This window comes from Alteribacter salitolerans (assembly GCF_016901055.1).
Classification (GTDB): Bacteria; Bacillota; Bacilli; order Bacillales; family Salisediminibacteriaceae; genus Alteribacter; species Alteribacter keqinensis.
Window position 1 is genome coordinate 1 of the sequence record NZ_JAFEUX010000014.1, and the last position, 57,671, is coordinate 57,671.

54 protein-coding genes, 1 riboswitch and 1 other annotated feature (1 of these 56 running past the window's edge) are annotated in these 57,671 nt (G+C 44.4%); of the genes, 42 read left to right on the forward strand and 12 right to left on the reverse strand.

All coding sequences use genetic code 11. The features are described from left to right. Nucleotides 1-465: 465 nt before the first annotated feature. From JSY36_RS18750 to JSY36_RS18765, 4 genes are all read right to left on the reverse strand, one after another. Nucleotides 466-1,026 (reverse strand): DUF3267 domain-containing protein, encoded by a 561-nt coding sequence (locus tag JSY36_RS18750; RefSeq protein ID WP_122896235.1) that lies wholly within the window; start codon nucleotides 1,024-1,026, stop codon nucleotides 466-468. 180 nt (nucleotides 1,027-1,206) lie between these two features. Continuing rightward, entirely contained in the window at nucleotides 1,207-1,806 is a 600-nt protein-coding gene (locus JSY36_RS18755; RefSeq protein ID WP_122896236.1) for an HTH-type transcriptional regulator Hpr, read from the reverse strand. Nucleotides 1,807-2,155: 349 nt separating this feature from the next. Further along, nucleotides 2,156-3,229 (reverse strand): 3-phosphoserine/phosphohydroxythreonine transaminase, encoded by a 1,074-nt coding sequence (gene serC, locus JSY36_RS18760; RefSeq protein WP_205167546.1) that lies wholly within the window; start codon nucleotides 3,227-3,229, stop codon nucleotides 2,156-2,158. A 418-nt stretch (nucleotides 3,230-3,647) separates the two neighbouring features. Beyond that, entirely contained in the window at nucleotides 3,648-4,088 is a 441-nt protein-coding gene (locus tag JSY36_RS18765; protein WP_205167547.1) for an HIT family protein, read from the reverse strand. A 173-nt stretch (nucleotides 4,089-4,261) separates the two neighbouring features. Between JSY36_RS18765 and JSY36_RS18770 the strand changes: the two genes are divergently transcribed. The 4 genes from JSY36_RS18770 (at nucleotide 4,262) to JSY36_RS18785 (ending at nucleotide 8,268) form a co-directional block, all read left to right on the forward strand. Then, a complete protein-coding gene (locus JSY36_RS18770) occupies nucleotides 4,262-5,440 on the forward strand; it encodes an MFS transporter (protein WP_236785178.1) in 1,179 nt (392 codons plus the stop codon). 72 nt (nucleotides 5,441-5,512) lie between these two features. Then, nucleotides 5,513-6,259 carry an ABC transporter ATP-binding protein gene (locus tag JSY36_RS18775; protein WP_122896241.1) on the forward strand — a complete coding sequence of 249 codons (747 nt, stop codon included), beginning with the start codon at nucleotides 5,513-5,515 and terminating at the stop codon, nucleotides 6,257-6,259. Beyond that, a complete protein-coding gene (locus JSY36_RS18780; RefSeq protein WP_205167549.1) occupies nucleotides 6,252-7,472 on the forward strand; it encodes an ABC transporter permease in 1,221 nt (406 codons plus the stop codon). Before JSY36_RS18775 ends, JSY36_RS18780 begins: the two co-directional genes overlap by 8 nt. Before the next feature lie 55 nt (nucleotides 7,473-7,527). Further along, the gene (locus JSY36_RS18785) at nucleotides 7,528-8,268 is read left to right on the forward strand and encodes an EcsC family protein (protein ID WP_205167550.1); all 741 of its coding nucleotides are present in this window, start codon (nucleotides 7,528-7,530) and stop codon (nucleotides 8,266-8,268) included. Nucleotides 8,269-8,474: 206 nt separating this feature from the next. Here the strand turns inward: JSY36_RS18785 and JSY36_RS18790 are convergent, their stop codons facing one another. Next, complete coding sequence (locus tag JSY36_RS18790) at nucleotides 8,475-9,668, reverse strand: M20 metallopeptidase family protein (RefSeq protein WP_205167551.1); 1,194 nt, start codon at nucleotides 9,666-9,668, stop codon at nucleotides 8,475-8,477. Between the two features lie 87 nt (nucleotides 9,669-9,755). Then, complete coding sequence (locus JSY36_RS18795) at nucleotides 9,756-10,484, reverse strand: cytochrome c biogenesis CcdA family protein (RefSeq protein ID WP_122896245.1); 729 nt, start codon at nucleotides 10,482-10,484, stop codon at nucleotides 9,756-9,758. A 169-nt stretch (nucleotides 10,485-10,653) separates the two neighbouring features. On the opposite strand from JSY36_RS18795, the gene JSY36_RS18800 reads away from it, so the two are divergent. The 8 genes from JSY36_RS18800 (at nucleotide 10,654) to hemH (ending at nucleotide 20,120) form a co-directional block, all read left to right on the forward strand. Next, the gene (locus JSY36_RS18800; protein ID WP_205167552.1) at nucleotides 10,654-11,160 is read left to right on the forward strand and encodes a type 1 glutamine amidotransferase domain-containing protein; all 507 of its coding nucleotides are present in this window, start codon (nucleotides 10,654-10,656) and stop codon (nucleotides 11,158-11,160) included. A 381-nt stretch (nucleotides 11,161-11,541) separates the two neighbouring features. After that, entirely contained in the window at nucleotides 11,542-13,725 is a 2,184-nt protein-coding gene (locus JSY36_RS18805) for a PBP1A family penicillin-binding protein (protein WP_236785172.1), read from the forward strand. 175 nt (nucleotides 13,726-13,900) lie between these two features. Beyond that, the gene (locus JSY36_RS18810; protein ID WP_205167553.1) at nucleotides 13,901-14,086 is read left to right on the forward strand and encodes a hypothetical protein; all 186 of its coding nucleotides are present in this window, start codon (nucleotides 13,901-13,903) and stop codon (nucleotides 14,084-14,086) included. After that, complete coding sequence (locus JSY36_RS18815) at nucleotides 14,083-15,258, forward strand: GerAB/ArcD/ProY family transporter (RefSeq protein WP_205167554.1); 1,176 nt, start codon at nucleotides 14,083-14,085, stop codon at nucleotides 15,256-15,258. Before JSY36_RS18810 ends, JSY36_RS18815 begins: the two co-directional genes overlap by 4 nt. After that, complete coding sequence (locus JSY36_RS18820; protein ID WP_205167555.1) at nucleotides 15,251-16,432, forward strand: Ger(x)C family spore germination protein; 1,182 nt, start codon at nucleotides 15,251-15,253, stop codon at nucleotides 16,430-16,432. The genes JSY36_RS18815 and JSY36_RS18820 overlap by 8 nt, the downstream gene beginning before the upstream one ends. A 16-nt stretch (nucleotides 16,433-16,448) precedes the next feature. Next, entirely contained in the window at nucleotides 16,449-17,987 is a 1,539-nt protein-coding gene (locus JSY36_RS18825) for a spore germination protein (protein WP_205167556.1), read from the forward strand. Nucleotides 17,988-18,122: 135 nt separating this feature from the next. Beyond that, nucleotides 18,123-19,163 (forward strand): uroporphyrinogen decarboxylase, encoded by a 1,041-nt coding sequence (gene hemE / locus JSY36_RS18830; RefSeq protein ID WP_205167557.1) that lies wholly within the window; start codon nucleotides 18,123-18,125, stop codon nucleotides 19,161-19,163. Nucleotides 19,164-19,181: 18 nt separating this feature from the next. Further along, on the forward strand, nucleotides 19,182-20,120 hold the full coding sequence (hemH, locus tag JSY36_RS18835) for a ferrochelatase (protein ID WP_205167558.1): 939 nt from the start codon (nucleotides 19,182-19,184) through the stop codon (nucleotides 20,118-20,120). 199 nt (nucleotides 20,121-20,319) lie between these two features. Here hemH and JSY36_RS18840 read toward each other — a convergent pair whose 3' ends face one another. The 4 genes from JSY36_RS18840 to JSY36_RS18855 all read right to left on the reverse strand — a co-directional run bounded on the left by JSY36_RS18840 (nucleotide 20,320) and on the right by JSY36_RS18855 (nucleotide 25,307). After that, nucleotides 20,320-21,450 carry an acyl-CoA dehydrogenase family protein gene (locus tag JSY36_RS18840; RefSeq protein WP_205167559.1) on the reverse strand — a complete coding sequence of 377 codons (1,131 nt, stop codon included), beginning with the start codon at nucleotides 21,448-21,450 and terminating at the stop codon, nucleotides 20,320-20,322. Between the two features lie 121 nt (nucleotides 21,451-21,571). Then, nucleotides 21,572-22,393 (reverse strand): MetQ/NlpA family ABC transporter substrate-binding protein, encoded by an 822-nt coding sequence (locus JSY36_RS18845; protein WP_122896253.1) that lies wholly within the window; start codon nucleotides 22,391-22,393, stop codon nucleotides 21,572-21,574. After that, complete coding sequence (locus JSY36_RS18850; RefSeq protein WP_205167560.1) at nucleotides 22,390-23,802, reverse strand: LLM class flavin-dependent oxidoreductase; 1,413 nt, start codon at nucleotides 23,800-23,802, stop codon at nucleotides 22,390-22,392. Before JSY36_RS18850 ends, JSY36_RS18845 begins: the two co-directional genes overlap by 4 nt. 170 nt (nucleotides 23,803-23,972) lie before the next feature. Beyond that, a riboswitch (SAM riboswitch) is annotated at nucleotides 23,973-24,083 on the reverse strand. A 249-nt stretch (nucleotides 24,084-24,332) separates the two neighbouring features. Further along, the gene (locus tag JSY36_RS18855) at nucleotides 24,333-25,307 is read right to left on the reverse strand and encodes an agmatinase family protein (RefSeq protein ID WP_205167561.1); all 975 of its coding nucleotides are present in this window, start codon (nucleotides 25,305-25,307) and stop codon (nucleotides 24,333-24,335) included. 310 nt (nucleotides 25,308-25,617) lie between these two features. On the opposite strand from JSY36_RS18855, the gene JSY36_RS18860 reads away from it, so the two are divergent. From JSY36_RS18860 to yajC, 16 genes are all read left to right on the forward strand, one after another. Then, nucleotides 25,618-26,742 carry a sensor histidine kinase gene (locus tag JSY36_RS18860; RefSeq protein ID WP_205167562.1) on the forward strand — a complete coding sequence of 375 codons (1,125 nt, stop codon included), beginning with the start codon at nucleotides 25,618-25,620 and terminating at the stop codon, nucleotides 26,740-26,742. 109 nt (nucleotides 26,743-26,851) lie between these two features. Next, the gene (locus JSY36_RS20880; protein ID WP_205167563.1) at nucleotides 26,852-27,406 is read left to right on the forward strand and encodes a Spo0B C-terminal domain-containing protein; all 555 of its coding nucleotides are present in this window, start codon (nucleotides 26,852-26,854) and stop codon (nucleotides 27,404-27,406) included. A 20-nt stretch (nucleotides 27,407-27,426) separates the two neighbouring features. Further along, complete coding sequence (gene obgE / locus JSY36_RS18870; protein ID WP_205167564.1) at nucleotides 27,427-28,710, forward strand: GTPase ObgE; 1,284 nt, start codon at nucleotides 27,427-27,429, stop codon at nucleotides 28,708-28,710. 447 nt (nucleotides 28,711-29,157) lie between these two features. Beyond that, a complete protein-coding gene (locus JSY36_RS18875; protein WP_419466053.1) occupies nucleotides 29,158-29,625 on the forward strand; it encodes an ACT domain-containing protein in 468 nt (155 codons plus the stop codon). A gap of 30 nt (nucleotides 29,626-29,655) precedes the next feature. After that, on the forward strand, nucleotides 29,656-30,522 hold the full coding sequence (gene pheA, locus JSY36_RS18880) for a prephenate dehydratase (RefSeq protein WP_205167565.1): 867 nt from the start codon (nucleotides 29,656-29,658) through the stop codon (nucleotides 30,520-30,522). 578 nt (nucleotides 30,523-31,100) lie between these two features. Beyond that, nucleotides 31,101-32,552, forward strand: a complete 1,452-nt coding sequence (gene safA, locus JSY36_RS18885; protein WP_205167566.1) for a SafA/ExsA family spore coat assembly protein — start codon at nucleotides 31,101-31,103, stop codon at nucleotides 32,550-32,552. Between the two features lie 194 nt (nucleotides 32,553-32,746). Next, nucleotides 32,747-33,649 carry a YhcN/YlaJ family sporulation lipoprotein gene (locus tag JSY36_RS18890; protein ID WP_205167567.1) on the forward strand — a complete coding sequence of 301 codons (903 nt, stop codon included), beginning with the start codon at nucleotides 32,747-32,749 and terminating at the stop codon, nucleotides 33,647-33,649. A gap of 149 nt (nucleotides 33,650-33,798) precedes the next feature. Beyond that, nucleotides 33,799-34,134, forward strand: coding sequence for a transcriptional regulator family protein (locus JSY36_RS20885; protein WP_336511541.1), 336 nt, complete (start codon nucleotides 33,799-33,801; stop codon nucleotides 34,132-34,134). Further along, entirely contained in the window at nucleotides 34,026-34,469 is a 444-nt protein-coding gene (locus JSY36_RS18895) for a YebC/PmpR family DNA-binding transcriptional regulator (RefSeq protein ID WP_336511542.1), read from the forward strand. Before JSY36_RS20885 ends, JSY36_RS18895 begins: the two co-directional genes overlap by 109 nt. A gap of 101 nt (nucleotides 34,470-34,570) precedes the next feature. Further along, complete coding sequence (locus tag JSY36_RS18900) at nucleotides 34,571-35,131, forward strand: intercompartmental signaling factor BofC (RefSeq protein WP_205167568.1); 561 nt, start codon at nucleotides 34,571-34,573, stop codon at nucleotides 35,129-35,131. A gap of 214 nt (nucleotides 35,132-35,345) precedes the next feature. Beyond that, entirely contained in the window at nucleotides 35,346-35,963 is a 618-nt protein-coding gene (gene ruvA, locus JSY36_RS18905; RefSeq protein ID WP_205167569.1) for a Holliday junction branch migration protein RuvA, read from the forward strand. A gap of 33 nt (nucleotides 35,964-35,996) precedes the next feature. Then, nucleotides 35,997-36,998 (forward strand): Holliday junction branch migration DNA helicase RuvB, encoded by a 1,002-nt coding sequence (gene ruvB, locus JSY36_RS18910; protein WP_122896264.1) that lies wholly within the window; start codon nucleotides 35,997-35,999, stop codon nucleotides 36,996-36,998. Further along, entirely contained in the window at nucleotides 36,995-37,213 is a 219-nt protein-coding gene (locus JSY36_RS18915) for a DUF2905 domain-containing protein (RefSeq protein WP_205167570.1), read from the forward strand. Before ruvB ends, JSY36_RS18915 begins: the two co-directional genes overlap by 4 nt. Before the next feature lie 169 nt (nucleotides 37,214-37,382). Next, the gene (gene queA, locus JSY36_RS18920) at nucleotides 37,383-38,411 is read left to right on the forward strand and encodes a tRNA preQ1(34) S-adenosylmethionine ribosyltransferase-isomerase QueA (RefSeq protein WP_205167571.1); all 1,029 of its coding nucleotides are present in this window, start codon (nucleotides 37,383-37,385) and stop codon (nucleotides 38,409-38,411) included. Nucleotides 38,412-38,436: 25 nt separating this feature from the next. Continuing rightward, the gene (tgt, locus tag JSY36_RS18925) at nucleotides 38,437-39,576 is read left to right on the forward strand and encodes a tRNA guanosine(34) transglycosylase Tgt (protein WP_205167572.1); all 1,140 of its coding nucleotides are present in this window, start codon (nucleotides 38,437-38,439) and stop codon (nucleotides 39,574-39,576) included. A gap of 201 nt (nucleotides 39,577-39,777) precedes the next feature. Continuing rightward, the gene (yajC, locus tag JSY36_RS18930) at nucleotides 39,778-40,041 is read left to right on the forward strand and encodes a preprotein translocase subunit YajC (RefSeq protein ID WP_205167573.1); all 264 of its coding nucleotides are present in this window, start codon (nucleotides 39,778-39,780) and stop codon (nucleotides 40,039-40,041) included. A gap of 53 nt (nucleotides 40,042-40,094) precedes the next feature. On the opposite strand, the gene JSY36_RS18935 is transcribed toward yajC, so the two are convergent. Then, complete coding sequence (locus JSY36_RS18935; protein WP_205167574.1) at nucleotides 40,095-40,481, reverse strand: TIGR04086 family membrane protein; 387 nt, start codon at nucleotides 40,479-40,481, stop codon at nucleotides 40,095-40,097. Between the two features lie 139 nt (nucleotides 40,482-40,620). Between JSY36_RS18935 and JSY36_RS18940 the strand changes: the two genes are divergently transcribed. Together JSY36_RS18940 and JSY36_RS18945 are read left to right on the forward strand one after the other, a co-directional pair. Continuing rightward, entirely contained in the window at nucleotides 40,621-41,907 is a 1,287-nt protein-coding gene (locus tag JSY36_RS18940; RefSeq protein ID WP_205167575.1) for an ArsB/NhaD family transporter, read from the forward strand. 258 nt (nucleotides 41,908-42,165) lie between these two features. Beyond that, complete coding sequence (locus JSY36_RS18945; RefSeq protein WP_336511543.1) at nucleotides 42,166-42,819, forward strand: DUF421 domain-containing protein; 654 nt, start codon at nucleotides 42,166-42,168, stop codon at nucleotides 42,817-42,819. Nucleotides 42,820-43,256: 437 nt separating this feature from the next. Here JSY36_RS18945 and spoVB read toward each other — a convergent pair whose 3' ends face one another. Continuing rightward, entirely contained in the window at nucleotides 43,257-44,807 is a 1,551-nt protein-coding gene (spoVB, locus tag JSY36_RS18950; protein ID WP_205167576.1) for a stage V sporulation protein B, read from the reverse strand. Between the two features lie 307 nt (nucleotides 44,808-45,114). On the opposite strand from spoVB, the gene JSY36_RS18955 reads away from it, so the two are divergent. The 12 genes from JSY36_RS18955 to hisS form a co-directional block, all read left to right on the forward strand. Beyond that, nucleotides 45,115-45,606 carry a COG2426 family protein gene (locus JSY36_RS18955; protein WP_236785176.1) on the forward strand — a complete coding sequence of 164 codons (492 nt, stop codon included), beginning with the start codon at nucleotides 45,115-45,117 and terminating at the stop codon, nucleotides 45,604-45,606. Between the two features lie 22 nt (nucleotides 45,607-45,628). Continuing rightward, on the forward strand, nucleotides 45,629-45,961 hold the full coding sequence (locus JSY36_RS18960; RefSeq protein WP_205167577.1) for a post-transcriptional regulator: 333 nt from the start codon (nucleotides 45,629-45,631) through the stop codon (nucleotides 45,959-45,961). A gap of 137 nt (nucleotides 45,962-46,098) precedes the next feature. Further along, a complete protein-coding gene (gene secD, locus JSY36_RS18965; RefSeq protein ID WP_205167578.1) occupies nucleotides 46,099-47,412 on the forward strand; it encodes a protein translocase subunit SecD in 1,314 nt (437 codons plus the stop codon). Next, nucleotides 47,402-48,340 (forward strand): protein translocase subunit SecF, encoded by a 939-nt coding sequence (gene secF / locus JSY36_RS18970; protein ID WP_183163671.1) that lies wholly within the window; start codon nucleotides 47,402-47,404, stop codon nucleotides 48,338-48,340. Before secD ends, secF begins: the two co-directional genes overlap by 11 nt. A 632-nt stretch (nucleotides 48,341-48,972) precedes the next feature. Then, on the forward strand, nucleotides 48,973-49,887 hold the full coding sequence (locus tag JSY36_RS18975; protein WP_122896274.1) for a cation diffusion facilitator family transporter: 915 nt from the start codon (nucleotides 48,973-48,975) through the stop codon (nucleotides 49,885-49,887). 16 nt (nucleotides 49,888-49,903) lie between these two features. After that, a complete protein-coding gene (locus JSY36_RS18980; RefSeq protein ID WP_122896275.1) occupies nucleotides 49,904-50,233 on the forward strand; it encodes a LapA family protein in 330 nt (109 codons plus the stop codon). A gap of 58 nt (nucleotides 50,234-50,291) precedes the next feature. Beyond that, complete coding sequence (gene recJ / locus JSY36_RS18985; RefSeq protein ID WP_205167579.1) at nucleotides 50,292-52,637, forward strand: single-stranded-DNA-specific exonuclease RecJ; 2,346 nt, start codon at nucleotides 50,292-50,294, stop codon at nucleotides 52,635-52,637. 30 nt (nucleotides 52,638-52,667) lie between these two features. Further along, a complete protein-coding gene (locus tag JSY36_RS18990; RefSeq protein ID WP_205167580.1) occupies nucleotides 52,668-53,180 on the forward strand; it encodes an adenine phosphoribosyltransferase in 513 nt (170 codons plus the stop codon). A gap of 451 nt (nucleotides 53,181-53,631) precedes the next feature. Beyond that, nucleotides 53,632-55,815, forward strand: a complete 2,184-nt coding sequence (locus tag JSY36_RS18995) for a RelA/SpoT family protein (protein ID WP_122896278.1) — start codon at nucleotides 53,632-53,634, stop codon at nucleotides 55,813-55,815. A gap of 106 nt (nucleotides 55,816-55,921) precedes the next feature. Beyond that, nucleotides 55,922-56,365 carry a D-aminoacyl-tRNA deacylase gene (dtd, locus tag JSY36_RS19000; protein ID WP_205167581.1) on the forward strand — a complete coding sequence of 148 codons (444 nt, stop codon included), beginning with the start codon at nucleotides 55,922-55,924 and terminating at the stop codon, nucleotides 56,363-56,365. 252 nt (nucleotides 56,366-56,617) lie between these two features. Continuing rightward, nucleotides 56,618-56,794 (forward strand): hypothetical protein, encoded by a 177-nt coding sequence (locus JSY36_RS19005; protein ID WP_183163672.1) that lies wholly within the window; start codon nucleotides 56,618-56,620, stop codon nucleotides 56,792-56,794. Between the two features lie 66 nt (nucleotides 56,795-56,860). After that, nucleotides 56,861-57,118: a binding site (T-box leader), on the forward strand. A gap of 140 nt (nucleotides 57,119-57,258) precedes the next feature. After that, nucleotides 57,259-57,671 carry the beginning of a histidine--tRNA ligase gene (gene hisS, locus JSY36_RS19010; RefSeq protein ID WP_205167582.1) on the forward strand. Its footprint extends 868 nt past the window's final position, so 413 of the gene's 1,281 nt are visible here — the first part of the coding sequence; its start codon is at nucleotides 57,259-57,261; the stop codon falls past the right edge of the window.

The window sequence follows — 57,671 nt, forward strand, 5'->3', positions numbered from 1 at the left end:
ATCCTATGTGCCTATATCGGAATAAGGAGATGATTTCCAATCTCCTACCGCGACGCGTCAATCTCACTCCCTTTCTTTTCTAAAATTAGAAAAGGTAAGAAGAGTATTGGATCACCACCTCAATAAATAATTTTTTTAAAAGAACTAGAAGGGATCTTAACCCCTGGTACATCAACTTTTCCCGAGGGAGTCTCAGGCACTTCGGCTTTATTACCTTTGTCAGTAAAAGCAACAATCTTTACGAAAACAGACGCCCATTCTAATTTATTTACATCATGGCGCATGAAAAAAGGAATGGTTTCTTTTTTGACTGAGTAATGTGCGAGTCCGCGGAAACGGAGTGTATACTGTTCAACCAAGCTGAATGTTAATGAATGGTTATTATATTCTTCCTAATTCTATTTTTAGAATAGGCTGATGAAAAGAGCGAATAATTAAGGCAAAGTCAAAGCCTCGTAACTCAGGTTACGAGGCTTTTTTGTCCGTCAGTGCAGGGTTCTCACAAAGGATGTGAAAGCCATCATTGTATTCTTCTACAAATGAATGACGCGGTGCTTTCCGGATGTGTTTGAAATACAGAAAGTCGTGCATACATATCCCGATATTAAACGCAGACATAAGTGCTGCGTAATGAAGCAGGTGCGGAAAAAGAATGGATACCATAATCGCACCGGCTGTAATAAAAACCGCCGGGGAGCAGATTGCTAAAATCGATACCCGCTTAGGCAGTGGCTGTTTAACAGCGAAGTATAAAAAAGGCCATTCGTTCATTCTGATTCCCATAATGGCTTTTTTCCCAAGCATCCAAACAGGAATGCAGTGAAGAACCATGTGAAGGGGAATCACGGCTCCCAGACAAAGAATAAGAACCGGGGCACCGTAGTCCACTAAAGGCACTTCAGTAATAAACGTTTTAAAAACAAGAAAATACAGCAGGAAATAAAAAAGCATCATCATACCTGATAAGATCCATAGTCTGAAACGGCCAATGTCCTGCGTGATCGATACTGTTTTCCAGCAATTCATCTGCTCACCTCCTCTTGATGTTACTCTAGTAATTTAAGCCCTGGAGCAAAGAAAATCAAGGGGTTTTTTAAAAAAATATCACTTGATTTTTGTAAAGCGCAGGTTACTTCTTAAAACAGTAAAAACCGCTCCTGTAAAAGGAGCGGTTCGGATATCCGGATAAGTATAATTAGTCGTTGGTTATGTGGATGTACTCTGATGTTTAACAGCAGCTTCACCGTTTTTTTCTACAGGAGCGAGTTTACCATCAACTTCAGTAAAGTCACTTTCGATTTTTGAAAGTGATTTCTCAAAGATCGCCATAAAATCGGGACCGTAAATATGCTTAACGATGCTTGTAATCTCAGAAAATTCCGGGAATTTTCCGTATAACTCTTTAATTGGCAGAGATCCGCTGTATACCCCGTAGCTTTCGGGATTGTAGTTTTCCAGTGTTTTGAGGAGAAGCTCTTCTCCATCATCTGTCAGGAAGACATACGTGTTTCTTTTGTCATTCTGACGCTTTGAAAATGTAAGCAGTCCTCTTTCTTCCAACTTCTTGGAAAAATTAAAGGCTGTAGATACATGCATCACACCGAATTTTGCAATGTCCGATATGGAGGCGCCTTCCAGTTGGTATGAAATTAACAGGATGTGGTGCTCATTAATATTCAATTCATAAGGTTTAATCCATGCCTGCCAGTCCTTTTCAATCGACTTCCAAAGTGCTTTGCTTAATTGAGCCACTTTATGACTGAACATGATGGACTGTTTAATGGATTGTGATACTTCAGTATCCATAATTCCCCTCCATCTTCAAGAAAATCCATAAGAAAATAGTTATTTTCTAAAAATTCATTATTTTTTTAGGAAAATGATATCTAAATCATAACATAGAGGAAAACTGTTTAACAATACCGTATCTGTATTTTCTGAAAATTATCCCCGACGGACTGGGGCGGGGATAATAAAACAGCGTTTGTATGGCCTTAGGCACTGCTGTGGTGGACAGTATGGCAAATTTCTAACAAAAGACCCAACCGGATTGTGCTGTACCATCCGGCTGGGTGTATAACCGTCATTTAAAAAAGGCTGATTTTCAAACTTGATATATGATAAGGGAGTAAATACATTCCTATTATAATTTTATCTAACAGGAATGGTTTTGACGAAAGCTGATCATGAAGTCATGCAATGCGTTGGCGGATTGAAGTGTAACAGCGTTGTAAAGAGAAATTCTGCATCCGCCAATCGAACGGTGTCCTTTAAGCCCAATAAATCCTTCTTTTTGTGCGTGGGATAAAAACTCCTGCTCCAATTCAACAGATGGCAGCCTGAACGTGATATTCATTGTGGATCGGCTCAGTGTATCAGCGTGAGGCTGATAGAAATGATCCGATTCATCCATCATTTTGTATAGGGAACTTGCTTTTTGCGCGTTCGTTTCATAGATTTTTTCCACGCCTCCCTGCTTTTCGAGCCAGTCCATCATTAACCCCATAGTAAAAATGGAGAAGGTGGGAGGAGTATGATAAAGAGAGTCTTTTTTCTGATGGGTCGAGTATTGAAGAATTTTTGGAATACCGGTTTCGGCTTCCTCAAGCCAGGCTTTTTTGACGATAACAACGGTTACGCCTGAAGGACCTGCGTTTTTCTGTGCTCCCGCATACATGAGGTCAACTTTTGACCAGTTAACGGGCCGGCTGAATATATCACTGGACGCATCAACGCATACAGGAAAATCATGGTGGTGCTCAGGTAGGCTGTACCACTGTGTGCCGTAGATGGTGTTGTTTGATGTAAGGTGAAGGTATGCGGTGTTGTCTTCAGGCTCCCACGTATGTATATGGGGAATGGACCGGTACTGATTATCAGCGCTGCTCGCATAAACGTATGTATCTCCGCATCTGCTGGCTTCCTCCAATGCTTTCTCGGACCAGGCTCCTGTGAGAACATATCCTGCTTTTTTACCAGGTGTTAAAAAGTTCATAGGAAGCATGGCGAACTGAAGACTTGCACCACCCTGAAGGAATAAAATATCATAACTGTCCGGCACGGAGAGCAGTTTCTTTATCTTTTCTTTTGTTCCGAAATGAATATCCTCATATTCTTTGGACCGGTGGCTCATTTCCATGACAGCCAAATCAGGTGAGAAGCCTTCTTCCTTTGCTCTTCTTTTGACTTCTGCAGGCAGGGCAGCAGGCCCCGGGTTAAAATTATACATACTAACACTCTCCCTCGCTCATTGATCTCTCTCGATATGTGATTCTTCATAATTATGATAAATCCTTTAATCAACAGTCAGTTTCCATGTGGTTTTTTATGGTTCTTTTCATAGGCTTTTTACTCTTTTTCACGCACCATGGTGAAAAAAATGAAGATAGGTATTCTGTGGCAGTACTGGCAAGCCTCCTCGGGCTTCGTCCTGCGGGGTTTTGTCCAGCCCCCGCAGCAACAGGAGTCTCGGGCACTTCGGCTTCATGATTTCTTGTGTAAAAGCAACTATATTTCCGGAAACAGAGTTCTCAAAACATGGTTAATGTTGATGAAACTTGGGTAAAATCCGCTTTCCGCAGGTCAATTTTTAGATAGAGGTTTACAAAAAGGTCCCGTGCAATCACGCACAGAACCTTCTTTGACTATCAGGAAAGATCTACGCGCTGTTTCACTTTCCCTGCCATATCGACAAGCTTCTCCTGGGAGTATTCACTTCCGTGTTCTTTCCACACAGCACCAAACCCGTCTCCTTTTCCGTAGCGGGGAATCAAGTGAAGGTGGTAATGGAAGACAGACTGTCCCGCCTGTTTTCCATTGTTATTAAGAATGTTCAGTCCGGCAGGCTCAAATTCCGCTTTAAGTGCATTAGCAATTTTAGGGACTGTTGCAAACAGGGTGCTTGACGTTTCTGCTTCCATTTCAAAAATGTTTTCTACATGATTTTTGGGAATGACAAGTGTGTGCCCTTTTGTAACCTGACTGATATCAAAAAAAGCAACTGCATTCTCATCCTCGTACACTTTTGCTGCAGGAATCTCTCCCCGGATAATCTTACAGAAGATACAATCGTCAACTGTGTGAGGCATATCTCTCATCCTTTCAAAGATAATGATCTGATCCGTTTCTGGGACTGATCTCAGGTGTGTATGTACAGATTGAGATTATTTTAACACAGAAAAGGGACAAACCAAAAAGGGCATGTCTAAGTGAGTGATCTGATTCATAGATTTGGAATTGGGGGGAGATTTGTGTGGGGAATATGACTTTATCGAAAACGAAACAGAAGCTGGCACTCTTTTTGCTCCTTTTTTTAATTTTTACAAGTATGCATATGCAGTTTCCGGTTTTAACCCCGTTCGCCGTCAGCCTGGGGGCTACGAGTTTCATGATCGGTCTTATGCTTGGTGCTACTTCTTTTGTTAATTTGGGAGGCAATCTGATTGCCGGTATTTTTATAGACAGAGCGGGACCAAGGAGGTTCATCATTATACCTTTACTGCTCCTGGCAGTATCTTTAGCTCTTCATTTTTTTGTGGCTGATGTAACGCATTTGTTTATTCTCCGGATGATAAACGGTTTTCTTCTCGCTTTTCTTACTCCTGCATGTATGACACTTTTATCGTCATTTGCTGACAATAGAAGAGAGCAGAGTAAAAACATGGCCGTCAACACGCTTATGGTGACTGTTGCCATGGCGGTTGCACCTTTCATAGGGGGAAAAATCGGTGAATGGTTCGGGGCATCGTGGACATTCGTGGCGATTTCATTTGTGATGATTGCGGCTTACTTCCTTGCTGGGAGGACAATACAGTCCAATCTGATTATCAGGTCGTATAGGAAGGAGCCCAGCTACCAGTCACTGATTCAATTAAGGCTGTTTCCGGTTTATATAACAGCCTTTGGCATCATGTATGCACAAGGAACACTTATGTTTGAGCTGCCTTTTTTGTCAGTGGAAACGGATTTTTCAAAAGGGGATGTAGGAATTCTTGTAAGTATGGTCGGGGCCGGGACCCTTATTTCTCTCGCTTTGTTTTTTATTCACTGGATTAGTCCCTATGTACGTATATTTCTTGGTCTGGCCATGATGTGCATAAGTTTCGGCTGGATTTTATTTTATACGAGTCACATCCCGGTTGCGGGGCCCCTCCTTCTGTTCGGTGCGGGTACAGGCATTGTCTTTCCGGCTATGATGACAATGTTAACCGAAAGGATCCGGGAAGAGGCAAGAGGGAGAGGGTTTGCATTACTTTCAGCTATTTTTTCCCTGGGTACAATTACAAGCCCTTTCGTTGCGGGAATGGTCAGGGATTTTATCTCTCCTTATTTTATTGCATGGATTGTGCTCATGATTGTAGTTATGGTTATGGGACTATTAGAACAGAATGGAGAAGAAGGGACTGCTCCTGCACCTGTGGCGGAATCTCTTTTCAGGTAAATGCTTTTCTCGAAGGTTCAGTTTCGATATAGTAAAGGATAGAACAGATCGAATAATTAAAGGAGACTGGTCATGGAAAAAGTGATGGAAGTTTCAGGGCTTACAGGCGGATATCAAAAAAGTAAGCCGGTTTTACATGATATAAATTTCAACATACGTCCCCATGAAATTGTGGGGCTTATCGGGTTGAACGGAGCAGGCAAGAGTACGACAATCAAACACATTCTGGGGTTGATGGAACCCCATAAAGGAGAAGTTCGGATTCAGGGTAAGACAATGGCAGAGAACATGGAAGAATACCGAAGCCGGATGGCATACATACCCGAGACTCCTCTTCTTTATGAAGAACTGACATTATGGGAGCATCTTGAGCTGACAGCCATGGCTTACGGGATTGAAGAGAAGGCGTTCAAGGAAAGAGCGGACAGGCTGTTAAAAGAATTCCGGATGGAGAAAATGATCCGCTGGTTCCCCAGTCATTTTTCCAAAGGAATGCGCCAAAAGGTCATGATCATGTGTGCTTTTCTGGTAAACCCGAAACTGTACGTAGCTGACGAACCGTTTGTAGGGCTTGATCCTTTAGGGATCAAATCCTTTTTGGACCATATGACGGACATGAAGGAGAAAGGGTGCGGCATTTTAATGAGCACTCATATTCTTGCTACTGCCGAAAAATACTGTGACCGCTTTATCTTGCTTCACGAGGGGCGGATCGTTGTGAAAGGGACGATGGAAGAGCTGAGAGAGCAGCTGAACCTTCCCGGAGCCGATCTTGATGATATCTATGTTGCTGTGACCGAGGAAGGCCGCCATGAATAATGTACAGGAGCTGTGGAGCAGCCGGCGTGCAGAATATTGGGGAATGGCAATAAAATACTTAAGGCTCATAGGTAACAGTGGATTTTTGTTTACGATTTACCTTCTGTTTATTTTCGGAAGCTATTATTACGGAGAATTCCTTATGTGGCTGCCTGAGGACTTTCCTGTTGTATGGGTATTTATTCTGTTATTCACATGGCTTGTAACGAGAGGACGGGTCCGAACATTTGTAAGAGATGCTGACCTTGTCTACCTGCCGCCGCTGGAAAGCAGAATGAAGCCTTATTTCAGGTCTTCCATTCTTTACAGCTGGATGATGGAAACCTTCTGGCTTGCTTTGCCTATGCTGATTCTTGCGCCTCTCTTCTTTCACCGGCTTTCAGATTCGGGGGCCCTCCTGCTTACGCTTCTCCTTTTGCTGAGCGGACTCAAACTCTGGAACCTGGCCACAGGATTTGAAGAACAAAGATTTCAGGAATCCGGAAAGGTGATCATTCATACACTGTTGCGGACGGTGATTAATTTCAGCGCTGTTGTAGCTTTATTTTCTTTCCAGCCTGTATGGATTGTGGCTGGACTTGCCGGAACCCTGATTGTCCTGTATGTTCTTTACTTTAATAAAGTGAATAAGACTCACGCTGTCAAATGGGACCGTCTTGCAGAAATTGAGGACCGGACTGTGATGACATTTTACAGAGTTGCAAATTCCTTTACAGATGTCCCGCAGCTTAAGAAGACGATTCGTCCCCGGGCTTATCTTAATGCTCTTTTTGGGGGTATTAAATATAATCAAAAGAATACGTATCTTTATATGTACAGCAGGTCGTTTGTGCGCTCGAATGACTACTTCGGCATTTTTGTCAGGCTAACGCTCCTCGGCAGCCTGTTCCTGTCCATTGTGACACTTTCGTGGGGAATCTGGCTGATAGGCGTCCTATTTATTTATATGACGGGGATTCAGCTCAAAACATTAAAAGCGCACTTTAAAACAAACCAGATGATCGATCTCTATCCTGCAGCCATTAAGAATAAGAGCCGGGCGCATGTTACGCTGATGAATATTCTACTCGCTTTTCAGGTTATTGTATTCTTCGGTGTAACCATGGCTGCCCACGGTCCTAAAGAAGCGGTTCCTGTACTTATTGCAACGGGATTACTGGCATTTCTGTATCCAAACGTTCTGTTGAAAAAGCAGCAGGATGCGGTGCAGTAGTGTGCGTTTAGTCAGTTAAGAGGATTGAATCTCTTGGAAAGGAGCCGGACCCCATATGTCCTACATTGATCAGGTTACCCGCGAGATGGACCGGTTTGAGAGAAAAATCTACCGCAAGCCTTCCATGCCGCAAGCGCTGGCCAGAAAATGGCAGGGGAAAGTGAATAATAAAATTCCGGAAAAAATTCACCAGACTGTTTCAGAGAGTATCAGACATATGATCCGGGCCGCCTTGACTGGTTCTTCTTATCTTTCTGATCAGAAGCTCGTAACTTGGGGCAGTTTGAAAGAGCGTGAGGCTATTCTTGAAGAACGAAAAACAATGTATAAAAGAACAGCTGCAGTTGAGGGAGCCGGAACAGGGGCAGGGGGGATTCTGCTTGGCTTAGCCGATTTTCCACTTTTGTTAAGTATTAAGATGAAATTTTTATTTGATGCAGCAAAAATTTACGGTTACGACGTAAACGACTATGGCGAGCGGCTTTATCTGCTTCATGTCTTTCAGCTGGCGTTTTCAAAAGAAAAGTCGCGAATACAATGCTATGAACGGCTTTTGAACTGGGAAGAAGAAGCAGAGAAACTCCAGGTGGGAGGGAAATCCTATCAGGCTCTGGACTGGAAGACGTTTCAGCTTGAATACAGAGATTTTATTGACCTGCCAAAAACGCTTCAGCTCATACCGGGATTCGGAGCCATTGCAGGTGCCTGGGCAAACTATCATTTTCTGGACCTGCTCGCTGATAACGCACAGCATGCATACAGGAAAAGATGGCTGTTAAATGGAAAGCTCCAATAAAGCATCAAAGGCAGCATCCAGAGGTGATACGTCACCTGAGGATGCTGCCTTTTTAATTGGCTCTTTTAAACCCTGAAGTTGATTTTTTACTCCTTAATTAGTGTTTCCTTTCAAAAGAAGCGAGCTCCGTGGAAAGCGAAAGCATAATAGTAGTATCACATCTATAGGGCAAATCAGAACGAGTACTGTTGAAAATGAAGAGGGGCTTATACATTCACGGCTTTTTTGTCAGCCCCTACATAATGAAAAGCAAGTGTAGCAAGTGACTTCGCTGCAATTACCATTGCCCTCTCATCGAAATCGAACTTAGGGTGGTGATGAGGGTACGGGTTTTCCGTATCAGGATGCTTGGCGCCGGTAAAGAAAAAAGCTCCCTTTGCGTGGTGAAGGTAGTAGCTGAAATCCTCGCCGCCCATTTGCGGTTTGGCATGCTCCACTTCAGTGACTTCATCAACAGATTGTAATACCTGTGCCGCCAGACGGGCCTCATCTTTATGATTAATCAGTGCAGGGTATCCTTTAGCATAGTGAAAAGAGATATCAGCACCGGTGCTCAGAGCAGTCCCTTCAGCAATTTTCTTTATTTCTTCCTGTATCTGCTCCTGGACGTTTGCATCAAAAGTACGGACAGTTCCGATAAGTTTCGCGGAATCTGCAATAACGTTGAATGCATTTTTAGCTTCAAAAGACCCGACACTCACGACAGCAGGATATAATGGATCAATCCGTCTGCTTACAATCTGCTGCAGGGATTGTACGAGCTGGGAACCAATGACAATAGAATCTTTCGTATCATGGGGCTGTGCGCCATGACCGCCTTTTCCTTGAATGGTAAGCTCGAACCGGTCAGCTGCTGCCATTAACGCCCCTTCGTTATACTGAATCTTTCCGATTTCTTCAGTGGCCCACAGGTGGGTTCCGAAAACAACATCAACACCTTCCATGCAGCCGTCTTCTATCATGGCAATGGCGCCGCCTGGAGCCTGCTCTTCAGCGTGCTGATGAATAAATTTGATCGTACCATGGAGTTCATTTTGTTGTGAGGACAGCACTTTAGCAAGTACGAGAAGGGTTGCCGTATGACCGTCATGACCACAGGCATGCATAACGCCAGGGACAGTTGACCGGTATTCCACATCTTTTGCATCTTCAATCGGGAGGGCATCAAAGTCAGCGCGAAGAGCGACAACAGGGCCGGGGTGAGCTCCTTTTAATGTTGCAACGACCCCGCGTCCGCCGACTTTTGTCTGTACTTCCAAACCGAGTTTTTCATGATAATTTGCAATGTAGTGCGGGGTTTTTACTTCCTCAAAGGAAAGCTCCGGGTATTTGTGTAAATGGCGGCGGATCTCCACCATTTCATCAAATTGGTTTTCAAGTGCCTGAAATATTTCTTTCATTGATTAAAAATCCCCTTTCTCAATTTAGAATGTTCAGAAAAAATAAGGTATGAAAACACCTCTGTCTTTTGGACAGAGGCAGTTTACTTAAATACCAAAAGGAATATAGTTTGCAAGGTACGCAGAAATGCGGTTGAACAGGCCTGTGAAGAGCATAATTCCGAGGATAATCATAACAACTCCGCTCGATTTTTGTATAACAGGCAAATAGCGGTTCACATTTCGCATTTTGTTTAATGACTTAGAGTATAACAGACCTGCCAGTAAAAATGGAATGCCTAATCCAATTGAATAAATAAGAAGCAGTGTCATTCCACCCCACATTGTGCTGCTTGAAGAAGCGAGGGCAAGGATAGATCCGAGCACAAGTCCGATACAAGGTGACCAGGCTGCTGCAAAAACAAGCCCGAAAGAAATGGATCTCAGAAAACTTGCGGCCTTCTTCGGCTGGTGAAACCTCTTTTCTTTCATAAGGAAAGAAAAGCTGAATACGCCTGTAAGCTGAAGACCGAAGAGGACAATTACGATGCCCCCCAGCTGTTCTAAAAGAGTCATATTCTGGATGAAGATCCGGCCCACGAATGTAGAAGAAGCACCGAGCACAAGGAAGATGGACGTAAACCCGATGATGAAACCAATACTTCTGGAGAGGATTAACTTCCGGTCTGCTGCAATTTCGTTATTATTTATATTCGCTCCGGTGAGCTGGGCGAGAAAAGCGGGAACGAGTGGAAATACACAAGGAGAAAGAAACGAAATAACTCCTGCAAAAAGCGCAATCCACATCGATAGAAAACTAACTTCATTTATAGTCATGCCAAACCTCCGTCAAGGTGAATTTCCTGTTTATCCTATCTCATTATATTCTTTTTACAATCATTAATAAACCTTGTCACAGGATTGTTGGAATTACCAAGGAATGTTTTGGTGCGTAACTGAGAGGGTAAACCGTGACTATGATTTAAGAAGAAAGGGTGAAGTGAGAATGAGTAAAATTGCCTGTGTACTTACAAGTATGTTTGAAGATTCCGAGTATACCTCACCGGCAGAGGAGTATGAAAAAGGCGGTCATGAGATCATTGTGATTGGTCCTGAAGCGGGGAAAAGCTTTGAAGGGAAGAATGGGGAAGTAAAGGTGTCTGCGGACATAGCCATTGAAGATGCAAACCCAAACGATTATGACGCTCTGTTTATACCAGGAGGTTTTTCCCCGGATATCTTAAGAGCTGATGATCGCTTTGTTACTTTTGCAAAGCATTTTGTTCTCAATGACAAACCGATTTTTGCTATATGTCACGGCCCGCAGCTTCTGATTACAGCCGATGTACTCAAAGGAAGAAAAGTAACCGGTTTTAAATCGATACAAGTGGATCTGAAGCTTGCAGGAGCCAATGTCTTTGATGAAGAAGTAGTCGTTTGCGGCAATCTGGTTACGAGCCGGACACCTGATGATCTCCCGGCATTCAACCGCGAGAGTGCTAAATTACTATAATGAAGTGAGAAGGCCGCCGGGGGAACCGGCGGTCTTTGTTTCAGATGGTAATCAGGAGCAGAGGTGTCGATTTTTGACGAATTCTTTATATACACTCTAAAGTTCTGCATAAACGGTTCAAAAGTCTGCATATCCTGCCTTAAACTCTGCATAAATCCTCCGAAACTCTGCATAAACCTATACAAAATCTCCATAAACTTCATATTACTTAAAAAAACCCCTACTACACTCCCTGAAATCCTCCTGATGAAACCTTTTAAGCCAAAACGCGTATATAATGGTGTAATAAACCGTGACAAACTACTTAATTCAGCTCTCATAACACATAAAAAAACAGTAAATACTATAAAACACCAAATCTCACATAAAGGGGGAGAGGCATTGAGAAGAAAACGGAGAATCAAAAAGACCATAACGCTTGCGGCGATGGGGCTCTGCATCATGATTGCACTGGGACTGACAATGTACTTATCCATACTTATATACGGATATTATGCCATCGATAATAAAAAGCTTGTTATGAATGAAGCAAGTGTACTTATAGATGAAAACGGCAATGAAATTACGAAACTGTTTGAAGAGAACAGGCAGCTTGTAACAAAAGAAGAAATTCCCGATCATGTAAAGGAAGCTTTTATAGCTGTGGAAGACCAGCGTTTTTACAGCCATCAGGGTATTGACTTCAGAGCAATCGGACGAGCTTTATACCGTGATATTGCAGCCGGAAGCAAAGTGGAAGGCGGAAGCACAATTACACAGCAGCTTGCCAAAAACACATTCCTTGATCATGAAAAGACATTTATGAGAAAAACGAAGGAAGTTCTCATTGCTGTCAACCTTGAGTCCCGCTATTCAAAGGAAGATATTCTGGAAATGTACTTGAACAGAATCTATTTCGGACATGGGGCCCATGGGATTCAGGCAGCAAGTGAGATGTATTTTAACAAGCATGTGAGTGAGCTTACCGTAGATGAGGGGGCGCTGCTGGCAGCACTTCCGAAAGGGCCGAATGCCTACTCACCAATTAACAATCCTGAAAGAAGCAAACAGCGAAGGGACCTTGTTCTCGCCTTAATGGAAAGACAAGGGTACTTAACGGCAAATGAAACGGTCCGCCTTCAAGGGAAAACCATTCCCGAGACAACACACACAATCACAAGGGATCCCGCCTACGCTTCCTATGTAGACCTTGTACTGGAAGAAGCACAGGAACGGTTCAGCCTCTCACAGGAGGAAGTATTAAGAGGAGGCTATACCATTGTCGTCCCGATGGATAAAGATATGCAGAAAGTGTCCTATGAACAATTCCGGGACGATCAGTTCTTTCCGGAAGGCGGGACTGAACAGGAAGTCGAGGGAGCCTTTGTCCTTCTTGATAATGAATCAGGCGGCGTTATTGCTGCTCAGGGAGGTCGGGATTACACGAGCCAGGGGCTGAACCGGGTAAATTCAAAAAGACAGCCGGGTTCGACTTTTAAAATTCCAGGTGTCTATGCCCCTGCCCTTGAGACCGGAGAGTTTACCCCGTACAGTCTTCTCGAAAATAAAGAAGGTGTGGACTTTAGCGGGTATACGGTGCAAAACGCAGGAGGCAAGTATTCAGAAAACCTGAGTATGTATGACGCAATCAGACATTCAGCAAACGTACCAGCGGTGTCTGTTCTTGACCAGATTGGCCTATCCGCTTCGAAGGCATATTTGGAAAGACAGCAGGTTGGACTGGATGATGATGGACTGGCTGTGGCGTTGGGGGGACTCCATCAGGGGGTAAGTCCGATTGAACTGGCATCCCTATACGTTCCTTTCTCCAATGGGGGAACGTATTATGAACCCTACTATATCGAAACCATACTCGACCGTAACGATGAAGAAGTTACGGGATCGGACCTCTTTAGTGAAGAAGTGTTAACAGCACAAAACGCATGGCACCTTACCCGCATGCTGGAAGCCGTCGTAACTGAAGGGACGGCGACGGCCGGTGAATATGACGGAGCTCTCGCGGGGAAAACGGGGACAACTTCTTTTACAGGTGCAGAGGGGGCTGCGAGAGACTTGTGGTTCACGGCCTATACACCGGCGTTCACCGGTGCTCTGTGGATGGGGTATGACAATACGAATGAAAATCATTACCTTACCGACTCCAGTGCTGTGCCGGTTACCCTTTTTAAATCAGTGCTTTCAGAAGCAGCTCAGACAGGAATCATGGAAAACCTTGCATTTGAACTGCCTGAAGGACTGGAAGACCTTGAAGAGCCGATTCGTTTTGTTGATATTCACGACCTTAATGCCGAAATAGCCGTGAGCTGGAGCGGTGCTCATGTTGAGCTCAACTGGACAAAAAGTGACGATGAAAGACTGCAATACCGCATTTATGAAATCGAAGGGAACAGTATGAAAGAAGTAGGAACAGTCGTTGGGGAAAGCCGATTTACTGTAAAACGTGTGAATCCTTTCTCAACTAATGAGTATGTGGTCGTTCCATACAGTCCTCAGACACAGCTTGAAGGACCGCCTTCAAATCATACAGAAGTAAGCTGGAGTCTCTTTTCCAGGGACGCATCATAAACAGATTGTTAGAATATCGAATGTATTTTTCAGAGGCCGGATCATAAGGTGAGACTTTCACCTTATGATCCGGCCTCTTTTTTCTTTGGTCGTAACTCATAAAAACGGCGATTCTGTGCAAAATAAGGAAAAATCATCGTTAAATGGAAAGGAAAAAACCATGTGGCAGGAACTGATGGATCGGTTTTTAGGTTTTCTTCCGGCAAGAGGAGCTCTTATTTCAGCAGTTGTGTACGGTATTATCTGTTATTCTTCGTTAAAAATTTCCGGAAAAATGACATCATCCTATTCTCTTCCTTGGCAGAAGGAAGAGAATCGTAAATTTCGGGAGCAGATGAAAAAGGAGGAGGAGAAAAAATGAAGACGCAATCATCCGAACAATACACGATGTCTCCTTTAGAATTATCTGTGACTCATATTTCCTTTACCATCGGAGCAGGCATTCTGACTCTTCCACGAGCTTTGGTTTCAGTGTTGGAGAGCTCTTTCGGGTGGATATCCATACTGTTTTGCGGGGTATTGATGGCTTTGTTTGTAACGGGGATTGTCATCCTTCACAAGCGCCTTGCAAAAGAATCTCTGTTTGACTATTTTGAGCGGTCCCGCCATTTGAAGTGGCTTGGAAAAGTATTTTCTTTGGCCTTTTTCGTCTATTTTCTTTCCTTTTTTTCTATCGAAGGGCGTCTTCTTGCAAATGTAGTCCATATTTATCTTCTCGATCAGACACCTTCAGAAGTCATCTTTCTAATGATGCTTCTTGCAACCACTTACGCCTGCAGTAAGGGGATTGAAGGGATTGTTCATATCAGCCTGATATATTTCCCTTTTGTCATCCTGGTACTCGGTATTGTTGTATTCATGAACTTGGGAAACTTTGAAGTAAATGAGCTCAGGCCCTTCATAGGGAGTGAAGTTGTCCGAGCATTTGATATCAGGCATTTATTTTACTTTTTTCTCGGGTTTGAAATCTTTTTCTTTCTCCTCAAGTATGTAAACCCCCTTGATGCCACCGGGAAAAAGCAAAAGAAGAATAAACCTCTTAAGATTTATTTGGCAGGAGTATTGGTGGTTGTCCTTCTTTATTCTGCAGTTGCCGTTTTCTCGTTTGGGGTTCTTACAGTCGAAGCTACAAAGATACTTCCGTTTCCGACCATTGAATTGTCAAAGGAAGTAGAGGTCCTGGAAGGGTTGATTGAGCGCCTTGAACCCCTCGTTATTGTGATGTGGATCATGACTATTTTTAATACGATGGCAATCCTTCAGTTTGTTGCTTCTGATATTTTTCATTCACAATGGACTCCAAAAAGGAATGCCAATACCATTGCTTTTATTTTCGGGCTCTTGTCGTTCATGCTCAGCTTCTCTCCTGACTCACTGACGCAGACGCTGTCTGTTTCCAACTGGGTCGGGTACGGGGGGATTGGAATCATTACGCTGCTTTTGATTACAGGGTTTGCTGTGGTTAAAAAGAATAATCGAACCACTAAAGGCCCTCCATCTGAAACTACGCCCGGGAGTGAGATGAATGGGTAAAAAACTGATCGTCATTAATGTGTTGCTCCTGTTACTTTCGGGGTGTTGGGACAGAACGGAAATTGAAGAAATAGGCTTTGTTATATCCGCAGCTGTAAACAGTGTGGACGAGGATGCTGAGGAATTTGAGCGAGGTACAGATAAGCTTGCTACAACCTATCAAATTGCCATACCTGGGCGGATGGCTGGCGGTGCAGATAATACAGAGAGCAGTGAAAAGCCGTTTTTCACAATAAAAACAACGGAGAAGACAAACTTCAGCTCAAACAGAAATGTTCCTTCACGCAGGAGCCGTCGGCTGACTTTTGAACATTTGAAGGTCCTTCTTCTAGATGATGATCTGGTTCAAAAGAATATGCTGAAGTATACGCTTGATTTTTATATACGAGATCACGCAATGCGAAGGAATACAGAGATTTTAGTAGTCGAAGGAGAAGCTGACAAAGTGCTGTATGATGATCGGCCTCCTGATCCTATGACTGGATTTGCTCTTCAAAGAATAGTGGAAAATGATAGTAGCAACTTGTACATGATCGAGAAATCAACCATTTCAGACATCACAAACAGCCTTCTGTCCAACAGCAGTTTTGTGGTGCCAAGAATTATTGAAAGACAGGATACCTCCTATTGGATAAGGGGGGGAGCGATTTTCAATGGAGACGGTGAATATTGCGGGTGGCTTACGGATGAGATGGCTGTTGGCTATAACCTAATAATAGGGGATATGAAAAACGGAATTGTACAAACGTCCCTTGACGACCCGGAAGAAATGTTTGTATTTGAAACAGGGAGAATGAGGGCTGCCGTGGACGTGCAGGCAGGTAAAGAGGATACTCCGGTTGTTTACAATGTGAGTCTGAAAGCGGAGGGAGCACTGGTAGAGAGCTGGATCGAAAGGGAAGATTCTATAACTCAGGAAAACTTCAGAGAGATGGAAGAAGCCATCGAAAAATACATGGTTTCACACGCAGAAGCCTTTATTGAAAAAGTACAGGGAGAACTATATCTTGACTTCATAGGATTCAGTGAAAAGCTCAGGATTCAGGATCATGAGCTGTGGCGGCAGTTGAAAGATGAGTGGGACGGTCCGGACGGGCAATTTAAGGATGCAGAGATTAATATTTCAGCAGACGCCCGGATACGCCACTTTATGACGAAAGAAAAGGCTTTTTAAGAAAGGAGGTGCCTCTTTGTTTAAGAAACTGTTTAAAAAGCTGAATGAAGATAATGTCAGAGCAAGCGATGAATATGACATCCAGATAACTGATAACCTTGATGAGACAAAAGAGACCCTCGATAAGATCATTGCAGAAAGCGATGATGTCGTAGTTAAGGAATTCAGGATTGCCAAAAAGCGCAGAGCGATCGTATATACGATTGACGGAATGACGAACATGTACGCACTTGAGCAAGGTGTAATCCGGCCTCTGATAAACTTCAATGAAGAACTTCCCAAAGAAAAGAACGACAAGAAGTTTATCGAGAAAATAATGCAGGATACCATTTTGTTTGCCGAAGCTGAAACCACAGAAAGCATTGACGAAGCAATTCTTGGATTTATGAGCGGTCAGTCACTACTTGCAATCGACGGCGTTCGCACATTTTTCATTATCGATGCCCGCCAGTTTGAACAGAGGGGGCTTTCAGAACCTCAAAGTGAAATTCTTGTACGGGGGCCGAGAGAAGGATTTAATGAAGTTCTTCATACGAATGTCATGCTTGTAAGACGGCGTGTGAGGGATCCGAATTTCGTCTGTCAGTTTGGTCAGATCGGCCGACGGTCGAAACGTGATTTTGCCCTTATGTATATAAAAGGAATTGTTGACCCTAAACTTGTAGATGAAATGAGATACCGCCTTTCCTGCGTTGACACTGACGATACGGAGGAATCGGGGAATATCGAGCAGCTGGTGGAAGACAATGTGCTTTCACCCTTTCCGCAGGTTCTCAGAACAGAGCGGCCTGATAAAACAGTGAGTTCGCTCATGAACGGGGGCGTTGTCGTGTCTCTGGATGGGACCCCGTTTGCCCTTCTTGCTCCAGTAACCCTTCAATTTCTGTTCAAGTCACCGGAAGATAATTATGATCGTTGGCAGATCGGGACGCTTGTTCGCCTGCTCCGTTATGTTGCAGCGTTTATTGCGCTGTTTTTGCCAGCCATATACATCGCGATGGTTTCTTATCATCCGGGTATGATACCGACATTACTTGCTGTTTCCATAGCCGGAACCCGGGAAGGTGTTCCTTTTCCATCTTTTATTGAAGCCTTTGCCATGGAGTTTACCCTTGAACTTTTAAGGGAAGCGGGGATAAGATTGCCACAGCCGATCGGTCAGACAATCGGGATCGTAGGCGGGCTTGTTATCGGTGATGCAGCCGTCAGGGCAGGGATCGTAAGCCCGATTATGATTATTGTTGTGGCACTTACAGCCATTTCATCTTTTTCACTCCCATCCTATAACGTAAGTATTACGTTTCGAATGCTTCGTTTTGCGTTAATGATTATTGCTGCAGGATTTGGCTTATACGGAATTGTTATCGGTTTCATCTTTATTACTATCCACCTTTCCAGTTTGAAGAGTTTTGGGAACTACTATATGAGTCCGTTTGCTCCGATCCGGATCAGAGACTGGGCAGATTTATTTTACAGAAGCCCCCTCTCAGGACAGAAGAAACGGCCGCAGGTACCAAATACGTATGACGATACAAAAAGTAACTGGACCAAGTAGGTTATCTTTAGCGAATTTATGACAATTGAGCCCTTGAACTGTACTTTTTGTCAAACCATTAGTATATTTGTAACGACTGTAATTTTAAAAATGTGCTAAATAGACGAAAGAGCTTACATAAGAGAGGTGCTCCCTATGTTTAATGATCGGTTTTTAAAAGCTGCAAGAAAAGAAGAAGTGGACCACGTACCAGTCTGGTATATGAGACAGGCAGGAAGGTCCCAGCCGGAATACCGCAAAATTAAAGAGAAGTATTCATTGGAAGAAATTACGAAACAGCCCGAACTCTGTGCCTGGGTCACGAAGCTCCCTGTGGACCAGTACGATAACGATGCTGCGATCCTCTATAAAGACATTATGACTCCTCTTCCTGCTCTCGGTGTGGATGTGGAAATTAAAAAAGGTATAGGCCCGGTAATTTACAATCCGATAGAATCAATGAAAGACGTTGAGCGTCTTGGTGAAATTAATGCGCCAGAGGATGTCCCATACGTTCTTGAGACCATTAAACTTCTCCGTGAACAGCTGAATGTTCCATTAATTGGTTTCAGTGGGGCTCCGTTTACACTGTCGAGCTATATGATTGAAGGCGGTCCGTCCAAAAACTATAATAAAACAAAAGCAATGATGTACAGCCAGCCGGAAGCATGGTTCAAACTTATGGACAAACTCGGTGATATGGTTATTGCCTATACGAAAGCACAGGTAGATGCCGGTGCACAGGCGATCCAGATCTTTGACTCCTGGGTAGGTGCGCTTAATGTTAACGACTACCGCATGTTTGTTAAGCCGGTAATGGAACGGATCTTCACAGAGATTCAAAAAACAAATGTACCGGTTATTACATTTGGTGTCGGAGCCCGTCACCTGACGAAAGACTGGCATGATCTTCCCGTTGACGTAGTTGGCCTTGACTGGCGTTACCCGATTGCTGAAGCAAGAAAAGACGGTATTACAAAAACCGTTCAGGGTAACCTTGATCCATCGATCCTTCTTGCTCCATGGGATGTTATTGAAGAAAGAGCCCGTGAAGTACTGGATCAGGGTCTTGAGCAGCCAGGTTTTATCTTTAACCTTGGTCACGGTGTATTCCCGGAAATCAAGCCGGAAACATTAAAGCGCCTGACCCGCTTTGTCCATGAGTATTCGGCAGACAAACTATCCAAATCAAACTAATTGTTGGAGGCGTTGGCAATGAAAGAAAAATACGGTTTGCTCGTAATGGCTTACGGTACTCCTAGAAGTTTAGACGAAGTAGAGCCTTATTACACACATATCCGGCGTGGGAGAAAGCCTTCAGAAGAGGCTCTTAATGACCTTACAGAGCGCTATGAAGCTATCGGCGGAATTTCTCCACTCGCAAAAATTACGGATGAACAGACAGAAAAGCTCGAAGCAGAATTGAATAAACGTTTCAGTGACTGCGAGTTTAGAGCGTATCAGGGTCTGAAACATATCGATCCTTTTATTGAGGACGCAGTGCATCAGATGAAAGAAGACGGAATTAAAAAAGCGGTCAGTATTGTGCTGGCGCCTCATTATTCCACGTTTAGTGTAAAATCTTATAACGGCCGTGCAAAAGAAGAATCAGAGAAAATCGACGGCCCGGTGATCTCAAGCGTGGAAAGCTGGTATGATGAGCCTAAGTTTATCAATTACTGGGTTGATCAGGTGAAAAAAACAATGGACTCTATGGACGATGCTGAACGTGAAAAGAGTGTTGTCATCTTCTCGGCACACAGCCTGCCGGAAAAAATTCTTCAAAACGGTGATCCTTACCCGGATCAGCTTAAGGAAACCGCGAGATTGATTGCTGAGAAAGCAGGAATTAAGAATTATGAGATCGGATGGCAGAGTGAAGGGAATACTCCTGATCCTTGGATTGGACCTGACGTTCAGGATTTAACCCGTGACCTCTATGAAAAAGAAGGCTACGAAGCGTTTGTATACTGTCCTGTAGGATTTGTAGCCGACCACCTCGAGGTTCTGTATGATAACGATTACGAATGTAAAGTCGTTACAGACGAACTGGGCGTGTCCTACTATCGTCCGGAAATGCCGAATGCTAAGCCGGAATTCATAGATTGCCTGGCTACAGTGATTGAAGAAAAATTAAAAGAGACAGACCGTTAAATTATTAGACCGCCCTGTTGAAAGTAAATGCGCAGGGCGGTTTTTGTATTGTGCGATGTAAAACCGAGATGTTGATTTTATTACGGCTCATTGTTCGTCGAATTAGGGACGTTGTTGATCGAGTTTGCTTTTTTGTTCATCGACTTGCTTTTAAACGTCTCCTTATCCGGGGAAGGAGAAGATCCGTCCCAACCTGCTCCTATCCCAACCCTTTCCGTCCAATATTCACAAGTACAATATCATCCGAGGGCGGATTATGCAGCCCGGCCCGGACATCACGAAAATGTCGTTGCAGGGGGCTTGTTCTTGAGAGGCTTCTGGCACCGATGACACGCATAGCCAGGTCCACGACACGGTTTGCACTATTAGTGACTACATACTTTGTTGCGGCAAGTTCGGATGCTGACTCAGGCCGCTTTTCCGGTTTCTGTTCCCACTTATCCACTGTGCCATAGAGCACGTGGCGACATGTAAAAAGCTCCAGGTCGATCTCACCGATTTTCCGCTGGACTTCCGGTGTGTCTTTGATCGGCCCGGGCAGAGTGGAGGGGCTGAAGCTTTGTGCGAACGAAACCGCTTCATTTCGTGCGGCAGTGGCAATTCCCAAGTATACAGCGGGAACTTGCAAATACCAGCTTTCAGGTGAAGGTTTCCCAGAGTGTGTGAACAAGAGATCTTCCCCTTTAATATGGACGTGATCGAGGTAAAGGTCGTCACTTTTAGTTGCTCTCATGGAGATTGTGTCCCAAGTTTCCCTGACGCCTACGCCTGGAAGCCTGTGATCAACAAGAAACGTACCTTTCGTATCCGTCCCGCTGATTCGGGCTGTGACAAGAGAATAATCAAGTGCCACAGCCATAGAAGTGAACGATTTTGTTCCGTTGAGAACCCATCCACCGTCTTTTTTGACCGCACTTGTAGATGGCAACCCTCCTCTTGAAGGACTTCCCGTTATTGATTCAGTAGCGGCCTGATTCAATAATATCTGGTCATTTACGACTTTTCTGCATAACTGTTCGAAAGCCCTTCCCCGCCAGTTCTGTTTTTCCCCGGCTTCCAAAATTACACCGAGGTGCCACCCGAGGGACAAGGCAGTAGCGCCGTCCCCGGTCGCGATCAGCTCCTGGAACTCAAGGAACTGCCTGAGGGTTAAGCCCTCACCACCGTATTGCTTAGGTACGGTAAGGGCTAAAAAGCCGGCTTGCTTTAAGTCGTTGAAGTTTTCCTTTGGGAACAGGTTGTTCTCATCGTAGTAAGCAGCCCGGTCGCTGAATGTTTTGGATAGTTCTTCTGCTTTTCGTAAAATAGGAATCGTATCTGCAATTGCCATCGGGGTGTCCTCCTCATTTTTATCCATAGTTGAAATAACCTCAAATAAGCCATTCGATAATAAAAGCTCATCTGGTTAACGTTTGCCTGAGCGAGGTGGCCCAAAGTCCATCCTCACAGCATCAATCTTCCATCCAGTCCGGGCGGTTGAACCCTTCAAAGTCTTCTTCGATGACTTTTTTAAAGGCGTCTGATTGAACGGCAGTTTTTATGTCTTCTACAAACTGTTCGTCAAGGTCTTCAGTCCGTACCACAATCTGGTTCTGTATTTCCGGCGGCATATTATCTACAACCAGGGCATCGTTCAGATCCATTCCTCCAGCAAGGGCGAAGTTTCCGTTTACTGCCGCAAGATCAAGAGAATCGAGGGACCTTGGCAGGTTCGCGGCTTCAATTTCTTTAAACTGCAGGTTCAAAGGGTTGCTGGTTACATCTGCCGGTGAGGCACGTATCGGGTCTGCGTCTTCACTGATTTCGATCAAGCCGGCATCGCGAAGAACTGTCAGTCCCCTGGACAGATTTGTCGGATCATTGGCCAGGCCAATCGTACTTCCTTCTTCAATCTCCCCAAGTGAATCGTATTGTTCAGAGTAAATGCCGATAGGGGCTGTCGGAACAGGAATGACAAGAGACAAGTCCATGTTACGGGTTTCGGTAAAAGCCGATAGATAAACTTCATGCTGATAGAGATTGGCGTCGAGAGACCCGTCGTCCAAGGACAAGTTTGGTTGGACGTAGTCACTGAATTCGACAATGCGCACATCGTATCCCATCTCCTCCAACGTGGGTTGAACGGCCCATTCAAGCATCTCTGTATAAGGAACGGTTCCCCCTAATACGAGTTCTTTTCTTTCTTTACCTGCGCTTTCATCTTCGCCGCACCCGGCCAGCAGTGCTGCCCCTGCCAGGAATGTGGCTAAAATACCTGCGTGTTTTCTTATCATCGGACCGTCTCTCCTTTCAATTTAAGATCTTTTTTCGTGACTTTATAAGCATAGCCGGGATGATCTTCGGGCAGGTCGGCATCGGTGTGTTCAAAAATCTTTTCTCTCAGAGTGCCGTTTTTATATTCTGTTTTATAAAGCCCTCTTGCTTGGAGTTCAGGGACAACAAGGTCAACAAACGCTTGAAGATCACCAGGTGAAACAAGGTGGTTCAGGTTAAAGCCGTCCACTCCTGAAGCTTCGAACTGTTTTTGAATTCCATCGGCTACTTCTTTTGGGTTCCCGACAATGCAGGTCTCCCGGTCAATTTGTTCAAACCTGCTTAGAACCTCGCGGATGGTCGGTTTCTTATCACGATTACGGTCCACGGTTGCTTGTTTGTAGTGAGCGTGTTCCGTTTTTTTGAAATCAAAGGGAAGATCCTGATCCAGAGATTCGTAGAAAGCCAGGTCATGCCCGCTCGCTCCTGAGAACTGGGCTTTCGCAGAATCGACACTCCACAACTGATCGTACTCAGCGAATTTTTGTTCAGCTTCCTCTGTGGTAGGGGCAACTACGACATTTAAAAAGGAGAAGAACTTCAGGTGATCAGGATTCCGTCCAATCCGGCGGGCCTGCTCCCGAATATCGTCAATGTATTCCCTGATTTTTTCCGGTGTCGGTCCTCCTACAAAAATACATTCGGCGTGTTTAGCGGCAAATGCCCGGCCTTTATCCGACGTGCCCGCCTGATAAAGAACCGGCGTCCGCTGAGGGGAAGGAGCACTTAAATGGGGACCGGCAACATTGAAAAACGTTCCCTGGTGATTAATTTGATGAACTTTTTCTGGATCCACAAGTGTCTTGTTATCCGAGTCTTCAACAACCGCATTGTCCTCCCAGCTTCCTTCCCAGAGCTTATAGGACGCTTCCAAAAACTCGTCAGCAATCGTGTAGCGTTTGTCGTGGCGGACCATGTCGCTCAGGCCGAAATTCCTTGCTGCATTGGGCAGGTAAGAGGTGACCACGTTCCAGGCAATGCGTCCGTCGGTCAAATGGTCAAGGCTTGAGAATTTCCTGGCGTTAGTAAAGGGCTGTTCATAAGTGGTGCTCACGGTGATGGCAAAAGATAAATGCTCGGTCACACTTGCCATAAACGGAACCACGTAGGATGCATCTATTGCCGGAACTTGAAGGCCGTCCCGGATGGAGGGGGAACCGCTCTGTCGGTAAGTATCATATACGCCCAATACTTCAGCGAAGAATACAGCGTCAAATTTTCCTTTCTCAAGAAGCCTGGCTAGTTCCGCCCAGTAAGCAGGATCCGTGTATTCCCGGTGCCTTCTGCTTTCTTTGTGTTTCCAAAGTCCGTGAGAATTGTGCATCGCACTCGTCATGTCAAATGCATTTAAAATGATTTGTCTGGTCATTGTTAAAAACTCCTTTTATAATTTGAATTAATTATTCTCATATGTATACTTGGTTTAATTTCAAAAAGATGACATCGCTTATCTCCTTTCATTACGAGTAAAATAAAAAACCCTCTTCCAAATAAGAAGAGGGTTGTGTAAGTACGGGAATACGCCCGACTGTTCAACTCTTCCTATCTTCCGGAGCATTCTCCGATGGATTTAACACCTTTCAATTCCATTGAGGATTGAGGTTGTTGAAGTTTCACAGGGCCATATCCCTCCACTTCTCTTGATAAAAAGAAACGATATTCAGTTGACTGCTAACGTGATATTAGATAACAGTTTATCTGAGATAGTCAGACTATTCAATGATTATTTCGGACCATATTGTGGGTAGTGATTCCTGGTGTAAATACCGGAGAATGAGCGAGAGCGAATATACAGTTCAAAAAAAATACCGTACGCTACACGCGTACGGCTCCTTACAGGGAGAGGAAATATGAGAAAGTGGGGGAGTTATGGTAGTTATATACCCGGCTTAAACAAGCCTAAACCTTTTTTTGAAAAAAATTAGTTATTTTTTTGAAGTGTATGTTTCCTGCGAGTGCATAAAGGACAATCCAGGATGCGAAATGAGAGCTGAAATCTGTTGCGTCCTGCTGAGGATAAACCTCAACAAAGTCCATGCCGCCAACACCACGTTTGCATACTTCGTAAATGATTGTCAGGAGTTCATAGGATGTGAGCCCGTTGCCATCTGCCGGCCCGCCCGGATTAAAGGCGTGGTCGAGGACATCACTGCAGATGCTCAAATAAACGACATCGGTTTCTTTTGCAGCAATGTCATACACTTCGTTTGCGAATTTCCGCAGGTCTTCTGCCTCACGGACATCATTTACAGTGAGAGTGGTGGCTCCGACTTCTTTTGCAAGCCTCCCGTTTTCTGCTTTGTTTCTCGGCCCGTGTATACCGAGGTGTACAAGGCTTTCGTTACGGACGCCTTTCGTTTCATATAACCTGTAAAAAGGTGACCCGCGTCCGTAGGGGTCGCCCACAGAATGTTCGTTGTTGTCATAATGGGCATCAAGGTGTATGATGCCGACCTTCTTGCCGGCTGACTCGGTAAGCGCTTCAATAATCGGATAGGTAATGCCGTGGTCACCGCCGAGTGCAATAGGAAATGCACCTGTACTCCAGATTTTTTTGGCAAACTCTTTGATTTTATTTTTCGTATCCTCCGGCTCGGCAGGTGTGACTGCAACATCACCCATGTCACCGAGTGTCACATGTTCAAACACATCAATGTGATCGAGTTCCGGGAGGTATCCGCTGTACCTGCCGGAGGAGAGCCTCATTACTTTGGGGCCGAGTTCACACCCCGTATAATCCCCCCAGGTGACAGCTCCTTCCCAGGGAACACCATAAACGATGGCGTCAACGTCTTTAACAGATTCAGGAGATTTTACGAGGTTTTTTGCACCTAAAAAGCAGGGTGTATTACCGTAGATCATTTTTTCAGACATTGTTCAGAGCCTCCTTGGAAATTAAGGTTACTTATTAAATATAGCCGTTCCGTCTAAGGGAAAAACCACCATTTTATTTTTACGTTTCTGCAACAATGGAGTAACTCAAAGTAACACTCCTATTATGATTTGGTTTCAAGTTGAACATGCATAGATCCTTACCTGACAACAGGTGTCAAAATATGTCGAAATGACAGATGTGACCGCGGAATATGGGGAAGAGGGATTTGATTTGTCGGTAAATTCAGTGGGACAAGTAAAGTAATATCCCTTATACTTAGTAAAGGTAAAAAAAATAAGGGGAATAGTCATGGACACAAAATGCACAAAAACAAAAACAGTTGTCTTGTTGCTGGCTGAAGAGAAGAGAAGTATTTTAAAGTCTGTGTTAGTAAAACTACCTTATTACCGGCATGCTCAGGACAAACGGGTAAAAGAAAAATTATCAGAACTTTTTGACACTATGATGGAGTTTTTAGATGGAATCTCAGACGACAATCTCACTGCCTGCGGGCGGGATGTAGCAAAATTCCGTGAAGACAAAGGTGTAAACTTTGAAGAGTTTCTTAATTCATTCGATGAGACCAGATTTGTTGTTGCGGAATATATAAAAGCACTGCCCATTGAAAAAAGTGAAAAGAATGAAGCGCTGCTGCGGCTCAACGAATTCTTCCTGTTAATTCAAAAACAGACGTGCCTCCATTCGGCTCACCTGAGTAATATTCAATTAAAAAAGAAAGAAGAACTCCTGCATTCTCTAGAAGAAGACAGGATGGAGATACTCGGAAGAATTTCCACCAGTTTTGCCCACGAATTCCGTAATCCATTGACGTCTATTAAAGGATTCGTGCAGCTTCTGGAGAGAAGAATGCCTGAAGACTTGCATGAAAAAGCATACATTGACTATATCAATCACGAAATTGAAGGACTTGAGGAGAATGTAAATCAATTTCTCATGCTGTCCAATACAAAAAATCACCAGGATGAACTGTCAGAAACAATCTGGTTTCATCACCTGTTATTATCAGTAACTGAAGCTTTCAGACCAGTTTGTTCTGAAAACGATATCAGACTGACACTTGAAATATCCGATACGTTAATTACAAAGGGATCGGAAGAACAACTGAGGCTCGCTGTAATGAAAATCATTCATAATGCAGTGGATGCCCTCATGTATGTCAATCATGAACGGACAATCTTTATCAGAGGGCAATTGGAGGATAATCTCAATAAAATCTACATCGAGAACAACGGTCCGAAAATACCCGACTACCTTTTGGAAACGATCTTTGATCCTTTCGTAAGCACGAAAGAATTAGGAAAGGGTCTGGGGCTGAGTGTGTGTAAGCAGATAATTGAAAAGCATGGCGGGACACTCCAATGTGTATCCGGCAAAGAAAAAACCACTTTTGAAATCTGTCTTCCCTACGGCTGAGAATCTGGAAAAAGCGTGTTTTTTAAAAAATGATATGCTATGATAAAATGTAGTCTTGCTAGAAAAGGATATAACAGATTGATCACGCTTCAGTAGGAGTGTTGTTTTTGTGAATAAAGATTGGGACCCGGTCGACCTTTTAAGGCATTACAGGCACGACTGGCTGAATCATTTGCAACTGATAAAAGGAAACCTTGCTCTTGGGAAAACAGAGCGTGTAGAAGTGTTACTTGATGAAATTATTCAGCAGGCTAAAAATGAAAGCAAGTTATCTAATATTAATGGAGGCCTTCTCGCAGAGCGACTGCTCACGTTTAATTGGGAGGCTCACAATTTCCGCCTGAGTTTTGAAGTGATAACGGATTCTTGTCATCTTGATACTAAGGAAATGGAAATCCTTCATGTTACAGAACGTCTTTTAGAGTGGTTTGACCACCATTGCTATGCTGGTGCGGACAACCACCTTCTTTTTGTCATAAATGAGGCAGAGGGAGTTCCTGTAATTGAGTTTGATTTTCAGGGTAAACTGATTACTGGATCAGTTTCGATCAGTGACCTGGAGCAGGCAGTCGGCCCCGGGGAACAAGTGGAGATAGAAGAGGTGGCAATGGGACAGGAAGAATGTTTCATCAGACTCCATTTTATTATTGAAGAGCGGCTTTGAACAATTAGAGGTGAAGCAGAATGTTTGTAGATAAGGTTAATATTTATGTAAAAGCAGGAGACGGCGGGAATGGGATCGTGGCTTACCGTCGTGAGAAGTATATTCCGGATGGCGGCCCTGCAGGTGGTGATGGAGGCCGAGGTGCAGATGTGGTCTTTGTCGTAGACGAGGGTCTTCGTACGCTGATGGATTTTAGATATCAAAGGCATTTTAAAGCAGAACGAGGAGAAAATGGCCGTCCGAAAAACCAGCACGGTAAAGGCGGAAAAGAAATGGTTGTCCGTGTTCCTCCTGGAACAACTGTAGTAGATCAGGATACAGGAAAAGTTATTGCTGATTTGACAGAGGAAGGACAAAAGCATGTGGTCGTCAAAGGCGGACGGGGCGGAAGAGGGAACTCCCGTTTTGCCACACCGGCAAACCCGGCACCTGAGCATGCTGAAAACGGACAGCCTGGGGAAGAGTGTAACCTGACCCTTGAGTTGAAAGTGCTGGCAGATGCAGGGTTAGTCGGATTTCCAAGTGTCGGGAAGAGTACGCTGTTAAGTGTGGTTTCGGCTGCTAAACCGAAAATTGCAGATTACCATTTCACAACACTTGCACCGAACCTGGGTGTAGTTGAAACAGAAGATTCACGCGGGTTTGTTATGGCCGACCTTCCTGGTTTGATTGAAGGTGCCCACTCAGGCGTGGGACTGGGTCATCAATTTCTTCGTCATATTGAGCGGACAAGGGTAATCGTTCATGTCATTGATATGTCAGGACTTGAAGGAAGGGATCCTTATGAGGATTACCTGACCATTAATGAAGAGCTTAAGCAGTATAAAATGAGGCTCACAGAGCGCCCGCAGATTATTGTGGCAAACAAAATGGATATTCCTGAAGCAGAAGAGCACCTGGAAGCGTTTCGTGAAAAAGTAGAAGAAGACGTTCAAATCTTCCCGATTTCAGCAGTAACGAAGAAGGGGCTTAGAGATCTTCTGCATGCAATCGCTGATAAAATTGAGACAACCGATGAGTTCCCTCTTTATGATGAGGAGGAAAAAGAACAGCGCGTTCTTTATAAGTTCGAGAAGAAAGAAGCACCGTTTACGATCAGTCGTGATGACGATGGTGCCTTCATCATAGAAGGGGCAGACATTGAAATGGCCTTTAAGATGACGGACTTTAACCGTGACGATTCCGTTCGCCGATTCGCACGTAAAATGCGTCACATGGGAATTGATGATGCATTGAGGGAGAAAGGTGCTGAAAACGGAGATACAGTACGTATTCTTCGCTATGAGTTTGAATTTGTTGAATAACGTTTTATACAAAAGGGCTGCAGACTGCAGGCCCTTTTCTTTATCCAAAGAGATGTGTTGGGACGAAAGAGGAAAGTTCGGGGGTCTGTCCCCGCACAATTGAGGGTGTTCTCTTGACAGAGGATGTTTCTAGATCGAGGAGGTGATGGCGGGGCCGGAATATAGTGTATTCTCTTTATATCGTCCAAGAGTCTGCATAACCCGTGGAAAGTTCTCCGTAAACCCGTCCCAACTCTCCAAAAATTTACTTAAACTCTCCATAACGTCCCCTCAAACCATCCGACCTGCTGGGAAACGGGAAATTGTACTTCACTGGTAGGGAGGACAGCACATTAACAAAGCTTATCCAACCGGCAATTCTTGAAAAACTGGTTCATCCAAATTCATTTTTACTCTTTCTTTTTCAGGACAAAGGCCATTATAATAAAGAATATTACATCAGAGAGCATGAAGGTGGTGATCTTGGTGAAACGAAAAACAGATCATTTTTATTTAGTAAGGGAAGATATGCTTTCAGAAGCGATGCTGAAGACGGTCGAGGCAAAAAAACTTCTGGAGAGCGGTAAAGTAGAAAATGTGAGTGAAGCGGCAGAGCTCCTTGACATGAGCAGAAGTGCTTATTACAAATATAAAGATGGTATTTTTCCATTTCATGCGATGGTAAAAGAAAAGATCGTCACCCTTTCCATCCATCTTGAGGACCAGTCCGGTGCCCTCTCAAAACTTCTGGCCATTATTGCAGAAGAAGGTGGGAACGTTTTGACGATTAACCAGACCATACCTCTTCAGGGACGCGCTAACCTTACCCTGTCAATTGAAACAGCTGCCATGACCTCCAATATCAACAGACTGGTATACAGAATTGAAACACTTGAGTATATAGAAAGAGTCGAGGTTATCGGCTCAGGAACTTAAGTATCAGATTACAGAAGGTGGCATCAGACAATGAACGTTGGATTTTTAGGACCTGCCGGGTCTTTTTCTCATGTGGCAAGCCAGACACTCTTTCCGGATGCCGTGCATAAACCGTACTCCACCATTCCCGACAGCATTGATGCTGCAAAAGAAGGTCAAATAAATATTGCTGTGGTCCCTCTTGAAAACACCATTGAGGGGTCCGTAAATATAACACTTGATTATATCCTGCATTATCAAAAGCTCGAAATAATAAAAGAATTAACAATACCGATTGATCAGCATCTTATGGTGCACCCTGACTGGAGTTCTTCATGGCAAGACGAGATTACAACAGTTTTCTCACACCCACATGCGGTGGCGCAGTGTCATTTATTTATCCGTAAAAACCTGCCTGATGCAAAAGTGGAGCACATCGATTCAACAGCTGCTGCGGCAAAGTACGTAAGTGAACACCCGGATGAACCTGTTGCAGCAATTGCCAACAAAGGGGCAGCAGGCATTTACCGGTTGGATGTAGTACAGAATCGAATTAATGATTACCAAAACAACCATACCCGTTTTGTAGCATTGTCAGAAAAAACAATCACAACGAAGCGCACTATCGGAAGGACTTGTTCGCAAACAGGTATTAAGACGACCCTCGTCATTACGCTTCCGGAAGACCATTCAGGAGCCCTTCATCAGGTGTTGTCGGCATTTTCCTGGCGGCGGCTTAATCTGACAAAAATTGAATCCCGTCCAATGAAAACGGGGCTCGGAAATTATTTCTTTATAATTGATGTGGAAAAAGAACTGGACGACATCCTTCTTCCGGGTGCGATTAAGGAAATCGAAGCCCTTGGATGCGGAGTATCAGTTCTTGGGAGCTACCCTTGTTATCTGCAAAAAACATAAGACTCGAAGCAAGCGGAAGCTGTCCTGTTAGGTTATTAAAGGACAGCTTCTTTTTTATTTGATTTCAACGCTGTTTTCACCAAGGATAAAGAAGCTATAACACCTGAAGGCTCCTGCGGGAGGGGACGGCAAGGTAAGATAAGATAAGACCCCGCAACTAGGAGAAGGGCACTGAAAGAGTCTTCGTTGAAAATAACGTCGCCACTTTAGTGCTGTATTAAAAAATCATAGTATTTTATAAAAGTGATGATTGGAGCGAATGAGCGCAAATCAATATCTCACTTTAACAAAGCTGTTTTAATAATGGCCTTGTTCAGTGTCCTTTAGGAGCTTGAGTAGGCTTACCGGCATCTTGTAAAAAGCGAAGGATAGGTCTGCGAACTCGTGTTTATAAGAAAAGAAAAATAGGAGCATTATACGAAAACAACGAACTCCAATACTATTCACTGGTTATACATCCCGTATTTTTATCATAAAATTGTGAAGAAAAGGACTGTACGGTTGTTAAGGTGATGATGTGACCATTCGCCCATCCTTGCATAGGATGTAATGAATACGTATGGGAGGGATCACAGAAAGTGAAAATACACATTGTTCAAAAAGGTGATACACTCTGGAAGCTTTCGCAAAAGTACGGTGTTAACTTCGAGGAGTTGAAAGCCGCAAATAGTCACCTGTCAAATCCGGATCTCATTATGCCTGGAATGAAGATAAAAGTTCCTTCAGGTGGAGTCCAGGCTAAAGTTGCTGGTGCTGCAAAAGAAGCGCCGATAGCAGGAGCAGCAAAGGAGGCGCCTGTCGCAGCAAAGGAAGCACCTGTAGCTCCAAAGGAGGCTCCTAAAGAAGCACCTAAAGAAGCACCAGTTGCCCCGCAAAAGAAAGCACCTTCAATTAAGGAAGAAAAAGAAGCGCCGGTAGCAAAGGCTGCACCTCCGCAACAACCGGCTTATAAATTGCAACAGAAGATGAATTTCAATTTTTACAAGCAGAAGCAGGAACCTAAAAAGGAATATCCGAAGGCAGCGGCACCACCGAAAATGCCTAAGCCTAAAGAACAGCCGAAGAAAGCAGCTCCAGCTGCAAAAGAAGAGCCTAAAAAAGCAGCTCCAAAACAAGCGCCCAAACAGCAGCCAAAAATGCAGCCGAAACAACAGCCCAAACAACAGCCGAAACAGCAACCTAAAACAGCCCCACAACAGGTGAAAGGGCAGCAGGCTCCTAAACAGGCACAGCCAAATCAGATGATGCCTCAGCAGGTGATGGGTATGCAGGCACAGCCAAATCAGATGATGCCTCAGCAGGTGATGGGTATGCAGGCACAGCCAAATCAGATGATGCCTCAGCAGGTGATGGGTATGCAGGCACAGCCGAATCAGATGATGCCGCAACAGGTGATGGGTATGCAGGCACAGCCAAATCAGATGATGCCACAACAGGTGATGGGTATGCAGGCACAGCCGAATCAGATGATGCCGCAACAGGTGATGGGTATGCAGGCACAGCCAAATCAGATGATGCCACAGGTGATGGGCCAGCAAATGATGCCGCATCATCACTGTTATCCATATCCGATCAGTCCTGTTATGCCAGGGTGTGCATGTCAGGGAGGCTATGGTATGATGCCACAACAGGTGATGGGTATGCAGGCACAGCCCAATATGATGATGCCACAGGTAATGGGCCAGCAGATGATGCCAAATCAAATGATGCCACAGGTAATGGGGCAGCAAATGATGCCGAATATGATGATGGATGAGAACATGATGATGAATCACGATGACCTCTTGAATGACGATGATTTTGAAACAGATGATATGGATACATCAGGTCTTTACCAGCCTGGTGACATGGCTCATATGTATGGAGACTTAACTGAACAGCAGTTTCAGCCCCAACAGATGCAGCAATTTATGCAGAATCCGAATTGGTATGGTGCCAATGGCTACGGTATGATGAACCGATACCACATGGGCCAGCAACCTTATTATCAGGGCTGGAATCAAAAGAGTCAGGAAGATGAAAATCAATAAGATGTGAAGAAAGGTACTCATAGGCGGATGCTCTATGGGTGCCTTTTTATTCTTGTTGTTCTTCGAATCACCTCATGAAATCCCTTATAATTCCAGGCCTTTGTCCTTTGTAAGACAGGAGCTGTTTCCTTTAACTAACAGAATCATTTTTCCTCCAGAGCCACATCCTAAGTGGTGAAAGGAGGGTTAAAAATATGAAGAAATGGTTTATGAGCTTAACCGCAGCTGTCATGCTGGTTGCAGGTTTAACAGGCTGTGGCGGTAATGGTGATATGAATGACGAGGGTGAGCAGGAAGGCTTCTTCACCAGAGGTTACAATAACCGGACAACTGGTCAGGATGCTGGAGGCTACCTTAACCGCCGTCAAGGTATGACTGGCACATACTACGGTCAGAACTATGGTTATAAGAACTATGGGATGAACCGTGGCCGTGAAACGGAGCGTTATGGAACAAGAGCTTCCAACTACGGTAATCCAATGACTGGTTACAAAACCCGCGCCAGAGGTGTGGACCGTAACACAAACCTTGGATTAAACCGTAACCGAAATACCGGCTTCGGTATGCGCGGTAATACAGTGCGTGGCGCTGGAAGAGGTATCGTTGGTAACAACAGACCTGGCATGGTCGATAACAACGGGATCCTTAACCGATTCCAGGCAACGGGCAACCGATTCGGCGGTTATGACAATCACCAGCGTTATTCCACAAAAGGACAAGCTTCTCAAGGTAACCGCTACTCAGGCTACTATGACGGTGAAGAAGGTCATAAAGCACGTCGCATTGCCAACCGTGTAGAAGACATGGACAATGTTGAAGACTGCCGCGTTATTGTAAATGGCAATGATGTTGTCGTTGGTCTGGACGTACGTGGTGAAAGCCAGAGAACAGAACAAAAAGTCCGCAGGCTTGTTTCTAAAATGGGCGACGATATGGACGTCTACGTTGTAACAGAGCAGGAGCAGATGGACCGGGTTCGTTCGATGGATGACCGTCTCAGAGCGGGAGAACCATTTGAAGAAGTCGGCGCTACATTTAATGATATGGTTCAAGATCTTGGCAGAGCCATTCAACGACCGTTCGAACGTTCACGATAATTTGGATTGAGGCAGGTTGCTCAGGCGATCTGCCTCTTTATTTGCCAGGCGTTTTCTCTTCTGGAAATTTATTCTATAATTGATTTTAGTTTAAGAAGGGGAAAAGATGGCCGGACATTCCACTTAAGCACAGAAAAGGAAGGCAGGATGTGAAAAAGGGGAAGGTATTCACACAAATATCGAGAGAGATCTTTACAACATTTCGAAAAGGCGGTGATGATCCATCAGTTAATGCATCGCTTAAAGCAGCGATAGCGAAAGCAAAAGCGGCTAATATGCCGAATGATAACGTTGAGCGAACGATAAAAAAGCGACTGGTAACCTTGATGGTGTCATTTATGAAGATATTACATATGAGGGATACGCTCGACACGGGGTGGATGTCTATATTGAAGGGCTCACAGATAACAAAAACCCTACAGCAGCAGAAGTTCGTTTTGCTTTTAACAAAAATTGGGGGGGACCTGGTGAGAGCGGGTGTGTGACTTTTATGTTTGAGAGAAAAGGTTTCTTCGTCATCGAAACAAGAGGGGACGAAAAGGGTGAGCAGATAACCCTTAATGCGATTGAAGCTGGTGCAGAAGATGTGGTTGAGCACCCCGGTTTTGTAGAAGTACTGACTGAACCGGAGGCCTATCATGACGTGATGGAAGCATTAATGAATAAGGATATCACTCCCCTGGAATCTGAAATTGCAATGGTGCCTAATGTGAAGACTTTCCTTACTGAAGAAGAAGCAGAAGAGGTCCTGAGCCTGGTTGAGGCCCTTGAGGACAATGACGATGTGCAAAGTGTGTATCATAATCTTGAAATTCTATAAAAGTACGGATAAACATTCTCATCCTGGGAAACACTAAGTGTAGCTACGGGATGGGACTTTATTTGTCTCTGAACCGGGTGTTTGTAAGGAGGCGGATTGCCATGCTTGCTGTTACAGTAGGTCCGGTAAAATTACATAAAAAGAAAGCAATACTGTTTCTTTTACCTTTATTATGTCTTGTTTTGTTTATTTCCCAGCCTGAGAGTGTCGCTGAAGAAGAAAATGACGATACAGGGGCATATCAAGTAACAGGCCCGTTAACGATGGAAGTTGTATTGCAAAGGGAATACCTCGATGGCGAAATAAGTGAAGAAACGGTTGAAGAAGTCATCTGGTCCATGGAAGATTTCTGGTCTTTCTATAGTGACTGGCAGCTTGTTGGTCAATCGGCAGAACAGGTTGTTTTTAAAAAGGAAGTGAATGATATCTCTCCTTTGCTTAAACTGAATGGCTACTTCGGACTTTCAGAAGGAGGGACCCTCAGTATTTTCAACGGCAGGCCTGAGGATAATGAGGTCATTCAGTCATTTTTTCAAATCCATACAGACCGATTAAAAAGTCAGGCTCAAAGTGAACTTCAAAAAGGGATTCCTGTGTCTACCAAGGATCAGTATCTGGATGTGATCCAGATGTATGAAAAATACGCAAAAACAGACCTGTAAACTAACGGCCATCTCTGAAGTGAAAGCGGAGGTGGTCTTTTTTGATCTTCTGAAATAATCCAAAAGAAAAAGAGCTCGGGAATAGTAAAGCGACTGTTATTAGTAAAAACCAATTTCAAAACACTTTTACTGCTTTCCTCTCGTTTTTTATCCCTCCCTCTTTGCGCCTGTTTATGCTAATATAGAAATATATGTTCGCATGAGGAGAGATTTCGTGATTGAATTTGTTACGGGAAGATTAAGTTATATTGATACAGAATATATTGTCCTTGATGTTAATGGCATCGGATACCTTGTTTATTGTCCAAACCCGTTCAGCTTTCAAAAACATGAAGGCAGCACGGTTACTGTGTATACATACCAGCATGTTCGTGAAGATGCATTAAAATTATTCGGATTTCATAACCGCGAAGAGAGAAGGCTTTTCGAAAAACTTCTGCAGGTATCGGGAATCGGCCCGAAAGGTGCTTTGGCAATCCTTGCTGCCGGAGCGCCGGAACGTGTTGTTTCAGCAATTGAAGAGGAAGACGAAAAGTTTCTTGTGAAGTTCCCTGGTGTAGGAAAAAAGACAGCCCGTCAGATTATACTGGATCTTAAAGGGAAACTCCCGGAATGGATGCCATCCCTTCTGGATCATGACGGCCATCCTGTTAATGAAGCAGGGCATAAACGAATAGCCGGAAACAAAGAGCTTGATGAAGCCGTGGAAGCACTGAAAGCTCTGGGATATGTTGATAAAGAAATTAACCGGGCAATGCCAGTCCTTAAAGATAAAGACCTGACAACCGACGCATATATAAAAGAGGCATTAAAATTAATGCTGAAAGTTTAGCCTTATGCTCATATGGGATCGGAGGATATCGAAATGGAAGAACGGATTGTGAGCGGAGAGACCCAGAGAGAGGAAGAGTGGGCAGAGTTATCCCTCAGACCTCAGCGGCTCTCCCAGTATATCGGTCAGCAGACGGTTAAAGAAAATTTAAAAGTATTCATTGAAGCGGCAAAAATGCGTGAGGAGTCACTCGACCATGTCCTTCTTTACGGACCGCCCGGACTTGGCAAGACAACCCTGGCAACGATCATTTCAAATGAAATGGGCGTTAATTTAAGAACGACTGCGGGTCCTGCCATTGAGCGCCCCGGAGATCTGGCTGCCATCCTCACAGCCCTCGAGCCCGGCGATGTGCTGTTTATCGATGAGATTCACAGGTTAAACCGAGCTGTGGAGGAGGTACTCTACCCTGCAATGGAGGACTTCTGTCTTGATATTGTTATCGGTAAAGGCCCCTCAGCACGGTCTGTCCGGCTTGATCTGCCTCCTTTCACCCTGGTTGGGGCAACGACACGGGCGGGGATGCTGTCAGCTCCACTGAGAGACCGGTTTGGTGTGGTATCCAGGCTTGAATATTACACACATGAGGAACTGTCCGAAATTGTAACGAGGACAGCTGATGTAATGGAGGTTGAGATAGATGTCAATGCCAGTGCTGAAATTGCGAGACGTTCAAGGGGAACGCCGCGAATCGCCAACAGGCTTCTCAGGCGCGTACGGGACTTTGCCCAGGTGAGAGCAGACGGAAGTGTTAATGATGCAATCACAAATCAGGCGCTTGAGCTTTTGCAGGTGGATAAAGAAGGACTCGATCACATTGATCACAAACTTCTCAGAGGGATGATTGAGAAATTCAGAGGCGGTCCGGTCGGGCTCGATACGATTGCGGCCACCATTGGCGAAGAATCTCACACCATAGAAGATGTTTATGAACCTTATTTGTTACAAATTGGCTTTTTACAGAGGACTCCCCGGGGAAGAATGGTAACACACAGAGTTTACGATCATTTTAACCTGGAGGTGCCAAAGCTTTGATAAGTATACCTAAGCTGCTCATCACTCTTGGAGCAGTCCTGATTATAGCAGGCCTTATCTGGCAGGTGGGAGGACGGTTTATTAATTTAGGAAAGTTGCCGGGAGACATCCTGTTTACCCGGGGAAATACAACCGTTTATTTTCCAATCGTTACATCTATTGTAATAAGTATTGTACTGTCTTTGATTTTCTATTTTATCGGCCGTATGAGGTAAGTTACCGGACCCGGATTTCCGGGTTCGCTTTATTTGTGTACAGAAAAGTCTCCCTCATCATGGAAAATTGATACAGGGTTGTGGTCCTGAAAAAGAAAGTGGCGGTTGAGGCTTGTTTTTACTATACTAAGTAGGCATATATTTTTTGTAGGAAAGAAGAGGTAGTTTTATGGACGTTTCACAGTTTGATTTTAACCTTCCGGACCGTTTGATCGCGCAAACGCCGTTAAGAGACCGGACACAATCCCGTCTCCTTGTAATGAACAGAAAAATTGGTGAGATTGAGCACCGGACTTTTACTGATATGCTGAGTTACCTGCAGGAAGGAGATGCCCTGGTCATTAATAATACCCGTGTTATTCCTGCAAGGCTTCTGGGAATGAAGGAAGAAACAGGGGCAAAAATCGAAGTGTTATTGTTAACCGATAAAGGTGAGCACACGTGGGAAGCTCTTGTAAAGCCTGCGAAAAGACTCAAGGTGGGCACGAAGGTGAACTTTGGTGATGGTAAGCTGACTGGCACATGTGTGAAAGAACTGCCGGAGGGACGCAGAGAAATTCAGTTTTCTTTTGATGGTATCTTCCACGAAATTCTGGACGAGCTTGGTCAGATGCCGCTCCCGCCTTATATTCAGACTCAGCTTGATGAAAAAGAGAGATATCAGACTGTTTATGCCAAACACCGTGGATCGGCAGCAGCACCTACTGCCGGGCTTCACTTTACAGAGGAATTGCTCGCTGAAGCGGTGAATAAAGGTATAACAGTCGTCAACATCACCCTTCACGTGGGCCTTGGCACCTTCAGACCGGTTTCAGTGGACGATGTGAAGTCTCATAAAATGCATGCGGAATTTTACCAGATGGATGAAGAAGCTGCCCGTAAGTTGAATGACGTAAGGCAGCAAGGAGGCCGTATCATCGCGGTAGGAACTACGTCAGCAAGGACCCTCGAGACCATTACCCGTGACCATGGGGGAGAGTTTGTTGCTTCTTCAGGATGGACGGATATCTTTATTTACCCTGGTTTTTCGTTTAAGGCACTCGATGGTCTTCTAACCAATTTTCACCTGCCAAAATCCACACTCGTCATGCTCGTAAGTGCTTTTGCAGGCCGTGAGAACGTATTGAAGGCATACAACGAAGCGGTTGAAAAAGACTACCGGTTTTTCAGTTTCGGCGACGCCATGCTGTTGATTTAAGGATTAATTTAAGGAAGTGAATGAAATGCCACCAATCACATATGAACATATAAAAACTTGTAAACAGTCCGGGGCCAGACTTGGCATCGTCCATACCCCGCACGGTTCTTTTGAGACCCCGGTCTTCATGCCGGTCGGGACTCTTGCCACTGTAAAAACGATGAGCCCTGATGAGTTAAAGGAGCTTGGTGCGGAAATTATTCTGAGTAACACTTATCACCTCTGGCTCCGCCCGGGACATGAGATTGTCAAAGAAGCAGGAGGGCTTCATAAGTTCATGAACTGGGATAAGCCGATTTTGACGGATTCGGGCGGATTTCAAGTGTTCAGTCTGAGTGATATGCGAAAGATTACAGAAGAAGGGGTCGAGTTCCGGAACCACCTGAGCGGGGAGAAGATGTTCCTTTCCCCTGAAGGGGCGATGGAGATTCAGAATGCCCTTGGCCCTGATATCATGATGGCTTTTGATGAGTGTCCTCCTTATCCTGCAGAACATGATTATATGAAGGCTTCGGTAGAGAGAACGACCCGCTGGGCAGAGCGGTGTCTCAAAGCCCACAAGCGCCCCGGCGAGCAAGGGCTTTTTGGTATTGTTCAAGGAGGAGAATACGAAGATTTACGCAGACAAAGTGCAGAGGATCTTGTGTCTCTTGATTTTCCCGGCTACGCTATCGGAGGGTTAAGTGTCGGAGAACCGAAAGATGTTATGAACCGGGCCCTTGAGTTCACAACACCTCTCCTGCCTGAAAACAAACCTCGTTACCTTATGGGAGTAGGATCTCCTGACTCCTTAATTGACGGAGCTGTTCGCGGAGTGGATATGTTTGACTGTGTGCTGCCTACCCGTATAGCAAGAAACGGAACGCTTATGACCAGTGAAGGACGTCTTGTTGTAAGAAATGCAAAGTATGCACGCGATTACCGGCCTCTTGATGAAAGTTGTGAATGCCATGTATGTAAAAATTATTCCAGAGCTTATATTCGTCACCTTATTAAGGCGAATGAAACATTTGGATTCAGACTGACAAGCTATCACAACCTGTTTTTCCTGGTAAATCTCATGGAAAGAGTCAGAGAGGCAATCCGGGAGGACCGGCTGCTTGATTTCAGAGAAGAGTTCTTTGAGGCATATGGTTTTAACAAAAAAGATGCGAAGAATTTTTAACTTACAGGGAGAGTTTCCCCGTTAAGTGGTTAAAAACATGTTTATATTCAAACATTTTCGTATGTTTTACATGTTTTCATTGATTTTCACGTATAAAATTGTCTACAATAGTACGGGAGAGTCAACAATCAGTAACAGAGGAAGATCTCTTATGAATGATCATATATACTGATCGGGATTGATTTGAAAGGGGTGAAACTTATGGATATGTTAGGTGCAATTGTACCATTACTACTTATGTTCGCGATCTTTTATTTTCTTTTGATCCGTCCGCAGCAAAAACGCCAGAAGAAGATTCAGCAGATGCATTCTTCTCTTGAAAAAGGTGATAAAATTATCACAATCGGCGGCTTGCACGGAACGATTGATGCTCTTGATGACGAACGCATCATCGTCGTTGTTGATAATGGAAGTAAACTTACGTTCGACCGACAGGCCGTTCGTGACGTAACAAACAGAGACTAATTAAAAAACCAGCTCCTTTTGGGGCTGGTTTTTTCGTTGTGAATTTTCATCGTCTATTCCCTCGAATTCCCTCCTATCAGATTGACCCCGAGAATCCCTCCCAACACACTGGCACCGGTGTAACCGGCGTGCATAAGGGACTGCTGCAAATCAAAGAGCTGGTTGTATCCCAGGAACTGAACGAGAAAAATGACGAGGGTGTACAGGACAGCTGTAGCACCTCCAACTAGCCAGCCTTTTCGTTTTGCTTTCCCGCCGGCAATAAAACCGCCAATGAACACAGCAAGAAAGGAGAACAACACGAGAAACCAGGCTACTGAACTTTCTTCCATTGAACTGAAGCGTAAAAACAGCGAAACGATAAAGCTCGCTGCGAGTACAAGGATTAAAATGGCCAGGATGCCGTACAGGGCACTTGAGAATATTTGTCTCTGTTCCATAAACTCATACCTCCTTTTATAGTTGCGTTTAGTAAATTCTATTCAACTTGTACAAATTTAGACGAGCAATTTACGTGAGTAAACATGATTGTCCATGCAGGTTCATAGAATGAACTGAAAAGAGGGAGGGGCTGTCTGAATGGATCTCATTCTCACGTTTGTTATCTTTGTGATCAGCTACGTGTTTATTATCAGTGAGAAATATAACAGAGCACTCGTAGCCTGTCTTGGGGGCGTGGCTATGCTGTTTGCCGGTGTGCTCGATTTAAATACTGCGTTTATGGAACATATTGACTGGCATACGATTGTTCTTTTACTGTCAATGATGATACTTGTATCGATTACAAGTCAGAGTGGCTTTTTTGAGTACGTGGCCATATCTCTGGCTAGGATTGTGAAAGGCCGTCCTTTACCATTGTTAATAATGGTCTCTACGTTAACCGCGGTTGGTTCTGCATTCTTAAACAACGTTACAACAGTTCTGCTCGTTGTCCCCATCGTTTTCACACTTACTAAATTACTTAAAATATCTGCAATTCCATACTTACTGGCTACGATTTTAGCTTCAAATATTGGAGGTACTGCAACGCTCATTGGTGATCCTCCAAACCTGATGATTGGTCAGGCTGTTGAACACTTAACGTTTAATGCTTTTCTTATTCACCTCGGACCGGTCGTTTTGTTTATTTTTATCGTGATCATGTGCTGGGTAACTTTTCTTTACCGCGGGCAGCTTCATGTGTCATTGGAAGAACGAAAAGCCCTCATGGCTCTCAGACCGGCCGATTTTTTACGGCATAGAAGGATTCTTGTGAAATCCGTATTTGTTTTGTCTGTAACAACACTTGGTTTTTTACTGCAGCCCCTTTTGTCTGTGGAATTAACCAGTGTAGCCATGGCGGGAGCTCTTTTGCTGATGTTTTTGACACATGATGAGCAGCAGACAGAAGAGGTGTTTCAGTCCATTGAATGGGTAACGCTGTTTTTCTTTGTCGGGTTATTCATGCTTGTGGGCGGACTGAAAGAGGTGGGGATCATTGATCAGATTGCAAGTTCGATTATTCATTATACAGACGGGGACCTTCCAAAAACGGCTATGCTTATTTTGTGGGTATCAGGTTTATTGTCCGGGTTCGTAGATAATATCCCTTTCGTTGCGGCCATGATCCCTGTTATTCTTGAATTTCAGGAATATGGTATGACCAACCTTGATCCTCTTTGGTGGGCGCTGGCACTTGGGGCATGTCTTGGGGGGAACGGCACGCTGATCGGCGCTAGTTCAAACGTAATTGTCGCGGGAATGGCGGTCAGGGCGAAGCAGCCGTTCACCTACATTGATTTTCTGAAAATAGGTGCACCTGCTGCAATTGTGTCCTTTGTGATTTCGAGTATCTATATTTACTTTAGGTATCTTATTTATCTGTAGAAATTATCAGAGGAAGGTGTCTTAAAACGAAATTGGCAATGGCTGCTCACGATGCTCGTCCGGCTGTAAAAAAACTACTCCTGCAGGCTTTTAAAAGAGCGCAGCAGTTTGATTCATTGCTTCGAGGTTGATCCAAAGGTAAAAAACGACCTTAGGTCAACCTCTTCGTTTTGTTCTTCCAACTATTACAATGTACACAATCGTGAGCTTCGGTGAAACTAAGGCTGAATGAAGTTCGTTTAGCGAGGAGCGGGAGTTGTGGATATTGGAACGATTGCAGCCAGGACGATCGTCATTTATTTTGTCATCCTTCTCGTTTTACGAATGATGGGAAAACGTGAGATCGGCCAGCTTTCAATAGTTGATTTTGTCGTATCGATCATGATTGCGGAATTAGCCGTTGTATCCATCGAAAACACAACCGTACCTATGGTGGAGCAGGTGCTTCCCATGGTTGTTCTGCTGGTCATTCAAGTAAGTTTGGCCTATATATCACTGAAAAGTGAGCGGTTGCGTAAATTGATTGACGGTAAGCCCTCTTTGCTCATTAGCCGGGGGGAAATTGATGAAAAAGAGATGAAAAAACAACGGTACAATTTCGATGATCTTTTAACCCAGCTGAGGCAGAACGATGTCCAATCACCTGCTGATGTGGAATTCGCCATTTTGGAACCATCAGGGGACCTGTCCATAATAAAAAAGAAGGAAAATGAGGAGAAAAAAGAGGTGCAGCTGCCCCTTCCTCTGATTCTGGACGGAAAGGTGCAGAAGGCCCATCTTGAAAAAATGGGGAAGACGCCCCTTTGGCTGAGACAGGAACTGAGAAAGCTCGGTTACAGGGACGTGAAGAAAATATCCTATTGTATTATGACCGACAATCAAACGTTTTATATTGACGAAAAAAACTTCTAAGCTGCCTGTTTAAGGTTGTTGGTCCTTAAACAGGCAGCTTGTTGTGTGTTGGGGAATGGTGGGGCTTATCTGGTTTGAAAATAGCAACAATTTATACCAAAAGATCTGTTAAACTCAGGTGTAGATTTACGCTCACCGCACGCCCTCTTCGCAGGGGCGCCGGTGAGTCTCCAGGAGCTTTATGCCTGCTTCTTTCTCTACCAGAAACGCTGCGCAGATATGTGCGTCGAAGCAACTCGCAGCTTATTCGTGGTGTAACCCCTCATCGCTCCCTCAGGAGTGTCGAACATTCGCTGCAATCAACTTTATTAATAAACCAACAATATTCTTTAACACCGCCATAAGTAAAGAGCCTGATTTTAAAACTTCCAGGATGAATGTTGGGAATTCAAGACCGCTTCCCATAAACCGCAAACGTCCCTGATAACATTTGAGCACTAGAAGAACCGTCCAATTACCGGAAGGCGTCTTGCTTCTTCTTTTTTGATTAACTTAAACAAGAAGAGCAGCACTGTGTAGGTGATCGTTGTAAGCCCAATCTGACCCAGAGTCTGCCACAAAAGACTGCTTTCTATTGTGACATACTTAAGTGAAGCATATGCAACGGCTCCTGACATGATAATGATCAGCAGTACTTTACCGAACTCCCGCAAATTTACCGTGAAGCTGATTGTCTTTGCCAGTGTGGCAAAATGAAGCAGAGTAACGAGTATAAAGCCTGTAACAATCGCAAGGGCTGCCCCCATGATACCGAGCTCAGGTCTTGAGGCCAGAACAAAAATCGCAGCTATTTTCACTACAGCACCAACGAGGCTGTTAAACATAGCAGCTTTAGCTAAATTGAGGGCCTGCAGAGCTGCCTGAAGAGGGCCCTGAAAGTATAAAAAGATACTGAAAGGGGCCATGATTACGACATATGCTGCTACTTCAGGGGCGTTGTACATAAGTGTCATCACCGGTTCTGCGAACATATATAAGATTACGGCAGCACCGCCACCCGATACAAGTGCCAGGCGCAAGGCCTGGCCGAGCCGGTGGTGAATAATGCCGTATTGCTTCTGGGACGCAGCTTCGCTTATTGCTGGTACGAGAGAAACACTTAACGAATAGGTAATAAATGTCGGGAGAAGCAGAAGCGGAATGACAAACCCGGCCAGTTCGCCGTACTGTGCAGTTGCAACGGCAGTCGCAACGCCGGCAATCGCAAGGCTCTGGGCTACTACGATTGGCTCGAAAAACAGACTCACAGAGCCGATCAGGCGGCTGCCCGTTGTAGGTAAAGCAATCGCCATAAGATTGTTGAAAGTTGTTTTGGAGCCTTTGACATAGTCAAAAAACTGCTTACGGACTTTGAATTTCTTTCTTCTTTTAAACTGGTAAATCATATACAGAAGAGAGACAAGTTCTCCGATTACGACTGAAATCATGGCACCTGCTGCAGCGTATTCAATTCCATAAGGTAAAAGAGCCGTAGTAAATGTAGCTACAAGGGTAATGCGGACGACCTGTTCAATGACCTGTGAGTAGGCTGTCGGCTTCATATTCTGAAGCCCTTGGAAATACCCGCGAAGAACTGAAGACAGTGCCACGATCGGCACAATTGGCGAAATGGCAACAAGAGGATAAAATGCCCGTGAATCCGTGAGCAGCGTCTCAGAAATAAGAGGAGCACCTACAATCATGGCTGTCGTAAAAATCACGCTCAGCACAGCTGTTACCGCAATGGAGACAACGAGAATCCGTTTGATTCTCGTCCTGTCTCCATTGGCATCTGCTTCGGCTACGAGCTTCGAAATCGCAACGGGAAGCCCTAGCTGGGTGAGTGTTATGATGAGCAGGAGGGTAGGTACCGCCATCATGTAAAGACCGACGCCTTCTGCCCCCATGATCCGTGCTACAACAATCTTATTTACAAATCCCAGTATTCGTGTAATCAACCCTGCCATGATGAGGATGAATGCCCCTTTTAGAAACGACTGTTTAGTCATGAAAAGCCCCTGCCTTTTTGTTTGGTTAACCACTGAGGTATAATTCTGCGATCCCGAAGTCTCTGATCCTGAGAGATGTGGTTATGGTAAAAGCCATCACGTGTTTTAAGCCTTCAGATTGTTGGAAGAATTCACGTGAGGATGTAGATTTTTTCCTTAAAGATGTATATGCTGAATAGGGGGCCAGGCATGACAACTTGTCTGCATCGTCAAAGGTATTAAGAGTACATATATAAGCTATTGAAAAAGATCGGTGTAGTCAGTAAATTAATAAAATACACCGTTTAATTTAAAGGAGCGACAGTCATTGAAAGAGAGATTGACAGATTTTTTTGTAGAGAACTTTTCATTTTTAACCCCGGAGCTTCTTGTTGTGCTCGTTTCGGCAATGCCGATTCTTGAACTGAGAGGCGGTATTCCTTTAGCTGCATTGGGCTTCGGAATGCCTTGGTACGAAGCATTTATGTATGCCATTATAGGAAATTTATTACCAATTCTTCCGATTCTGATTTTGTTCCGCCCCATCAGTCAGTTCCTTATGCGTGTACCGGTTTACAAACGTTTTTACGACTGGCTTTATAAACGGACAATGAAGAAAAGCGACAAGGTTGAAAAGTATGGAGCCGTGGGACTCATATTGTTTACTGCTGTACCTCTTCCAACCACAGGGGCTTATTCTGCCTGTTTAGCAGCGATTCTGTTCTTTATCCCTACGCGTCTGGCGTTTATTGCTATTGGTTCGGGAGTTCTTATTGCCGCAGTAGGAGTAACAGCTTTTACATACGGTTTATTCGGTTAACATACGGAGAGGAGAGGAGAACATGAGTAATAATTTCGATGAATGGAAAGGTGAACTGATGCCTGCCCTTGAAAGTAAAGCCGAAGAATGGCAGTTTCTCGGTTATGAAAAAGTGACAGTGGAAGATGTTTGGCAGTGTGTCACGGTAAAATGGCAGAAGGACATTAAAAGAGGAGATCTGGAGGAACCTTTTCGTGTACACAGACTTATCGGTGATGTGTTCAGCCTTAAATCTTCGGAGTATATGAATTTTCTCACCATCGAAGCGTATAAGGCACCAAACTACTTCGAAAAGGAAGCTGAAGGAGCTTTCAGTCTCGATGATTTCAACGTGGAAGACTTCTCGAAAAAGTAAGATGAGATTGACATTGAATTTTTAAAATCGCTATAATGAAAATATTGGATTTTCAACAGGACCATACCAACCGTTGAACGAACGGGAAGTGCCGGTCTCGTTCAGTCAGCTTCTGAGCTTAAGGAGGACAAGCAGGCATGAAAAAGAAAAGGGGCGTCAAGAAGTGGCGGATTGCACTGTTTTTTGCAATTGTTGCAGCATTGGCGGGGTTGATTGCTGCAAACGTCATGGATCACGCAGATGATATTAAACTGGGCCTTGACCTGCAAGGCGGATTTGAAGTGCTTTATGAAGTCACACCGATCAGTGACAATCAGGAAATAGACAGGGATCTTTTGACCGATACGGTGAGTGCGATTAATGCCCGTATCGACGTGCTTGGGGTATCCGAGCCGAATGTGAGTATTGAAGGAGACGACCGGATCCGGGTGCAGCTTGCTGGTGTAACAGACCAACAGGCAGCGAGGGAACTTCTATCTACAGAAGCGAGACTGTCCTTTCGTGATGTTAACGATAATCTGATGCTCGATGGATCGGATCTCGTGGAAGGTGGAGCCCGGCAGAGCTTCCATCAGGACACAAACCGACCGATTGTTACAGTTACAATTCAGGATGCCAACCTGTTTGGGGATGTAACGAGAGAAATCATGGAAATGCGGCCTGATAACCAAATGGCGATCTGGCTGGACTATGATGAGGAAGATTCCTTTGATGAAGAGATCATGAAGGAAGACTCGAAAATTATCTCGGCACCCAATGTTGATGAAGTACTCAGAACAACAGATATTATGATTACAGGAGACTTCACTATTGAAGAAGCGCAAAACCTCGCAGGGATTTTAAACGCGGGAGCGCTTCCTGTAGAGCTTGAAGAAATTTATTCAAACTCTGTAGGTGCCTCACTGGGTGAACGGGCGATGGATTTAGCCATCACTGCAGGCTTCATCGGAATAGCACTGATTTTTGCCTACATGCTTCTTTACTATCGCTTTATGGGAATCATTGCTGTGATTACGTTGACCGTATACATTTACTTTGTATTAGTCGTGTTCAACTGGATGAATGCGGTACTTACACTTCCTGGAATTGCAGCCTTGATTCTAGGTGTAGGTATGGCTGTTGATGCAAATATCATTACCTATGAACGGATTAAAGACGAACTGCGCTCCGGGAAGTCGACGATGAGTGCGTTTAAAGCAGGAAGCCGCAGATCATTATCGACGATACTCGATGCGAACATTACAACCATTCTTGCAGCCGGGGTTCTGTTTTATTTCGGTACAAGTGCCGTTCAAGGTTTCGCAGTTATGCTTATAACAAGTATCCTGGTAAGTTTTATTACTGCCGTTTACGGATCAAGACTCCTGCTCGGTTTATGGGTGAACAGCCGTATTCTTAATAAGAAGCCAAAGCTGTTCGGTGTAAAGGAGAGTGAAATCAGTGAACTTTGAACATGAAGCGACAAAGCTGGATTTTGTTAAACACCGCAAGAAGTTCTTCCTCTTTTCAGCGGCATTGCTTACTGTCGGGATCATTCTCCTGTCAACAATCGGACTGAATTTAGGCATTGACTTCAGCAGTGGGACAACGATGGACGTCCTGGCTGAAGATACGGTAACTGAAGAAGAGATTGCAGAAGAATTTGCATCAGTCGGACTTACTCCGGATGACATCATTTTAGCCGGAGATAACAACGATGTAGGACGTGCAAGTTTTATCGGGGTTCTCAGCCAGTCTGAAGTCCTCGAAGCACAGCGTCACTTCGAAGATGTTTACGGTAACACGCCGACGGTGAGCAGCGTCACACCGATCGTTGGTGAGGAGCTTGCGCGAAATGCCCTTATCAGTGTGCTGATTGCTACTGTCGGGATTATCATTTATGTATCGATCCGGTTTGAATTCTGGTATGGAATTGCAGCGATCATTGCCCTTTTCCACGATGCACTGTTTATATTAACCTTCTTCAGTATCATTCAAATGGAAGTGAACATTCCATTCATTGCCGCAGTTCTCACGATAATCGGTTATTCGATTAACGATACGATCGTTACCTTTGACCGGATTCGTGAGAACATGAAGCTGGAGAAAAAGGTAAGAGGCTTTGAAGATCTTGCACGTATTGTGAACAAAAGTCTTGTTCAGACACTGGCAAGATCCATCAACACTGTCCTGACTGTTGTGTTCGCTGCAGGTGCCCTTCTCATCTTCGGTGGAGAAGGTATCCGCACGTTCTCACTGGCTCTTGTGGTGGGCCTCATAGCAGGAACATATTCTTCCTTGTTTATCGCTGCCCAGTTATGGCTCACTTTTAAGACACGCCAGCTTAAAAGAGCCCGATTTAAATCAAAGCAGCTTCAGGAAAGTGAAAGTGAAGCTTAAACAAATAAAGGCACTCTGCTTATTTTGAGCAGAGTGCTTTTGTGTAACCGGAGCAGGAGGTACTCTGTTTCTTTTGAGCTTTTTAAAGCGGAAATCAACACCAGAGTTTAACAGAGACGTTCATGAGCATGATATTCTCGCCATGGCGTATGAAAACTGGCTTGAAATATGTTCAGGCGGAGTTATCTGTATCTTTTGTTATCACAGTGCACCGTGCGGAGTTGATGCGGCACTCGTCTGGAAGTGTCAGACATACGAGACTCTAGAGGGGCAAAGCGAGGGCCCTGAAAAAGTCAAAGTCTGATAATAACGTCACCACTGCTCTGATTGCAGCAAAAATGGGCTTTGGTTTTATGATGTACCAAAGGTCCTTTAAAAAGATTGATTGGAGCGAACCCTGACTGTCTTTTCAGAGACTTCGGCAAAGTCCTGAGGAGGATCGCCGGTATCTCCACGGAAAGCGAAGGACATTACGGCTGCGTCTATTACGATTTTTAATAATCGGCCCGCTTTCAAAATCCCTTCGCATGAGAACCGGGATGGAAGTAAACGATAAAAACACGAAAGTCCGATAATTTTTCTTGTCATATTCATGTAGAATATAAGGATACATATAAGGAGGAGAGACCGCCATGAGCACTTCAGCTACAGATCAGGACATACGGTATAAAAAAGTAAGAACCGGAGCCTGGGTCGGCATTATCGGTAATATTATTCTTGCTGCAGTAAAAGCCATCGTTGGTATCATGGCAAACAGCCGTGCACTGGTTGCTGACGCCGTTCATTCAGCGTCAGACGTCGTAGGGTCAGTGGCGGTTCTGGTTGGTGTCAGGGCAGCTAAGATGCCGCCGGATGAAGACCATCCCTACGGTCACGGAAAAGCAGAGACAATTACAGCGATCATTGTGGCTGTTCTACTCTTCGTTGTAGGTCTGGAAATTGCGATAAATGCAGTAAAGGCACTATTTGAACCTATCTTTATACCGGGAACAGCAGCAATTTATGCAATTGTGTTTTCGATCATTACAAAAGAGTTAATGTTTCGATATAAGATTCATCTGGGTAAAAAATACAAGAGTGATGCATTAATTACAGACGCCTGGCATCACCGTTCCGATGTGTTTTCATCAGTGGCAGCCCTTCTGGGGATTGGTGCATCGATAATCGGCGGTAATATGGGAATAGACTGGCTTGTTTATGCGGATCCTGTTGCAGGTTTCTTCGTAGCCATCCTTATTGTGAAAATGGCCTGGAAACTTGGAAGTGAAGCCATCCATAATGCACTTGATCACGTTCTTCATGAAGAAGACACTATGGAAATGTACGAAGAAGCCAGTAAGGTAACGGGAGTTATGGAAGTAAATGAACTGTTTGCAAGAGAGCATGGGCATTATGTGATTGTTGATATAAAAATCGCAGTAGATCCGTATATTACTGTTGAAGAAGGTCATGCAATCGGGAAAAGGGTTAAAGAACAACTCATGACAGATGAGTATGTCCAGGATGTACGTGTGCATATTAATCCATATTCCAAAGACAGTAAATAAAAGGAGCTGATGGATTGTGAAAGGGCAATGGGGATTGATTATCGGCATTATTGTTGTACTGGTTATTTCCATTTTTGCGGTCATCAATGTAGATCCCGTGGAAGTGAATTATCTGTTCGGGCAAAACGAGTGGCCCCTTGTACTGGTCATTATCGGTTCTGTTCTTATGGGCGGCCTGATTGTGGGAAGTGTAGGTATTTATAAAATTTACCGCCTTCAGCAGCGTGTAAGAAAACTCGAGGCTGAAAATGAGAGATTGAAACCGGATTCGAGTGAACGCTCCCGTGTAAAGGAGCGTCAGAAAGCGAAAAAAGAAGAAGGTGTGTCCGATTCAGGGCAAACATGATTTGAGCGTTGTCACCCCTGTTTCCCTCTTGTATAATGAGTGGGTCAGGGGTGTTTTTATGCTGAAATCAAAAGCCAGATGGAACATTGAAACAACAGAAGAACCTCTTGTTGAACGTCTGGCAGAAGAGTTGAACCTTTCAACTCTTGCTGCGAGATTACTCGTTCAGCGGGGATGGAATGATACAGAAAAAGCACGACAGTTTTTAACGATGGACGAAACGGTTCTGAATGATCCGTTTCTATTTAAAGGAATGGACAAGGCTGTTGACCGGATTAAACAGGCGGTTGAAAATAAAGAACGAATTCTCGTTTTTGGAGATTATGATGCGGATGGTGTTACGAGTACTTCCGTTATGTTTCAGACACTCGGGAGCCTTGGCGCAAACGTGGGATACTATGTCCCTAACAGGTTTACTGAAGGCTACGGGCCAAATGAAGGTGCTTTCAGAAAAGCAAAGGAATCCGATGTCAGCCTGATCGTAACGGTGGATACTGGAATATCTGCTGTCCACGAAGCATCAGTAGCCAAAGAACTGGGAATGGATTTAATAATTACCGACCACCATGAACCGCCTCCGGAACTTCCGGACGCATTTGCTATCATAAATCATAAACAGGATGACTGCCCTTATCCGTTTAAGGATCTGGCAGGTGTAGGGGTTGCATTTAAAACTTCACAAGCTCTTATCGGCCGGTTTCCTGAAGAGTATCTGGATCTGTTTACCCTGGGAACCATTGCTGACCTTGTTCCCCTTGTTAATGAAAATCGTTTTCTTGTACAAAAAGGACTGAAAGCCGTTGCCAAAACAAATCGTCCGGGGCTGAGGGCATTGATGGAGCTTTCCGGCATTGATACAGACGCAGTAACAGAAGAGCACGTGGGATTTGCCCTCGGACCGCGTCTGAATGCTGCAGGAAGACTGGATTCAGCAGATCCGGCCGTGTCTCTGCTTATTACTGAAAATCCGGAAGAAGCAGAGGAGATTGCTCACGAAGTTGATGCACTCAATAAAGACAGGCAGAAGATCGTCAATGACATTACGAAAGAAGCCATCGCCCAGGTGGAAAGCAAAGGGGCAGGCTCTGTCATCGTTGTTGGTCAGGAAGGCTGGAATGCAGGGGTTATCGGCATTGTAGCATCCAGACTTGTTGAAAAATATTACCGCCCTACGATCGTTTTGAGTCTGGACTCTGAAAAAGGGCTGGCGAAAGGGTCTGCCAGAAGTATCGAAGGTTTCGACATGTTCAAGAATCTTTCCCAGTGTCGTGAGTGGCTTCCCCATTTCGGCGGTCATCCAATGGCAGCCGGGCTTACAATGGAGATTGAAAATATCGACAAGCTGAGAGCGAAGCTGGGCAGACTGGCTGATGAAGTCCTTACAGAAGGAGATTTTATCCCCACAAGGAAAATTGATATTGTTGCAGAACTAGGTGAAATTACGGTAGACGCCATCAGGGACCTCCATAAGCTGTCACCCTTCGGAGTCGGACATCCGTCGCCAAAAGTAATGATAGCCAATACTCAGCTAGACCAATATAAAAAGATTGGCTCAAACAAAGATCACCTCAAAGTGACGTTTGAAAATAACGGAACCAAGCTGGACGGCATTGGATTTAGAATTGGCGACCTGTATGAACATATTACACCGCTCGATAGGGTATCCGTTGTTGGTGACGTATCCATTAATGAGTGGAACGGACACGTAAAGCCCCAGTTGATTATTGAAGATATTAAAGTAGAAGACTGGCAGTTATTTGACCTGAGAGGGAAGCATGTGAACTGGTCTTCCTTTATTGAACAGACTGCCGGGGAACGCCTTGTATATGTAAAGTTCAGAGAAGAAACGACATTACCAAATGAATTGAAAAATCATGGTGTGGCTGTTTATGATCTGTCCAAAGGAGATCAGGAAAAACCGGACCTGTCAGAGGCCTTTGTGATTTTTGGTGACATTCCATGTAGTGAAACAGATATTCCTGCTGTTCTGGAAAGTGGAGTACCCAGCCGGATTTATGCTGTATTTGCCCAGGAGGATGACACGTTTTTCCAGACTATCCCCACAAGGGACCATTTCAAATGGTACTATGCATTTTTGACAAAGCGCGGATCCTTTAACCTCGAAAAGCAGGCTCAGGACCTTGCGAAACATAAAGGGTGGACAAAGGATACGGTCGTTTTCATGAGTAAGGTGTTTTTTGAATTGGATTTTGTTACAATGGACAATGGGTTTGTAACGCTTCAGAGTAAGCCATCAAAAAAATCCCTTGCAGATTCACGGCTTTACCAGCAGCAAGTGAAGCAGGGAGAACTGGAAAATCAGCTCGTTTATTCATCCTACCGTGCGTTGAAGCAATGGTTCGAACCGTTTATTCAAAAAAATGTAACAGAAATTAATGTTTAGGTGTTCATGAGATTACAGGAGGACAAAGAGATGGATTTCAAAAAGTATATTACGGTTGTTGAGAATTTCCCGAAAGAAGGAATTCGCTTTAAAGATATCACTACGTTGATGGAAAATGGAGAGGCATACAAAAAAGCCATCGACGAAATGGCTGAGTTTGCTAAAGAAAAAGACATCGACGTTGTTGTTGGACCGGAAGCACGGGGGTTTGTAGTCGGCTGTCCGATTGCTTATTCCATGGGTGCAGGCTTCGCTCCTGTACGAAAAGCCGGTAAACTGCCGCGTGAAGTACTGGAAGTTGATTACGGCCTTGAGTACGGCAAAGACAGCCTGAACATTCATAAAGACGCAATTAAGCCTGGACAAAAAGTTCTTATCGCTGACGACCTTCTCGCAACAGGGGGTACGATTGAAGCTACAATCAAGATGGTGGAAGAGCTTGGCGGCGTTGTAGCAGGTATTGTTTTCATGATCGAACTTTCCTACCTTGATGGCCGTGACAAACTGAAAAACTACGATGTGTACTCATTAGTTCAATACTAAAGGGCAAACATAAAGAGGCCGGCTCATAAGATTGTATTCCATCTTATGAGCCGGCCTCTGAAGGAATCAGCACTTAATCTAAGCTACTCTGCAAATGCATGGCGCAGTTGCTCCAACCGTATCCTTGTAAATTCAAGGGGATAAGAAGAGCTGGTTACCCAGGCTGAAGCCCTGTTTAAATCTGGATTCACCCTATCTTCCTAATTATTTTCACATATATACTAAAAAAAAATTACACTTTCTTATATACTATGTTAAGATAATGGCAATTCATTATTACAGTAAATAACTTTGAATAGATTACAGGGGAAGACGTCTCGGTTAATAAACCAATTCTTACTTCTGCTGATAACTCGGCATTAGCCGGGTTTTCTTTCATTTTTATATTCGACAAAATTCTCATATCCTTCTGCTTTGATATGGAAGAAATCTTTAGATGTAAGGTGATTTCATGACAAGTGAACAAGTGCTTCAAATAGCAAGTGAATATTTATCCGAGCAGGATGTGACTTTTTTACGCAATGCCTACCTCATGGCAGAAAGGTCACATAAAGACCAGTTCCGTAAATCCGGTGAGCCCTATATTGCTCATCCTGTTCAGGTTGCCGGAATTCTCGCAGATCTTGGAATGGACCCGAACACGATCGCAGCAGCATTCCTTCACGATGTAGTGGAGGATACGGATGTGCCTCTCGAAGAAATCGCCAGGGAATTCGGCGATGAAGTTGCCATGCTCGTGGATGGTGTAACGAAGCTCGGTAAAATTAAATACAAATCAAAAGAAGAGCAGCAGGCTGAAAATCACCGGAAGATGTTTGTCGCCATGGCAAAAGACATCCGTGTGATTTTAATCAAGCTTGCTGACCGTCTTCACAATATGCGTACTTTGAAGCATTTGCCACCGGAAAAACAGCGCCGGATCGCCAATGAAACACTTGAGATCTTTGCACCACTCGCTCACCGTCTCGGTATCTCTGCTATTAAGTGGGAGCTTGAAGATACAGCTCTGCGATATTTGAATCCGCAGCAGTATTACCGGATTGTCAACCTTATGAAAAAAAAGCGCGCCGAGCGTGAAACGTATATCGACGAGGTGAAAAATAAAATTGTCGAGCGTCTCGGGAACGTAGGTGTGAAAGCAGAGATTAACGGGCGGGCAAAGCATATTTACAGTATTTATCGTAAAATGGCGCTCCAGAACAAGCAGTTTAATGAAATTTATGACTTGCTTGCCGTTCGTATTATTGTAAAAAATATTAAAGACTGCTATGCGGTACTCGGCATTATTCATACACACTGGAAGCCGATGCCGGGGCGGTTTAAAGATTATATTGCCATGCCTAAAGCAAACATGTATCAATCTCTTCACACAACAGTGATCGGACCGAAAGGGGATCCCCTTGAAGTTCAGATCCGTTCGGAAGACATGCATAAAGTAGCGGAATACGGTGTGGCTGCGCACTGGGCATATAAAGAAAAGAAAAACGTGGATGATAACAATGAATCTCTTGAAACGAAACTATCGTGGTTCAGAGAGATTATTGAATGGCAGAATGACACAAACGATGCTCAGGAATTTATGGAGTCCCTTAAGATTGACCTATTTTCTGATATGGTCTTTGTATTTACACCAAAAGGGGATGTCATTGAGCTTCCAAAGGGTTCGGTTCCACTTGATTTCGCCTTCCGGATTCATACAGAGATTGGAAACCGGTGTATAGGTGCGAAAGTGAATGGAAAGATGGTCCCTCTTGATCATGAGTTAAAAACAGGAGACATTGTTGATATTCTCACGTCCAAGCATTCCTATGGTCCGAGTCAGGACTGGCTTAAGCTGACGCAGAGTTCCCATGCGAAAAATAAAATCAGACAGTGGTTTAAAAAAGAACGCAGGGAAGAGAACGTGGAAAAGGGCCGGGATCTGATCGAGCGTGAGATCGACCGGAAAGGGTACGAGCAGAAGGAAGTGCTCACCACTGAAAACCTTAGCCGCGTTGCAAATAAGTTTAACTTTACTTCTGACGAGGATATGTATGCGGCAGTTGGGTATAACGGCATTACTGCAGCGCAGATTGTTACGCGTCTGACGGATAATATCCGTAAACAGCAGGAAGAAGAAGCAGAGAATCAGACAATTACAGAGGCGGTTGAAGACCTTAAGTCTTACTCAACGCCGAAAAAAGGAAGCGTTGGTGTCAGAGTAAAAGGCATTGACAACCTTCTGATTCGTTTATCCCGCTGCTGTAACCCTGTACCTGGTGACGATATCATCGGTTATATTACGAAAGGGCGCGGTGTAAGTATCCACCGGAGCGACTGCCCGAATATCGATAACAGCGAAGCAAAAACAAGACTCCTTCCGGTAGAGTGGGAAGGGGATCAGCAGAAAACGAAGAACTACAATGTGGATATTGAAATTTCAGGATTTGACCGCCGGGGCCTTCTTAACGAAGTTCTCCAGGCAGTGGCTGAAACGAAAACCAATATAAATGCAGTTTCAGGGAAGTCAGATAAAAATAAAATGGCAACGATTGACATGACAATCTCAATTCAAAATGTTGCCCACCTTCAAAAGGTAGTGGATCGTATTAAACAAATCCCGGATATCTACGCTGTTCGCCGGGTAATGCATTAAACCGCAGGTGTTCTGACTTTGTTCAGGAAACCTGTGCTTACATGAAGGTACTGAAAAAGTACGGTCTTTTACTTTTTCAGTGGCTTCCTACATAAGGAGTGAAAAAATGCGTATCGTAGTCCAGCGCTCTAAAGAGGGCCGTGTCGTCGTGGACGGTGAGGTTACAGGTAAGATTGACAAAGGTCTTATGCTGTTAGTTGGTGTTACTCACGAGGATACGGAGGAAGATGTTATTTTTTGTGCAGACAAAGTAAGTCATCTGCGCATTTTTGAAGATGAAAATGGCAAAATGAACAACAGTGTCATAGATGCCGGAGGAGAGATTTTGAGTGTTTCCCAATTTACTTTGTATGGGGACTGCCGGAAAGGACGCCGTCCGAACTTTATGGGAGCAGCGAAGCCCGACCAGGCAAACGAACTTTATGAAGCTTTCAACAACCGGTTAAAAAATAACGGCCTTCACGTTGAAACAGGCGTTTTTGGGGCTATGATGGATGTTTCGTTCACGAATGACGGTCCGGTTACATTAATCATCGACAGTAAAGAATAGCTGTTTTTGCGGATTTGCTGAAAAAGATAATGAAGCCGAAGTGCCCGAAACTTCTGTGGCGTGGGGGCCAGGCAAAACCACTCAGGACGCAGTCCGAAGAGGCTTGCCCGCACCGCCAAGGAAAGCAAAGGGCACGCAGGCTTCATCTTCAATCTATGCGAAAACAGTGTTTACGAAAAGAATAGCCCTCGTCTAAATGTGCTCTCTTTTGGACATGCTAAAAGAAAGCAGAAGACGGACGGAGGCTGACAGATGAGAAACGGACACAGTGAACGGGAGAAACAGCACCAGACAAGACAATACATGAACGTGGATCTGCACAGGTTTGCAGAGCACGGAGAGGAACAGACAAACTTTGAGCTGGCATGTGAGTTTGGCCTTTCCCTTCACGATGTAAAAACATTGAAAAAGAAAATGGGTAGAAATTAAATAAGATGTTCTTGACAAGACCTTTTTCTCTTCGTATGATAGATTCATCCTAAATTCAATACACAACTACAACCGACGACAGAGCAAAGTAGTTGAGAATCCCTTTGTTTCAGAGAAAAAGTGCCACAGGCTGAAAGCACTTTTCAAAGACCTCAATGAACGAACACTCTGTAGGTGTTTTTTTGAACGGATCATGAGATCCCATTAGAAGAAGCCGCCAAGAATGGCGTTATCAATGAAAGCGGAGTTTGCTTTTGACTTTCCATCAGGACTAAGCAAATCTCAACTAGGGTGGTACCACGGGAATAAACTCTCGTCCCTGTTTCAGACAGGGATGGGAGTTTTTTGTGTTTTTAAAAGTTGCATGGGACCGGTTTTCCAGGCACCTTTGTATTTCTGGTTAAACGCCTTTCCCCAATCTGGTGAGCTGTCTGATACATAGAAAAAACAAGGAGGAAACAAAGATGAATTTTAAAATCCCTCGCGGAACCCAGGATATTTTACCTGAATCATCAGCATTGTGGCAGTATGTGGAGCAAAAAGCCCACGATCTGTGCCGCCGCTATAACTATAAAGAAATCCGTACCCCGATGTTTGAACAGACTGAACTGTTCCAGCGGGGTGTTGGTGATACAACAGATATCGTACAAAAAGAAATGTACACCTTTGAAGACAGAGGCGGCCGAAGCCTCACCCTGAGACCGGAGGGAACGGCGTCTACCGTTCGTTCATACGTTGAAAACAAAATGTTCGGTTGGGCTGGTCAGCCTGTGAAACTCTACTATATCGGACCGATGTTCCGTTATGAACGACCGCAGTCCGGACGTATGAGACAATTTGTACAGTTCGGCGTAGAGGCCATGGGAAGTGACGATCC

Bases quoted from the DNA above. Each gene is read 5' to 3' on its own strand.
- JSY36_RS18750 (WP_122896235.1), bottom strand. From the start codon at position 1,026: ATGAATTGCTGGAAAACAGTATCGATCACGCAGGACATTGGCCGTTTC.
- JSY36_RS18755 (WP_122896236.1), bottom strand. From the start codon at position 1,806: ATGGATACTGAAGTATCACAATCCATTAAACAGTCCATCATGTTCAGT.
- serC (WP_205167546.1), bottom strand. From the start codon at position 3,229: ATGTATAATTTTAACCCGGGGCCTGCTGCCCTGCCTGCAGAAGTCAAA.
- JSY36_RS18765 (WP_205167547.1), bottom strand. From the start codon at position 4,088: ATGCCTCACACAGTTGACGATTGTATCTTCTGTAAGATTATCCGGGGA.
- JSY36_RS18770 (WP_236785178.1), top strand. From the start codon at position 4,262: ATGACTTTATCGAAAACGAAACAGAAGCTGGCACTCTTTTTGCTCCTT.
- JSY36_RS18775 (WP_122896241.1), top strand. From the start codon at position 5,513: ATGGAAAAAGTGATGGAAGTTTCAGGGCTTACAGGCGGATATCAAAAA.
- JSY36_RS18780 (WP_205167549.1), top strand. From the start codon at position 6,252: ATGAATAATGTACAGGAGCTGTGGAGCAGCCGGCGTGCAGAATATTGG.
- JSY36_RS18785 (WP_205167550.1), top strand. From the start codon at position 7,528: ATGTCCTACATTGATCAGGTTACCCGCGAGATGGACCGGTTTGAGAGA.
- JSY36_RS18790 (WP_205167551.1), bottom strand. From the start codon at position 9,668: ATGAAAGAAATATTTCAGGCACTTGAAAACCAATTTGATGAAATGGTG.
- JSY36_RS18795 (WP_122896245.1), bottom strand. From the start codon at position 10,484: ATGACTATAAATGAAGTTAGTTTTCTATCGATGTGGATTGCGCTTTTT.
- JSY36_RS18800 (WP_205167552.1), top strand. From the start codon at position 10,654: ATGAGTAAAATTGCCTGTGTACTTACAAGTATGTTTGAAGATTCCGAG.
- JSY36_RS18810 (WP_205167553.1), top strand. From the start codon at position 13,901: ATGGATCGGTTTTTAGGTTTTCTTCCGGCAAGAGGAGCTCTTATTTCA.
- JSY36_RS18815 (WP_205167554.1), top strand. From the start codon at position 14,083: ATGAAGACGCAATCATCCGAACAATACACGATGTCTCCTTTAGAATTA.
- JSY36_RS18820 (WP_205167555.1), top strand. From the start codon at position 15,251: ATGGGTAAAAAACTGATCGTCATTAATGTGTTGCTCCTGTTACTTTCG.
- hemE (WP_205167557.1), top strand. From the start codon at position 18,123: ATGTTTAATGATCGGTTTTTAAAAGCTGCAAGAAAAGAAGAAGTGGAC.
- hemH (WP_205167558.1), top strand. From the start codon at position 19,182: ATGAAAGAAAAATACGGTTTGCTCGTAATGGCTTACGGTACTCCTAGA.
- JSY36_RS18840 (WP_205167559.1), bottom strand. From the start codon at position 21,450: ATGGCAATTGCAGATACGATTCCTATTTTACGAAAAGCAGAAGAACTA.
- JSY36_RS18845 (WP_122896253.1), bottom strand. From the start codon at position 22,393: ATGATAAGAAAACACGCAGGTATTTTAGCCACATTCCTGGCAGGGGCA.
- JSY36_RS18850 (WP_205167560.1), bottom strand. From the start codon at position 23,802: ATGACCAGACAAATCATTTTAAATGCATTTGACATGACGAGTGCGATG.
- JSY36_RS18855 (WP_205167561.1), bottom strand. From the start codon at position 25,307: ATGTCTGAAAAAATGATCTACGGTAATACACCCTGCTTTTTAGGTGCA.
- JSY36_RS18860 (WP_205167562.1), top strand. From the start codon at position 25,618: ATGGACACAAAATGCACAAAAACAAAAACAGTTGTCTTGTTGCTGGCT.
- obgE (WP_205167564.1), top strand. From the start codon at position 27,427: ATGTTTGTAGATAAGGTTAATATTTATGTAAAAGCAGGAGACGGCGGG.
- JSY36_RS18875 (WP_419466053.1), top strand. From the start codon at position 29,158: ATGAAGGTGGTGATCTTGGTGAAACGAAAAACAGATCATTTTTATTTA.
- pheA (WP_205167565.1), top strand. From the start codon at position 29,656: ATGAACGTTGGATTTTTAGGACCTGCCGGGTCTTTTTCTCATGTGGCA.
- JSY36_RS18890 (WP_205167567.1), top strand. From the start codon at position 32,747: ATGAAGAAATGGTTTATGAGCTTAACCGCAGCTGTCATGCTGGTTGCA.
- JSY36_RS18900 (WP_205167568.1), top strand. From the start codon at position 34,571: ATGCTTGCTGTTACAGTAGGTCCGGTAAAATTACATAAAAAGAAAGCA.
- ruvB (WP_122896264.1), top strand. From the start codon at position 35,997: ATGGAAGAACGGATTGTGAGCGGAGAGACCCAGAGAGAGGAAGAGTGG.
- queA (WP_205167571.1), top strand. From the start codon at position 37,383: ATGGACGTTTCACAGTTTGATTTTAACCTTCCGGACCGTTTGATCGCG.
- tgt (WP_205167572.1), top strand. From the start codon at position 38,437: ATGCCACCAATCACATATGAACATATAAAAACTTGTAAACAGTCCGGG.
- yajC (WP_205167573.1), top strand. From the start codon at position 39,778: ATGGATATGTTAGGTGCAATTGTACCATTACTACTTATGTTCGCGATC.
- JSY36_RS18935 (WP_205167574.1), bottom strand. From the start codon at position 40,481: ATGGAACAGAGACAAATATTCTCAAGTGCCCTGTACGGCATCCTGGCC.
- JSY36_RS18940 (WP_205167575.1), top strand. From the start codon at position 40,621: ATGGATCTCATTCTCACGTTTGTTATCTTTGTGATCAGCTACGTGTTT.
- spoVB (WP_205167576.1), bottom strand. From the start codon at position 44,807: ATGACTAAACAGTCGTTTCTAAAAGGGGCATTCATCCTCATCATGGCA.
- JSY36_RS18960 (WP_205167577.1), top strand. From the start codon at position 45,629: ATGAGTAATAATTTCGATGAATGGAAAGGTGAACTGATGCCTGCCCTT.
- secD (WP_205167578.1), top strand. From the start codon at position 46,099: ATGAAAAAGAAAAGGGGCGTCAAGAAGTGGCGGATTGCACTGTTTTTT.
- JSY36_RS18975 (WP_122896274.1), top strand. From the start codon at position 48,973: ATGAGCACTTCAGCTACAGATCAGGACATACGGTATAAAAAAGTAAGA.
- recJ (WP_205167579.1), top strand. From the start codon at position 50,292: ATGCTGAAATCAAAAGCCAGATGGAACATTGAAACAACAGAAGAACCT.
- JSY36_RS18990 (WP_205167580.1), top strand. From the start codon at position 52,668: ATGGATTTCAAAAAGTATATTACGGTTGTTGAGAATTTCCCGAAAGAA.
- JSY36_RS18995 (WP_122896278.1), top strand. From the start codon at position 53,632: ATGACAAGTGAACAAGTGCTTCAAATAGCAAGTGAATATTTATCCGAG.
- dtd (WP_205167581.1), top strand. From the start codon at position 55,922: ATGCGTATCGTAGTCCAGCGCTCTAAAGAGGGCCGTGTCGTCGTGGAC.
- JSY36_RS19005 (WP_183163672.1), top strand. From the start codon at position 56,618: ATGAGAAACGGACACAGTGAACGGGAGAAACAGCACCAGACAAGACAA.